Genomic DNA, 57,671 nt, shown 5'->3' with positions numbered 1-57,671 from the left:
CGGTGCAGTAGCTTTATCAGTGGTAATTGGAGATGTGTTTATGATTTTGCCTGTTGTTCCTGCATGGTGATAGGAAAAATGCTTAAATTAAATTAGAATATAAGGTGGTACAAATCTGGCAATAATACAGAATGTATCGCTTTATAATAAGAATTAAGAAAGAGGAAGAAAGATGCTTATAGTTAGAGGGATTATGTGGATTTCTGTATTGATTGTTATGTTAATATGCATGGTAAAGACTAAAAGAAATGGTATGAAGAAAAAGATACGGGCATTGATATTTGTCGTATTTTTGTTTATATTATTTGTTTTTATGCCATATTCAACGGAAGCTCCGATAGAGAATCTTTTTATCACGTTTAAAACGCCGGAGCAGGCAATACATTACATAAATGCACCTTTTTCAAATGACAAAATAGAGGATATCATAGTAGGACAAGATACTTGTATGGCTGTTTTTGAATCAGGGCAAGATGAGGAGCTTTATGCAGGAAGGGATATGTGGTTAAGAAAGGGTGAAAAAGGTTATAAGCTGATAAGTGCGGCTGGAGTGCAAAAAGCAATTTTGTCAAATGATATTCGAGATGAAGATTTAGATATTTTCTTTTATGTAGACTATATAAAAGGGACAAAAGATACCTATTTCACAGGAACATGCGAGACAATGGGGAAACTTACATTGGAAGACAATGCTGGAACACATTTTACAGTCAGATTAATGGATAGTTCTTTTTTAGGAACGGACCAAAAAAGATATTATTGTTATGGATGTGTAAAAGATATGCAGGATGATTATCAGATTACTGTAAATGGTAAGACTTATACAGCAGAGAATATAAAAAAATCGCCGGAATTTCCATAGAAATATTGCGAGATTGTCGAGAAAGTAGTAGGCTTCAATGCCTCGCATTTCTTCACCATGGGGAAATATATTTTGCAAATTCGGCAAAGAGGCAGCGGTTTGTTTAGACAAAACGATTATTTATACCAGAGATGCAGGCGGCAATGTGACCCAGAAGAAGGTCGAAAGCTGGCTGAGAGATTTTCTTGCCAATATGACATCAGAGCTGCCAGTTTCCTGACAGCTCTGTAATATTCAAAAAGAGAGGATTGGATGGGCCGCTTTGTTCAAAAGTCATTGCACGCGGCCGCATCCGGTTATGAAAAAGAAAAAATCTATATAATGTGTTATTAGCACTTGCTTTTGTTTTTTTATGGCTTTATTATAGAGAAGAAATGTGGCGAATGTGTGACCGCTTTCTGAAAAGAAAATGAAAATTCGTAACAGAAAACAGTATAAAAGGTAAATTGTTTATTTAGAAAGGTATTTTTGTATTTATGGAAAAGCTATCGAATCCACAGAGAACGATTGAGGTTATAAAGAAATATGAATTCTGTTTCCAGAAGAAGTTTGGACAGAATTTCCTGATTGACGGACATGTTCTGGACAAGATTATTGCCGGAGCCGGTGTGACAAAAGACGATATGGTGCTGGAAATCGGTCCGGGTATCGGAACCATGACACAGTATCTGGCAGAGGCAGCAGGCAAGGTAGTCGCAGTGGAAATCGACAGAAATCTTCTGCCTATTTTACAGGAAACACTGGCAGATTATGACAATGTAAAGGTGATTCACGCGGATGTGCTGTCTCTTGATCTGGAGAAGCTGGTGCAGGAGGAAAATGGCGGCAGACCGATTAAGGTTGTAGCCAATCTGCCGTACTATATTACAACACCGATTATTATGGCATTATTTGAGCAGCATGTGCCGCTGGCCAATGTGACGGTCATGGTGCAGAAGGAAGTGGCGGCCCGTATGAAATCCGGTCCGGGTTCCAAGGATTACGGTGCATTATCTCTGGCTGTGCAGTATTATGCAGAGCCGTATATCGTGGCCAATGTGCCTTGCAACTGTTTTATGCCGCGTCCAAATGTGGATTCTGCAGTGATTCGTCTGACACGTTACGAAGAACCGCCGGTTCAGGTGAAGGATGAGAAGATGCTGTTTAAGATTATCAGAGCGTCCTTTAATCAGCGCCGTAAGACACTTCAGAATGGGCTGAACAATTCTTCTGAGCTGAATTTTACAAAGGATCAGATTGCGGCAGCCATTGCAGAAGCGGGATTTTCACCGTCTGTGCGAGGTGAGGCACTGACACTGGAACAGTTTGCAAAGCTGACGGATATTTTGCTGAAGGCTTAGAAAAAGCTGCACTGCAAACTAGAAAATAAATAAAAAACTGCCTTGCAGCAGGTTTAAAGGTATCATTGATTTAAAAAGCACAAAACAGGGATTCGGATAGTAACTGTCTGAATCCTTTTTTGTGCTCTTTTAGGTTGTATATTAATATTGACATATCAGGTGTCTTGACACCTGATATGTCAAGCTGTATAATGACAAAAGCAATAAAAACCTGATCGGGAAAGAGGTATAAATAAAATGAATGAATATTATGACGTCATTATCGTGGGAACCGGAGCAGCCGGATTGTATTGCGCTTTGATGTTGCCGGAGCGGAAGAAAATATTGATGCTGACAAAGCAGGAAGCCGATCTGTCAGATTCTTTTCTGGCACAGGGTGGTATTTGTATGCTCCGTGGGGAAGATGATTATAAAGACTATTTTGAAGATACGATGCGTGCCGGACATTATGAGAATAATGAACGTGCCGTAGATTTGATGATCCGCAGTTCCAATGATATTATCAGGGATCTGGTTTTCAGAAAGGTGGATTTTGCCAGAACAGCGGATGGAGAACTTGATTTCACAAGAGAGGGTGCCCATTCAAGACCGAGAATTTTGTTCCATAAGGATATCACGGGCAAGGAGATTACAAGTACACTGCTGAAACAGGCCTTGACAAAAGAGAATATTGAAATCTGTGAGCATATGACTATGGTGGATCTGATTGAGAAGGATAATATCTGCGGCGGTGTAGTAGCCATGGATGAGGAGAATCATGTTTATCCGATCCGTTCACAGTATGTGGTACTGGCCTGCGGCGGTATCGGCGGTTTGTACCAGAATTCCACCAATTATCCGCATATTGCCGGGGATGGCCTTGGTATTGCCATGAAACATCAGGTTGAGGTGGAACATCTGGATTACATACAGATCCATCCGACGACACTATTTTCCAGAAGTAAGGGAAGAAGATTTCTGGTCTCTGAATCGGTGCGCGGGGAAGGCGCATTATTATACGACAAAAACGGACAGCGTTTTACCAATGAACTGCAGCCGAGAGATATTGTCAGCCAGGCGATTTTCGCACAGATGGAGAAAGATGGTACGGAATTTGTCCTAGAGGATATGCGTCCGTTGGGAGAAAAGACTATTAGAGAGCATTTCCCGAATATTTATCAGCATTGCATAGAGGAAGGATTTGACCCGATCAAAGAGCCGATTCCGGTTGTACCGGCCCAGCATTACTTTATGGGTGGCATTAAGGTCGATTTGTCCAGCCGCACGTCTATGAAAGGACTTTATGCCTGCGGTGAGACAAGCTGCAATGGTGTACACGGCAAGAATCGTCTGGCCAGCAATTCGCTGCTGGAGTCTCTTGTGTTTGCCAGAAGGGCGGCCTATGATATGCTGTTTGGTCAGGCCCCGGATCCGTGTCAGGCAGAACCGGATCTGAAGCGATATGAGGATAAAGAGGTATTGCTTGAAGATTACCATCAGGTTGTATTAGAAGGAATAGAAAGGATGCGTGGAAATGAATAGTATTACAATGCAGCTTCAGGCGGACAAGTTGATCCGCATGGCTTTGGAGGAAGATATTACAAGTGAAGATGTGTCAACCAATGCGGTGATGCCGACGAAGGTTCAGGGAACCGTAGATCTGATTGCCAAGGAAGACGGCGTGATCGCGGGTATGGATGTATATGCCAGAGTTTTTAAGCTTCTGGATGAAGATACAGAGATTGAGATGTTCTGTCATGATGGCGATGAGGTCAGAGAAGGCGATCTGATGGCAAAGGTGACAGGAGATATCCGGGTTCTTTTGTCGGGAGAAAGAGTTGCGCTGAATTATCTGCAGCGGATGAGCGGAATTGCCACCTATACAAGAAGTGTGGCAAAGCTTCTGGAAGGCAGTGGTGTGACACTGCTTGACACACGCAAAACGACACCGAATTGTCGTGTTTTTGAAAAATATGCGGTTCGTGTTGGCGGCGGATGCAATCACCGTTACAATCTGTCCGACGGCGTTCTTTTGAAGGATAATCACATTGGGGCAGCAGGCAGTATTACAAAGGCTATTCAGATGGCAAAGGCATATGCGCCGTTTGTCCGAAAGATTGAGATCGAGACAGAGACACTGGAACAGGTAGCGGAGGCTGTAGAGGCCGGTGCGGATATTATCATGTTGGACAATATGACACCGGAAGTGATGAAGCAGGCGGTCGCTTTGATTGGCGGAAGAGCCCAGACAGAGTGTTCAGGTAATATTACAAAGGAAAACATTGCCCGTATTTGTGAAATCGGCGTGGATTTTGTTTCCAGCGGTGCATTGACACATTCTGCGCCAATCCTGGATATTTCCATGAAGCATCTGCATGCAGTGTGAGAGGAGCTGAAAGAATGAAAACTGCAGAGAGAAGAAATGCGATTTTGAAGCTCCTTCAAAACGCAGAGGAGCCTGTTGCAGCGAGAAAACTGGCAGAAAGGTATGGTGTCAGTCGTCAGGTAATTGTTCAGGATATGGCGGTGATACGGGCTTACACACCGGGGATCATTTCAACGACCAAGGGTTATGTGATGGAGCAGGAACCGCGCTGTGTAAGAGAATTTAAGGTGCGGCATAAGCAGAGTGATGCGGCCAAAGAGCTGAATCTGATTGTGGACTGCGGCGGAAGAGTGTGCAATATCAGTATCAGCCATAGAGTTTATGGCCGTGTCAGTGCGGAGATGGATATTCGTTCAAGGCAGGATGTGGCAGAATTTATTGCTGCTTTAAATGACAGTCAGTCTACGGTTCTGAGTACAGCCACATCCGGTTATCATTATCATCTGGTGGAGGCGGCTAGCGAAGAACGTCTGGATCTGATCGGCGAACAGCTGAAAGCGGCCGGTTTTCTGGCACCGCTTCGACCATGGGAACAGAAGAAAGGGGAATAAAGAAGATGACAATTGCGGAAATTCAGCAGGAAATCATGCGCATGAAAAAGGAACAGGATATCTGTATTCTGGCGCATGCTTATCAGGGACAGGAGATACTGGAAGTGGCTGATTATATGGGAGATTCTTATGGTTTGAGCGTGCAGGCATCAAAGAGTGACTGCAAGGGTGTGATCATGTGCGGTGTGCGCTTTATGGCAGAGACCTGCAAGGTTCTCAGCCCGGACAAAAAGGTATGGCTGGCGAATCCTGCAGCCGGATGTCCGATGGCAGAACAGCTGGATCTGGAAGGCCTTCGTGAATTAAAAGCAAAGTATCCGGATTATGCGGTTGTGGCTTATATTAATACAACCTCTGAATTAAAGACAGAATGTGATGTCTGCGTCACATCTTCTTCCGCGGTTCAGATCTGCAGCCGTCTGGACAATGACAAGATTCTTTTTATCCCGGATCCGAATCTGGGCCGTTATGTGGCAGAGCAGATGCCGGAGAAAACATTTGCCTTTTATAAGGGCGGATGTCCGAGACATATCGTGGTCAGCGCCAAAGATGTGGAGAAAGCGCGCAAGGCCCATCCGAATGCACTGCTTCTGGTGCATCCGGAATGCCGTCAGGAAGTGGTTGAACAGGCCGATTATGTCGGATCCACAACAGGTATTATGAATTATGCCAAGAAATCTGACTGCAGAGAATTTATTATCGGAACGGAAAACAGTATTGTAGAACATCTGCAGTTTGACTGTCCGGACAAGTCCTTCTATCCGTTGGCTGTTCCACTGACATGTATGAATATGAAGATCACAACACTGATGGATATTTATAACTGTCTGAAAGGCCGCGGCGGAGAAGAAATCCAGCTGCCTGAGAATGTGATTGAAGGTGCCGGAAGATGCATCCGAAGAATGGTGGAATTGGGCGAATAGCAGACAGGCGGGAATACGGACAGATGGCTGTAAGGCCTGAATGCACATAAAAATGGGACGTGTGAAATATACATATTTATGTTTCACACGTCCTATTTATGTTTGGATTATTATGCAATTATGCATTGCGTGCAGATTTTCTGGCTTCGCGTTTTTTTTCAAGATTGGATACAACAATACAGCAGCTGGCATCGCCGGTGATATTGACAACTGTACGTCCCATATCAAAGATTCTGTCGACACCTGCAACCAGGGCAATACCGTCAACCGGCAGACCAACGGAAGTCAGGACCATGGCCAGCATGACCATACCTGCACCGGGAACACCGGCAGTACCGATGGAAGCCAGTGTAGCTGTCAGAACAACGGTGAGCATCTGGGTCGGCGTCAGTGTGATGCCATAACAGGAAGCGATGAAGATCGCACAGACACCCTGATAAATGGCTGTACCGTCCATGTTGATGGTCGCACCCAGCGGCAGAACGAAAGAAGAAATCTCTCTGGAAGCACCAAGTCCTTCCACACATTCCAGGTTGATCGGAAGTGTTCCCACGGAAGAAGAACTGGAGAAGGCAAACATCATTGCCGGAAGCATGCCTTTGAAGAACTTCAGTGGGCTTAATCCGCCGATGGCCTTGACTGCCAGGGAATATATAACGACCACATGGATCACATAGCAGAGATAAGCGGTCAGGAGTACCATCGCCAGAGAGGCGATAATGTTGGAACCGTTGGCAGCAATGACCGGGCAGAGCAGACAGAAGACACCGATTGGTGACAGCTTGAGAATCAGCTCCATACTCTTCATAAAGACTTCATTCAGGTCGTTGATGGCGGTTACCAGTCGGCTGTTTTTTTCTGAACCGATCAGAATGATCGAAAAACCAAAGATTAATGCCATAACAATGACCTGAAGCATGTTGGATTCAGACATTGGGGCAATAAAATTAGATGGAAAAATATTGACAATTGTATCCATCAGGGAAGGGGCCTCAGTGACCTCATAGGAAAGATCTGTTGTCGCTACGACAGGAAAGGCATTTTTGAAAAGGTTACCGAAAAGCAGTCCGAATGTGATGGCAAAAGCAGTTGTACAGAAGTAGTAAATAACTGTTTTTAATCCAATGGAACCGACCTTCTTGATATCACTCATGGAGATGATACCGCTCATAATAGAGAAAAGGACAATCGGTACAACAATAAACTTCAGCAAGTTCAGAAAGATCGTACCAAATGGTTTGATATAGTTTTCAGCAAACTCAGCATGGCTCTGCATCAGCAGACCGGCAATGATGGCCAGAATCAAAGCAATAAAAATCTGTCCGGCCAGAGAAAGTTTCTTCTTTTTTTTCATTTTAGTGTTCTCACTTTCAGGAAATCTAAATCTATATGTTTCACATTTATATTCAGGATAAACGTCTAAAAATAGCGCAACCTTACCAATCATAGCAGAATTTTCGGGGTGAATCAACAAAAAATGACTTTTTTTAATGATAAAATTTCATTTCCACCCAATTTTTTATTTAAAAATGGTATAATAGCGTTGAAATTTGCAGGAAAAAAGGATGAAATTCTTATGTTTTACAAAATATGGGAGTGAAAATCTAAGTCGTGATGCTATTTGAGATGAAAAGAATTCGTGACAGGAAGGATCATACGCGATTACGAACCTGAGGAGGCTATTCGGGGGCTGAAAAAACGATGTGCAATGGACAACAACGTGGTACAATAAAAAGGCAATCTATTCAAAATTTAAAGTTAAGGTAGGAATTAAGATGCAGACAATAACACTGGAGGAAGCGCAGGCACGATTACTGGAAGTCGTCCATTGTGTCATGTCGGAAAAGGTCGAATTATTAAGAAGTATCGACAGAATTCTGGCAGAAGATGTGTATGCACATGTCAGTCAGCCGCCTTTTGAACGGTCGGCTATGGATGGTTATGCTGTTAGAAGTGAAGATATATGGACAGCGAGCAGCAGCAATCCGGTCTGTCTGAAAGTCATTGACCGGGTTTGTGCCGGAGAAGTGACGGACAAAAGCGTACATGCCGGTGAGGCCATTCGGATTATGACCGGTGCCATGATACCGGAAGGTGCGGATTGTGTTGTCAAACAGGAGGACACGGATTATGGTCAGGAACAGGTCAAAATTTATGTGTCATTGGCTCAAAAAATGAATTGCTGCCCCGTAGGCGAGGACTTTCACCAGGGCGACTGCCTTGGCTGGGAAGGGGAAAAAGTCGATGCTTATATGATGGCTTCCATGGCATCCGGAGGAATAGACAGTGTTCCGGTGAGAAGGAAAGTCCGTGCGGCGGTGATTACAACCGGTGAGGAGTTGATGCCGCATGGGCAGCCGTTGCTTCCCGGAAAAATCTATAATGCCAATCTGGCTTATCTGACAGGCAGACTCCTGCAGCTTGACTGCAATCTGACGGAGGGGATCTTTGTCGGTGATGATGCGGATAAAATAACAGCGGCAGTAGAAAAATGCGCAGAAGAGGCAGATGTGATATTGACAACGGGCGGTGTATCTGTCGGGGTCAAAGACTTATTGCCGGAGATTATGAAGAAACTGGGTGCAGACATTTTGTTCCATGGTATTGATTTAAAACCGGGCATGCCCACAATGGCATCTTTATATGCCGGGAAACCAGTCATTTCCCTGTCAGGGAATCCCTTCTCTGCATCTGCTGTATTTGAGCTGTTGATGCAGCCGTTATTGCAGAAGATGACGGGAAGCCAACAAACCTCTTTGGTGAAAAAAGAAGCTGACATTGCTTATGATTACCCAGGCAATAAAGGCAGTCGTCGGGTATTAAAAGCCTATGACGATGGACATGCCGTTCACATCACAAAAGGGCAGCATAACGCTCAGATGCGTCAGGGGATCGGAACCAACTGCCTTGTCGATATGCCGGCGGGGACAGGGCCATTGAAAGCCGGGGATAAAGTCCATATCTGGAGATTATAAAAAAGATGGGGCTGTCGGAAAATAGACAGCCCCATCTTTTTAGGCGTTGAGAATATTCATGAACTCTTCGCCGGTAATGGTTTCTTTGTCATAGAGGAAGTGAGCCAATTCATCCAGTTTCGCACGATTTTCAATCAGAATCTGAAGGGCTTTCTGATGCTGCTGTTTCACCAGTTCAACGACCTTGTGGTCAATTTCAGCCTGAGTTTCAGCAGAACATGCCAGAGAGGCGTCACCGCCAAGATACTGGTTGGTGACTGTTTCAAGGGCAACCATGTCGAAGTCCTCATTCATACCGTAGCGGGTGATCATGGCACGGGCAAGGCGGGTTGCCTGTTCGATATCATTGGAAGCCCCTGTTGTGACGGAGCCGAAGATAACTTCTTCAGCGGCACGACCACCTGTAAATGTAGCGATCTTATTCTCAATTTCTTCTTTGCTCATCAGATAGTGATTGCCTTCATCCACCTGCATGGTGTAACCAAGGGCACCGGATGTTCTCGGAATAATCGTGATCTTCTGGACAGGCGCAGAATTGTTCTGTTTTGCAGCCACAAGCGCATGTCCGATTTCGTGGTAGGAAACAATAAGCTTCTCTTTGTTGGTGAGGATCGCATTCTTCTTCTGGTAACCGGCAATAACGGTTTCAATACTTTCTTCCAAATCGGCCTGCGTTGCAAAGCGTCGATTGTCACGGACTGCGCGAAGCGCTGCTTCGTTGACAATATTCGCCAGTTCGGCACCGGAAGCACCGGAAGCCATACGGGCAATCTTATTAAAATCGATATCGTCAGAAAGACGAATCTTCTTGGCATGGACTTTCAGAATTTCTTCACGGCCCTTCAAATCAGGCAGTTCAACAGGCACACGTCTGTCAAAACGTCCCGGACGGGTCAGGGCAGGATCCAGAGATTCGGGTCTGTTGGTAGCTGCAAGAATAATAACACCTGTGTTGCCTTCAAAACCATCCATCTCAGTCAGCAGCTGATTCAGTGTCTGTTCACGTTCATCATTGCCGCCGATCTGGCCGTCACGCTTCTTGCCGATGGCATCGATTTCATCAATAAAAACGATGCATGGAGCTTTCTCCTTCGCCTGTTTGAACAGGTCACGGACCTTGGAAGCACCCATACCTACGAACATTTCGACAAATTCTGAACCGGACATGGAGAAAAACGGCACATTGGATTCACCGGCAACAGCCTTGGCAAGCATTGTCTTACCTGTTCCGGGAGGGCCTACAAGGAGAATGCCCTTTGGCATGGATGCACCGATCTCCTTGTATTTATTCGGATTGTGAAGGTAATCCACAATTTCTGTCAGGTTCTCTTTGGCTTCATCTTCACCGGCAACATCGGAGAATTTGATGCCTTCGGTGGATTTCACATAAATCTTGGCGTTGCTCTTGCCCATACCAAACATCATGGAATCTTTGCCGCCGCCCATCCTGTTCATGAGCTTCTTGGACATATACTGGCCCAGGGCAAAGAAAATGACCAATGGGAGAATCCATGTGAGCAGGAAACTGACCAGTGGGGACATCTGTTCAATAATCTCGCTGGAGAATTCTGCACCGGATTCATAAAGTCGTTCTGTACGGTTCGGATCATCCATCAGACCGGTCTTGTAAATCTGGGATTCATCCTTATTCGTGAAAACAATCTGATTGCTTTCAATTTCAACTTTGCCAATCTCTTTCTTCTCAGTCATGCTGATGAAAGTGCCGTAATCGACCTCTTTCACGCTGTGCTGCTGAATCAGCGGCATAATGAATGTATTGAGAACAATGAGGATGAGCAGAACGATTGTATAGTAGTAAAACCAATTCTTTTTTGGAGTTTTGACTTCATTCATAATATTCGGCCTCCTTATAATGCATGTTTCTAATAATTCTACATTATATCATTATATCCAAAAATATACCATGCACAATCTCTTATAAATCTGTTTAATAATTGAAAATATTAAGAAATATAAATAATATTTTTATTAAATCTTTAGTTGACGGGAGAAATGATACCATGCATACTTATAGTAGAGGGGGTATGCCTGCACCGGCTATGATGGAGAGAAGCGGTGCAGACAGTGTACGGAGAATTGATGGGGGAGAAATATGCGATTAATGTTATCTTATCTCAAGCGCTATAAAGGGCTTGTTTTTTTAAACTTTATTTCTGTTTTTGGGTTTGCATTGACAGAACTGGGTATTCCGACGATTATCTCCAGAATGGTTGACGGCGGTGTAGCCAGTGGGGATCGGGAATATCTGCTGAAAATGGGTGGGCTGATCGCTCTGATTTCGGTTGTGGGCATTCTCGGAACGGTTGTCCTCGGCTATTGCGGTGCCAGGATTTCTACAGCGGTCACCTGCGATATCAGAAATGATCTTTTTGAAAAGGTTCAGAGTTTTTCTCATCGGGAAATGAATCAGCTGGGTGTTTCTTCACTGATCACAAGGACGAGTAATGATGCACTTCAGATTATGAATTTTATGAATATCATTCTGAGAACGGCAATGCTGACACCGGTCATGATCGCGGTCAGTTTTACACTGATCATCATGTCATCGGTGAAATTATCGCTGATCATTGCGGCGACAGTGCCTTTTATTATTCTGGGTGTCATACTTGTTGCTAAAATATCCGGTCCGGTCAGTGAACGTCAGCAGACGGCATTAGATGGCCTGAATCGTATTTTCAGAGAGAATCTGACAGGAATCCGGGTGATCCGTTCTTTTAATAATGATGTCCGTGAGACAGAACGTTTCGGGGAACAGAATCAGGCGTTTACAAATCAGTCCAAAAAGCTGTTCACATTGATGAGTTCTACGGAACCGCTGTTTTTTCTTCTGATGAATATTGCAGCATTGGCGATTTATTTTGTTGCCAGTCAGATGATCGATCAGAGTGCGCTGCAGGTGGGGCAGCTGATGGCGTTTATGGAATACCTGTTTCATGCCATGTTCTCAGTGATGCTGTTCTGCCTTGTGTTCATGATGTATCCCCGTGCGAATATTTCGGCCAAACGTATAGAGGCAGTGATGAATATGACGCCGGATATCACAGATGAGACTGTCAGCACGCAGCGTGTACATGACGATAGAGAACCTATAAAAGAAGTTATATTTGAACATGTTGATTTCTGTTATCCGGATGGGGAAGAAGCGGTTCTGAAAGATATTTCTTTTTCTGCCAGGGCCGGACAGACAACGGCTATTATCGGAAGTACCGGTTCCGGAAAGAGCACATTGATCCAGCTGATCCCGAGATTTTATGACGTGACCGGCGGACGTGTTCTGGTCAATGGCGTGGATGTCAGACAGATCAACAGTCATAAGCTGCGTGAACATATCGGATTTGTTGCACAGAAGGCGAATTTGTTCAGTGGCACCATTGAGGAAAATATTCGTTTCGGTTGCTCTGAAGCAACGGATGAGGAAATACGGCATGCTGCTGATATTGCGCAGGCAGCGGATTTTATTATGGATAAGCCAAAGGGTTTTAAAGAACGGATTGTAGAGGGAGCAGGCAATTTGTCCGGCGGACAGAAGCAGCGCCTGTCTATTGCAAGGGCGCTGGTCAGAAAACCGGATATTTATATTTACGACGATTCATTTTCAGCACTGGATATGAAAACAGATGCTGTACTGCGTCAGGCATTAAAACCGGAAGTGAAGAATGCGATTGTTATCATTGTTGCCCAACGTGTTTCGACAATTATGGATGCGGATCAGATCCTTGTTCTGGATGAGGGGCGTCTGGCAGCATCGGGCCGCCATGAGGAATTATTAAAAACATGCCCGCTTTACTATGAAATTGCAGCATCTCAGCTGAGTGAGGAGGAACTGCAGAATGTCTGTTGATCGAACTGAAAATAAAAACGACAGGAAGGGACTTGCCCAGGTGGGTTACTGCCTCAAATATCTGATGAATTTTTTGCGTCCGTATAAAGGCGGCCTGATCCTTGGTCTGCTGATGGTTGTCGTGGCCAATATAACATTTGCGGTGATGCCGGTGGTGGAGGGAGAGATGACAACACAGCTCTTTAGTGACGGGGAAGCGATACTGAAGGGCGTGGAAGGTGCACATGTCCATTTTGATGTGATTTTCGGAATCATGGGGACGCTGGTGATTATTTATATCATCAAAACAGTTTCTCAGCTGATTACGGCTGTTTTTCTGACGCGGGTGCTGCAGCAGGCCATGTGTGATATTCGCAATGCTTTGCAGAAAAAGATTCAGCGGCTGCCGGTGCGTTATTTTGATGATCATGCTTTTGGGGATGTACTCAGTTGCGTGACCAATGATGTGGATACGCTGAGCAATGCGCTGCAGGAAACCCTGCAGAGAGTTCTGGCAGCGATTCTGACCTTCATTTTTGTTATAGGGATGATGTTTTACATTCACACCATTTTGGCCTGTATAGCGATTTTGATCATTCCGCTGTCACTGATTGTGACCCGGTTTTTTGTAACGAGATCACAGAAATTGTTTGATACACAGCAGGAAACACTGGGGGAGCTGAATGGTACGATCACGGAGATGTACGGCGGTTTTAATGAAATCATTTTATATAACAGGCAGAAAATGGCTCTGGACAAATTTCACGATGTGAATGACAGGATGCGGAAGGCTTCTTTTAGGGCACAATTTGCATCCTCTCTGATCTCGCCGTGTATTTCTCTGATCACGTATCTGATTATCGGTTCTGTGGCTGTAATGGGCTGTTTGTTTGTCATGAATGGAACGCTTTTGCTTGGCAATCTTCAGGCCTTTGTCCGTTATATCTGGCAGATCAATGACCCGTTGTCACAGATTTCCCAATTGTCTTCACAGGTACAGTCTGCCTTTGCGGCCATGGGAAGAATTTTTAATCTGATGGATGAGGAAGAGGAAGTACAGAATGGCAAAGTCGAGATCCGACCGGACAAAGTCCGGGGTGAAGTCACTTTTGATCATGTTGTTTTTGGGTATGATGATGAAACATTAATGCGGGATGTGAATTTTCAGGCGAAGCCGGGAAAGATGGTAGCGATTGTAGGACCGACCGGGGCAGGCAAAACAACATTGATGAATTTGCTGCTGCGTTTTTATGATGTAAAGGGCGGAGCTATCAAAATTGACGGTATTGATATCCGGGATATGAACAGGGAAGAACTGAGACAGCTTTTTTCGTTGGTACTGCAGGATACATGGCTGTTTAAGGGCAGTATTTATGATAATATTCATTACGGAAGGCTGACAGCCAGAAAGGATGAAGTTATTTCCGCTGCCAAAATGGCCAATGTGCATCATTTTATCAAAACACTGACCGGCGGTTACAACTTTGAGATCAATGAGGAAAGCAGTAATATTTCACAGGGAGAGAAGCAGCTTTTGACGATTGCAAGGGCGATTCTGAAAGATCCACGGATCATCATTCTGGATGAAGCAACTTCGTCTGTGGATACCCGTCTGGAGAAAATGCTGCAGGATGCCATGCATAAAGTCATGGACGGCAGAACATCCTTTGTGATCGCCCATCGTCTGTCAACTGTCAGAAATGCGGATCTGATTCTTGTGGTTGACCATGGTGATATTGTGGAGCAGGGGACTCATGAGGAACTTCTGGCGAAAAAAGGTGTTTACGAAAATTTATATCACAGCGGCACATCACTTGCGAATCATCAGCCAGTGTGCTAAGATAGAGATTAATTGTAATTATCTAAACAATGAATTACAAAAGAAATTTGACAACATGAAGCTATTTATATGGAGGAAATGTTATGAGCAGCAAAAGGCGAAGAAAAAAAGCCCGAGTTCCGGGATTGATCATTACTATTATATTGCTGTTGCTTGTCGCTGAATTTGTAGGACTTTTGGCGATTACAAAACTTTTGCCGGTCTATCTGCTTTTTGCAGTAGGCATTGTATTTATGACCTGTGTATTGCTGGTGGCAATGCTGACAGGGAATTTCAGGAAGAAAGTCCGATTTATTATCGGTGCAATTCTGGGCGTTCTGCTTCTTGCAATTCTGCTTTTGGGCAATCTTTATGTGATGAGCACCTATAATACGTTGAATAAGATATCAGGTGTGAATACGCAGACTTCTCAGATCGGTGTTTATGTATTGAAGGATGATTCAGCCCAGTCTATTGAGGATGCAAAGAGTTATACTTTTGGTACTTTAAGCAATCTGGATACAGAGAACACACAGGCTGCTGTCAAGCAGATAGAAGAGCGTACCGGTCAGTCTGTAAAGACACAGGAAGAAAATGGTGTAACAAAGCTTGTGGACAGCCTGCTGGACGGCAGTTGTGATGCGATCATTCTGAATCATGCTTACCTGCCTGTACTTGAGGACATGGAAGGTTATGCAGATATCGAGGATAAGATCAGAGAACTGGATCTTCTGAGTGTTGATGTGGAGATCAAGACAGATGACACCGCTTCTTCAGATGATACAGCGAAACAGACAGATCCGGATAATATTATCCGTCTGTATATCAGCGGTATTGATACCAGAGGCAGTGAGATCATTAATACGCGAAGCGATGTCAATATCATTGCAACGATCAATACAGATACCAAGCAGATGCTGCTTGTGTCTACACCGCGTGATTATTTTGTACCCCTGTCTATTTCCAATGGTGTACCGGATAAGCTGACTCATGCCGGTATTTACGGTATTGATGTTTCTATGGATACACTGGGTATGCTCTATGATATTTCTCTGGACGATTATTTCCGTGTGAACTTTGCCGGATTTATCAAGATTATTGATGCACTTGGCGGTGTGGATGTTAATTCAGAGGAAGCGTTTACCGCATATACAGACAGCCGATACTCTTATACAAAGGGCATTAATCATCTGGGTGGTGAAGCAGCACTGGCATATGCACGTGAGAGATACGCTTTCTCAGATGGTGACCGTGCAAGAGGACGTCATCAGATGGAAGTTATCAGTGCGGTTATGCAGAAAGCATTATCGCCTGATATCCTGAGTCATTACACAGATGTACTGGCCGGTATCGATGGCTGCTTTGAGACAAACTTCTCCTATGACCGTCTGGCCGAACTGGTACGTCAGCAGCTGACAGACAGCGGAAGCTGGAATATTGTCAGTTACAGTGTAAACGGCAGCGGTGATACAAGACAGCCGTATTCCATGAGTGCTAATGCCTATGTTATGATACCGGATCAGACAACTGTTGACAAAGCGAAAGAGCTGATGCAGCAGGTTGTTGATGGAGAGGTTGTTAATCTGAACGAATAGTCTGGATGGAGTGGACGGCATGAATTATGTAGTTGTGGATTTTGAATGGAATCAGGCTTGTTATGGCAAGGGATCTGAGAATCGGAAGATACCCTTTGAGATCATTGAGATTGGTGCAGTGAAGTTGGATGAGAACTTGAAGGAGATCGACCGTTTCAGCCGGACCATTCGTCCGAAAGTATACAAGAAACTGCATTATATTACACGGGATCTGACAGGGATTACCCAGGAGGAGCTGTGTGCCAGCGATCCGTTTTCTTATGTACTGGTAGATTTTATGCTGTGGTGCGGCAAGGATTATATTTTCTGCACATGGGGCAATATGGACCTGGTGGAATTGCAGCGCAACATGAAATACTATGGCCTGTTGGATCTTTTGAAGGGGCCGGTCAAATATTACAACGTGCAGAAGTTTTTTCGATTACTTTGTGCGCATGATGCATCGGCAGTATCTCTTGAATCGGCAGTTGATTATTTTCAGCTGCCGAAAGAGGCCGGTTTTCATCGGGCGGTCAATGATGCGGCTTATACGGCAGATGTTTTCCGCAGGATTGATCAGGAAGAAGCGAAGAAGCTCTACTCGATTGATTATTATCAGAATCCGCAGAGTAAAGGGGATGAGATCCATCTTCGATATGATTCCTATTACAAGTATATTTCCAGAGTTTTTGATACGAGAGAAGAAGCATTGGCGGACAGGGAAGTGCGTTCAACAAAATGTTATAAGTGCGGACGTGCAGCAAGGAAGAAAATGCATTGGTTTTCGGCAAGAACGAAAGCGTACTATTGTCTGGCCGATTGCCCGGAACATGGTTATATACGCGGCAAACTGAGAATTAAGAAAGATGATGAGCAGCATATCTATATTGTCAAGACATTGCGGCTGATCGATGAAGAGGGTGCGCAGCAATTGCGCCAAATGAAAGCAGATGTTTTGAAAAAGCGTCGTGAGCGCAGGCAAAAAGGCTGTCAATGTCACTGAAGCAGCTTCAGTGGCATTGACAGCCTTTTGTACTAATGGGATTGATTGAAATCCCGCAGTGTATCGTGCATTTGTTCCAGCAAAGTATCTACACGGCCATAATAAGGCAGCGGCTGACGTTTGCCGGATAACTTGCGTCGGATCTGTTTAAGCTCAAGAATAATGGCATCAATATCCCGCACACCCTTCTTATCTTTCAGAAGGTATTCCATGGCTTTCTGATTCCCATCATCTGTAATCTTATCATAGATGACCTTAATGTTCGGTTTCTCACCGATATAACGGAAAGTGATATTCGGGGATGCGTGATTTAGCAAATTCTGGATATACTGAATATCACCGGTTTCCTTGTAATAACGCCACGCGAAAGTCTTTCGCATGGTCTGCGTACCAATGGACTTTAATCCAATCTTGTTTCCTGTTTGTTTAAAGATGCGGTAAGCCTGTTCGCGAGACAGAGGCCTGTTCGTGCTGGCATATCCGGTAATCAGATATTCATCATCATCTCTGCCGTCAATAAAGTCAGTAATTACAGCCTGAAGTTCCGGCTTTAATGGGAAAGCCTGTTCAATCTGCCGTGTTCCGATCACAGCAATCAACATATCCTTGCCGCGTACGTCTTTCACCTTAAATTGTAGAATGTCCTGCAGCTGTAATCCTGTTCCGATTCCGATCTCAAATAAAATATAATATTTGTCATCAACAGATCTTAATGTGTCTCTAAATTTTTGGAGTGTTTCGTCATCTTTAATCGGAGCGACCCAGTTCATATATTCACCTCGTATAAAACGTATCCTCGTAGTGAAGAGGTAGACTATTCACTACATTATATTAATCCCATTATAACACGGATGCATTTTAAATCAAGTGATTTATCAAACTTCAGTTATATTCGACAATGATATTATTTATTTTTAACATTTTTTTTGATGCGTTCATTGCGGAGACGCTTATATTTATGGCGGTGATAGCTGCGTTTTAAAACATGATACAGCCAGATCAGGATCAGGGTAAATAAAGCGAAAGCAACAAGCATGCATAATATAAACAGTATCATATGGTGCATGGCAAAAGTCATGAGTTTGCTCTTCAGATGGGAGGCAAGTACTTTAGGAGAAAGCGAGGTGCGTGCATCAGGAACCGCTGCTTTTGTCTCAGTTTCTGTCTCTGTCAGCGGAGCAAAGGCAGGGAGATCTTCTGTTTCACCGGAATGAGCAAAGGCCGAAGTTTCTGTTTCGGTATTTGCAGCAGTGTCTGCCATTTGGGCCATTAACTGATCATAATGATCGAAGCAGTAGTCCATGGCATTAATGGTATCCGGATAAATGTGACCGTCGGAATTCTCCATCACAACACAGGCAAGGGTGTGACCGTCCTTTTCAGCATAGGTAACAAGGGTGTTCTTAGCTTCGGATGTATAGCCTGTCTTCCCTCCGATGCAGGCATCATAATGATATTTGGTATACATCAGCATCTGATGTTTGTGACTGAGGGGGAATCCCTCAGGACGCAGGTTGGTGGAAGCTACCGTGTATTCTGTACAGCCGGTAATTTCACGAAATGTCGGATTCTGAATTGCTTCTCTGGAAATAAGTGCCATATCATGGGCACTTGTATAATGATCCGGGTCATGAAGACCGTTGGGATTGACAAAATGTGTATTCGTACAGCCAAGTGTTTTCGCACGCTCATTCATTAGGTCGCAGAAAGCACTGACGGAGCCGCTGACAAACTTGGCGGCACCATTGCAGACTTCATTGGCAGATGACATAAGAATAGCATGCAGGGCGTCATTGACTGTCAGCTGTTCACCATCCAATATGCCGATATTCATATCATTATAATAATTCAGACCATTCCAGCAATCCTGGGAGAAGGTGATCGTGTCATCAAGATTGGCATTCTCAATAAGCAGAAGCCCGGTCAGTACCTTGGTGATACTGGCCGGATAATGCCGGTCGTCCATATTTTTATAATAAAGAATTTCACCGGAATCAACATCTATGACGCAGGCGGCGCTGGAATAAAGGATAATGTCGTCGGTTGACACTTTATCTGTCGGCAGAATCACGGGGCTGGCCTGTGTTTCAGGAACAGTTTCTGATGCTGCTGTTTCTGAATCAGAGGATTTTGTTTCGTCTGCATAGGTGTCCGTGGAGAACCACAGACAGCCGGATAAAATAAAAAGAAGCACTGTAAAGAGGCTGATTAATTTTTTCATATTATAAATATCTCCTGGAAATAGTATTACCCGAAATAATAGTATAGGATTTCAGCTTAAAAGTCAAATTCTATCTTTTGCCATAAGGCGTCAGATCAAGAAAAAAAGGTGATTATTGAATATGCATTCGACATGTGTTAAACTTGATTGCATACGAGAAATTTGCGGACGAAATGATGAAAATTGTTTGGATAGGATAGACATCATTGGATATAAAACGGTACAGAAACAGCGATAAGGAAAGGATGATCAGAGAATGTTAAGTAAAGAGATGCAGGAAAAGTTGATAGGAGAAATTAAGCGAAGTGACAAATTTATTGAACTTATCGGTATTAAAATCATAGAAGCTGATGAGGGCTATTGCAAGGCAGAACTTGAAGTGGATGATCGTCATTTGAACCCGCTGGGAACGGTGCATGGCGGATGCCTGTACACACTGGCGGATACAGTTGCCGGTTTTGCTGCAGCCTCATGTGGTTTTGAGGGTCCGACACTTTCAGGCAATATGTATTTTCTCAGACCGACAATGGGTGTGAAGAAGCTGACATGTGAAAGCCGTGTTGTGAAAAACGGCAAGCGTATCCGCGTTGTTGAGGCAACAATCTACGGTGATAATGGACAGGAAATTTCAAGGAGCCTTCTGGAATATATGGATATGCAGAGAAAAATGGTTGTAAAATAGGTGCGAGATTCGAATAAAACGATAAAAAAATCTATGAATGAGATAAATATTTAACGGGGCTGCATTTATTTACACTCTTGCTGGAATGTGATAAAATGTATTACATTCAACATGAGACGTGTATCCCGGAGCGTACAGTGCAGAGGCCAACCTGCAGGCTGACAGATAAGGGATATAAAGAAAGCGAAGCTGTGAACATAAGCTTCAGCTGCTGAGAAAATAGAGTGTATGGAGGTAGTATTTATGTTAACTGGGGCACAGGTAATGGTTAAATGTCTGGAAGCCGAGGGCATCAAGGCTGTGTTCGGCTACCCGGGTGTTGCAATCTGTCCTTTTTATGACAGTTTATATGATTCAGGTATCAGGAATATTTTAGTTAGACAGGAACAGAATGGCGGTCATATGGCCAGCGGTTATGCCCGGGTGACGAGGAAGCCGGCGGTCTGTGTGGCAACTTCGGGACCGGGGGCAACGAATCTGATCACAGCACTGGCAACAGCTTATGCTGACAGTATTCCGCTGATCGCGATCACAGGACAGGTTTCAAGTGAACTGCTGGGCAAGGATGTATTTCAGGAAGCAGATATTACTGGTTCTGCAGAACCCTTTGTTAAATACAGTTATCTTGTCAGAGATGCCAGAGAGATTCCACGTATTTTCAAGGAAGCTTTCCACATTGCATCTACGGGACGCCGCGGTCCGGTGCTGATTGATGTGCCGCTGGATGTTCAGCAGAAACAGATTGATTATGTGCCGGTGAATGAAGTCAGCATTCGTGGCTATAAACCGACAGTGAAAGGCAATAATCTTCAGATTCGCAAGGTTGTGGACGTACTGGCACATGCACATAAACCGCTGATCTGCGTGGGCGGCGGTACGATTCTCGGCAATGGCGAACAGGTTGTCCGTGAATTCGCCAATAAATTCCATATTCCGGTCGTATCAACGATGATGGGTATCGGTGTTATGCCGAATGATGATGATTTATATATGGGTATGTTGGGTACAAACGGCAAGCCACATGCCAACTATGCTGTCCATGAGTGTGATGTGCTTGTGCTTGTCGGTGCAAGAGTGGCAGACCGTGCGGTTGTCAAACCTTACAAGCTTGAGAGAAGAAATACAACCATCGTTCATATTGACGTGGATCCGGCTGAGATCGGCAAGAATCTCGGTACGACAGTACCTCTGGTCGGAGATGTCCATGTAATTTTTGAGAATCTTCTGCAGTATGAGATTCCGGGAGATTACACAGCGTGGAATGAAGAGCTGGCAGAGAAGAAGGCAGCTTATGTGGATAGACGTCATTTCAATCCGGATTTTGTCAATCCATGTCGTTTTGTCCAGACATTGAGCAGCAAGATGAATGACGATGCCATTTATGTGGCTGATGTGGGACAGAATCAGCTCTGGTCAGCAGATAATTATGTCATGAAGCATGGACGTTTCCTGACAACAGGCGGTTTTGGCACAATGGGCTATTCCATCCCAGCAGCTATTGGTGTACGTGCCGCATTGCCGGATACACAGATCGTTGCTGTCTGCGGTGATGGTTCTTTCCAGATGTCTCTGATGGAACTGGCTACCATGCGTCAGTGGAACCTGCCGATCAAGTTTGTTATTATGAGAAACGGCTATCTTGGTCTGGTACGTGAATACCAGCATCATACGTATCATGATCGTTACAGCGGTGTTTCTCTTGACGGCAGTCCTGACTTTGAGAAGATCGCGGATGCTTATGGACTGGATTATTTCCACCTTGAGCATAACGATGAGATGGAGCAGAGAATAGATGAATTTCTTGCATGTGAGCATGCAGCCATGATGGTTTGCGAGGTTTACAGTTTTGATTTGGTAAAGGAGTAATAGGCGGATGAAAGGAATATTTTCGGTATTAGTAGAGAATAAAGCCGGTGTATTGAGCAAAACCGCCGGATTATTTGCCAGAAGAGGTTTTAACATCGACAGTCTTGCTGTAGGTGAGACTGATGATAGAGATATTTCCAGTATGACCATCATCTCAACCGGGGATGAGCGTATCATGGAACAGATCGAGAAACAGCTGAACAAGAAGATTGATGTTATTAAGGTTCGCCGTTTTGCAGAGAATAAATGTGTAACAAGAGAACTTCTGATGCTGAAGGTGACGTATACGAATGTGACAAGATCAGATATTATGGAGATCTGCAATATTACAGGTGCCCATATTGCTGATCTTTCTCCGAAGTCCATGGTCATCGAGCTGACAGCCAAGACATCGAAGATCGATCGATTTATCAAGCTGATGCAGCCATTTGGCATCATTGAGATGGCACGTACAGGTGCACTGGCCGTGCAGAGAGATTCCAACGAATAGGCAGGTTTTTTATGAGACTTAGAAATGTAAGAGGTTCCAGGGAGACAATTGCAGCAGATGAATGCGTTCTGCATGATCCTGAGGAGCAGCGGGCACAGAAGGGCCGCTGGCATGAACTTTTCGGCAATGACCATCCGATCCACATTGAAGTCGGCATGGGTAAAGGTCAGTTTATCATGACGCTGGCACAGCAGAACCCGGATATTAATTATATTGGTATTGAGAAGTATTCAAGCGTGCTTGTGCGTGCTTTGGAGAAATACCATACATATGAGGGCGACAATATTTTCTTCCTTCGCATGGATGCGGAAGAGATTGCGGATGTTTTTGATGAGAATGAAGTAGGCAGGATTTATTTGAATTTCTCAGATCCATGGCCGAAGGATCGCCATGCTAAACGTCGTTTGACTTCCAAGGAATACTGGGCACGATATGATCGGATTCTCTGTCCGGAGGGACGTGTGATCTTCAAGACAGACAATCGTCCGTTATTTGATTTTTCACTGGAGCAGGTGGAAGTGGCCGGCTGGCAGCTGGACAACTATACGTTTGACCTGCATCACAGTGAATATGCGGAAGGCAACGTTATGACTGAATATGAGGAGCGCTTTACAGCCAAGGGCAATCCAATTTGTCGTCTGGTGGCACACAGAGATCCGCAAAAAAAAGGATAGAGCGCAGAAAACAGACCTTAGACGGATTTGTGAAACATTCAGGATTTTTCGAAAACATATAAAATTCCCCTCTTCACAGCAGGCACGTTCGCACTGCCTAACACTGTCAGCGGTACATAAGATGCCAAAGGACGGCATCTAAGTACCGGACGTGTTAGGAGCACCTGCTGTGAAGAGGGGAATTTTTATATGTTTACCCGAGAATTGAGTGTTTCACAAATCCTGTTTCAAGAACAATATTTCAGCTTGCTGCATAAGATAGTAATAGGAAATTTGAATTCCGAAGGGGGATGCATGGCTTCTTTTAAGCAGAAAATGTCGAATAAGGCAGTGCTGTTTGCTTATGACCATAAACAAATTTCGGAGCGCGGGAAACGGTTGGGGGATTCTTATAAAGAAGTGAAAAAGACAATTGAAAATATTGGCAAGGATAAAACACGCTAAAAGTTGTTGTTTCATATAAGAGACATCTTTTGATATGACTTTGTATAAGATACAGAGAAAATATCAAAGGATGTCTCTTTTTTGATTTCTTGGATTTTGAGAAAATGCAGAGAATAAAAATCTGAAAAAATTAGAAAATATCTATTGACAATCTCTGAAAATGGGAATATAATAACCTCAACATCACGGAAACTAAGAAAATTAGATAAGATATTCTTCAAATGTAAGAATGCATGCAAGAAAGAATGTCTGAGAAAAGCAGAACTCAATGCGGAAAACCTGTTTCTGAAAATTCGAGAATACAGTTGGAATTCCGGGATGGGGCTGCCGTGATGATGACATGGCAAATATCCGGATTTTTGCACGAAACTTTATATATGACAGAACAAAAGAAAAAGGAGAAAGAACAATGAGTAAAGAATTAATGAATACCACAGAGATGAAAGAAGTTATTTCAAAGAGAACGGCCTGCATGAAGGTGTTTGAACATGCGGACCACCGTTTTACAGCGGCCATTTACGGCACACCGGTCCATTACATGAAGGACGGCCGCTGGGAAGAGATCGACAACCGCCTGGAAGCGGCAGCTGATGAAGTGCCGGCTGATGCGGATGATATGGAAAATATCTCAGGGGCCTTCAGAGTCCGTCTGTCCAACAAGGTGAAGAAAAAGCAGATGGTTTCACTGGGAGAGGGCAGCAGAAAGCTCACATGGGGTTTTGTGGATGCCAATTCCGTGAAACGCCAGATTTTAAAGGAAATGGAGGAGCAGCAGCCGGATAGTGCCGGTGCGTTAGAGCATACGGCAGACAGTGAAAAGGACCCCACAGCGGCCTATGCCGTCAGACATTTAAAGAGCCGCATCCTTTATCCGGAAGCCTTCCATGGTGTAGATATCCGTTACACCATCGGCCCGGAAAGCCTGAAAGAAGATCTGGTCTTAAAGCAGGCAGACGCAGTGCATGCTTTCACATGGCGCTATGCTCCGGGTGGGTTAAAGGCCAGACAGGAAGGTGCGGATATCGTTTTTGAGGATGCAGGGGACAGGGAAGTTTACAGACTGTCTGCACCGTATATGACGGATGCCGCAGGGGAAGTGAGCCACGGCCTGACACTGACCCTGACAGATGACGGCGGAGAAAAGAACAAGGAGGCGTATGTGAGACTGGAAGCGGATGCGGGATGGCTTGCGGCAGAAGAAAGAGCATATCCGGTGGTCATTGACCCGGTGGTGACCACCGATGTGGCCAGGGATAAGATCCAGGACTGCCATGTCTCTTCTTTCTACAATACAGACAATTTTTACAACAGCCATATCCTGAAAACAGGCAGGGTGGACGGTTCCGTCCTCAGAAGCTACCTGAAGTTCACCCTTCCGCAGCTCAACAAAGCTTCTGAGATGGTGACATCCGCCTGGTATGTGGCCATCAGACGCCCGGGCGGTTCAGACCAGCGCCGCATTGATATCCACCGTGTGACAAAGGACTGGAACAGTAAGACTGTCACATGGGACAACAAACCGTCTTACGACCCGAAAGTGGCCGATTATATCGCTTTTTCAGGTTCTGGACTGACAAGACTGGTCTTTGATATCACAGGTGTGGTAAAAGACTGGTATGCGGATGGGAAGAACTACGGCCTGATGATGAAAGAGCATGGGGAGGAAGAAGGTACGTATAACGAATACATTTCATCTGATGACAATCTGGATGATAATGCGGCCACACGTCCCCAGATCATGATCCAGTACGTAAGCTGCGAGGGCCTGGAGGATTTCTGGACCTATCACCAGCATGATATCGGCAGGGCCGGTACAGGCTATGTGAATGATTATAACGGCAGCCAGATACTGGTGCATCCGACTTATGCCCTTTCCGGCAGCCGCGCACCCATCGGCCTGAGCCATGTGTTCAACAGCAGTGGACAGGGAGCGGATATCGGTTACGGCAAAGGCTTCCGTCTGAACTACCACCAGACCATGACGGCAAAGAAGATCGGAAGTACAGACTATTACTGCCAGACTGACGGTGACGGTACGAGAAGATATTTTGTCAAGGATACAACAGACAGCAAGTGGAAGGATGAGCTGGATGCGACCCGTATCCTGACCCTGGATTCATCCAACAGATATACGGTGACGGATAAGGACGGCGGTAAACAGCACTTTTTAAACGGGCTGCTTGTAAAGGAAGAAGATGCTTCCGGCAACACGCTGTCGATCTTACACAACGCATCGAAGATCGTGAAGCTGACAGACGGCTCCGGCCGTGCGGTCGATCTGGCCTATGGCAGTGACGGCCATCTGTCTAAACTGACGGATGCGGCAGGCAGGGTGACAGCATTTGGTTATACCAACGGTTTCCTGACATCCATCACAGACCCGGACGGTGCCGTGAGCCGGTTTACGTACGATACGGCAGCGGGCAAGGGCATGATGCTGACAGCGGCGGACCCTTACGGCTATAAAGTACAGTACAGCTATGGCAGCCGGGCCCCTTACAGGGTCAGCAAAGTCACGGAATATGCCGGCAGCACAGAGGGACAGAGCCTGGCACTGGCTTACGGCCATAACCGGACAAGCTTTACAGACAGCAAAGGAAGAAAAGAAGTCTATCTCTTTGACAATGCGGGACGTACTGTCAGTGTGCGCAATGATGCCGGTTACGGTGCGGCATGGCAGTATCTGGACACAGCAAAGAATAAGAACAAACTGTCCGCAGCCACAGACCTGCGCTATGTATCCCCGCAGTATCTGAGGGGCGTCACAGGCGGTGTGGCAGGCTGGACACGTTACAGCAATGCGGATCACGTTGTGGTGGAGGACAGCACAGCAGGGGAAGGCTATATCGGCACAAAGTGTATCCGTATCCGCAGCACAGCGGCCTCCGGTGACGGTGCAGCGTTCCAGAACCTGACGGTAAAGGCAGGAAAGCGATATGTCTTTTCCGCTTATGTCAAAGCCAGCGTCAGTGAACTGGCGGCAAAAGGGCGTATCTGGCTGCAGATAGAGGATACAGCGAAGAACCTGGCGGTCGTGGCGGATTCAGCCGGCATCACGGCGGGTACGGATGGCTTTAAGCGCCTGTCAGTGGCCTTTACGGCACCGGATAACGGGACAGGCAATGGCACATCCTCTTTAAGGATCCTTGCCAGGACCCGAAACTTCAAGGGTACAGCGTGGTTTGATGGCCTCCAGATGGAAGAAGGGGAGGCTGCGGGACGCCTGAACCTGGTCTCCAACAACTGCTTCCAGAATGGCATGACGGACCATACGGCCTTACAGTTCGCTGGCGGTGACGGCGTGTTAAAGACCGGTGCGGCGGCACAGGTGCCGACCGTCTTAAAAGGCACCGTCAATGAGGATAAAGTCAATATCCGTGCTGCGGCGGGTACGGCTTACCCGGCACTTGTCATGGCACCGAAGGGCACCAGTGCCACGATCCACGGGGCGGATTATGACAGTGACGGCGCCATCTGGTATGCCATCCGTGCAAAGATCGGCAATAAGACCTATGACGGCTATATGAAAGGCACCTATCTGAACCTGTCCATTTCAGGGGCGGTTGTGACAGTCAGGGGTGTGGCTGCGGCAGACAACCTGAACCTGCGTGCAGGTGCAGGCACCGGCTACAGCGCAAAGACCATGATGGCGGCAGGCACAGCCGTGGGCATTAAAGGTGCGGCCAAAGACAGCAGCGGCACGAAGTGGTACCGTCTGGCCTTTACTAAAAATGGCACACAGTATGATGGCTATGCATCTGCAGATTATGTGGCGGTCATGCGTCCATCCACTTCCCATGCGGCACCGTCTGGTACGCTGAATGTCCGAACAGAACCGAATACCTCCTGTTCTGTGGCTGTCCAGATCGGCAGCAGTGACAAGGTAAATATCGTCAGTCATGCCGGTTTAAAGAACGGAGACCTGTGGTACGGTGTGAAACTGACCAAAGGAGGCAAAGCCTACACCGGTTATGTGCTGTCTGATCTTGTGACGGTTTCATCTACAGATGTTCCTGCAGAGATCCGGATGGGACAGCAGGAAAAAGTACCGGGCGGCAACGGCCCGACAGGGGACAGCGTTTTAAAGATCACAGGGGATGAGAAGAACAACAAGCGCTGCTATCAGCCGCTGGCCATCTCCGGCAAAAAGGGCGATTGCTTCATGGCCTGCGGCTGGGGCTATGCCGACAGCGTGAGCCTGAAAGAGAAGTTCTTTGAAAGCGATCCCCATGCGGGCAACAGCTTAAACAGCAGGAAGAACCGCCATTTCGGCCTCCATATCAACTTCATATCCAGTGATACCAATGACAGGAATGACATCCACTATGCGGAATTCGGGGCAGACTGCAGTGAATGGCAGTTCATGAACACCGCCTTTGTAGCCAGACATGACTATGTGCGTGTGGATATCGGCTTCTGTTATGGCAGCAACAGCAACAATGCCTACTTTACGGGCCTTGGCCTTTATAAAGAAGAATACGGTACAAGTTTTGCCTATGATGACAAAGGCAACGTGGTGAAGGTGACAGACCAGGCGAAGAAAAACAGCAGTTTTGAATATGACACAGCGGATAACTTAAAGAAGCTCATGGATTCGAAGGGCAATGCTTTTAAGTATGACTATGATAAAAAACACCGTGTGACAGGGGCGGCATCTGCGGCAGGCATGAAATATACCTTTGCCTATGATAACTATGGCAACCCGGTGACGGCAAGGACCGTGGATTCATCAGCAGAAACAGATGCGAAGAAAGCCATGACATCAAAGGCGGTCTATACAACCGGCACGGCGGAAGGGCAGTACATGGCCTCCCAGACTTCACCGGAAGGGGTGACAACGGCATATGCCTGGGATGTGACAAAAGGCCTTTTAAAAAATGTCAGTGTGTCCGGCCATCAGGCGGATTACAGCTATGACACCATGGACCGTCTGACAAAAGTCGCAGGAAAAGCAGCGGTAAACGGAACAGAAACAGATGTCCAGGTCCAGTATACCTATGACAGGGACCGTCTGACCAAGATCACCCATAACGGTTTTGACTATACCTTTGCCTATGACGGATTTGGCAACAGAAAGAGCGTGTCCATTGCCGGAAAGGCGGCAGTCAGCCATGATTATGAGGCAAAGAACGGCAATCTCTTAAAGAGCACCTATGCCAACGGCTGGGAAGTTGCTTACACTTATGATAATCTTGACCGTGTGACAGAAGTGAAAGCATCAAAAGACGGCACAAGTTATACCATTGGCCGGTATATCTATGACAAACTGGGAAGGGTGGTCCGTTTTGTGGACGGACAGGTATCCGGAAAATCCTGCACTTACGGCTATGACCTGACAGACAGGCTGTGTGAAGCGGTCTTTGATGACGGTACAGCCTACCGATACACTTATGATGCCAATGACTGCCTGATTAAGGAAGTCCAGACCACACCGGATGGCGTAAGGACTGTCACAAGGGGCTATGATGCAGACAGCCGTGAAACATCCGTGGCCTGCGGCAGTGCTAAGATTGAAAAAACCTTTGACAAGCTGGGCAGACTTTCATCCATCAGGAGAAACGGCGGGAAACATACGACAGCTTATACCTATGAAACAGCAGCGGACGGCGGACAGACAGGACGGATAAAGACTGTGAAAAACGGCAGCGGCACATGGGAGTATGCTTATGATGCCTGGGGCAATGTGTCGAAAGCCACAGAAAACGGCAGTGCAGACAGCCATACTTATACCTATGATGCCCAGGGACAGCTGACCCGTGAATATGACCCAGGCAAAAAGCAGTTTATCCGTTATCAGTATGATATCGGAGGTAACTTGACAGAAGTACGCAGCTATCCGGTTTCAGAGAGCGGTGCGCCAGAAGGCGACGGAACCGTAGAAAAGCAATTTGCTTACAGCAATGCATGGAAAGACCAGCTGACAGCAGTGACCATGGATGGCAGGACAAGAAACTTCACTTATGATGCCAACGGTAACCTGCTTAGTGATGGTAATTATACTTACAGCTGGACAAAAGGCAGCCAGCTGCAGAAAGTGACAGGCAGTGGACTGGAAGCAATATATACGTATGATGCATCGGGCATCCGGACATCCAAGACAGTGAACGGAGTGACAACAGAATATCTGACAGCAGGCGGCAGTGTCCTGTCAGAAAAGAAGAACGGCATATGGCAGCATTACCTGTATGATGGCAGCGGTCAGTTGATGGCCATCCGTTATAAAGGGGCAGATTACTATTATATTCGTGACGGCCTGATGACGATCACAGGACTTGTTGACGCCAATGGCGCAGTTGTAGTAAACTACAGATATGATAGCTGGGGAAGGCAGCTTGGTATCACAGGCAGCATGGCAGAGACACTTGGCAAGGATAATCCGTACAGATTTAAGGGGTACTATTATGATGATGAGACAGGCATGTATTATTTGAAGAGTCGTTATTATCAGCCGGAGATCTGCAGGTTTATCAGTGCGGATGTGTATATCACGACAGAACTGAATACGAATGGCAGCAATATGTACAGTTACTGTAAGAATAATCCTGTTATGTTGATGGATTCAGATGGCAGCTTTGCCATTCTGGCAATAGCCGGTGCTTTTTTTGCAAAAAAAGGAACAGAAATGCTGGTTGGTGCAGTGGTTAATGTTGTAACGACAGGTTTAGCAGCAAGCATTGTAGGCGAAAAATATACATTAAAAGATGCAGCAATGGCTGCATTAACAGGAGCTGCGGGGGCTTTAGGAGCTGCTGGATCTTTGGCAGCAGGATTAATAAGCGGTTTTGTTGCATATGGGAGTTCTAGAGAGCAAGGAGAAGATAAAACTGTATCCTTTACAAATGCGGTAATGGCAGGCGCTTTTACAGTAGGAAGTACAGGAAGTTTATCAACATTTTTGACAGGTAGTTCTTTAATAAAAACAGCCACAGAGGTAGAAATTAAACTAGGGGCTTCTGCAGCAATCGGTGCAACCTGTGATTTTGGGTATAATCTTATGTCAGCAGCGGCAAGTAAAGCCTATAATGGTTCGGTCCATGCTTCGAAAAAAAATAAGGTTAATATTCAAGCTTGTGCGATAGCTTCTGTAATACAGATTGCAATATGTAAGGCAAAATCTATGAAAAAGAAGCAGAACAACAGGAGGAAAAAAGGATGGATAGATCTGGAGGGTATTCGGAAGAGGAGAACGTACAATTAAAAATTTACAGTGACCAGGATACACATGGAATGGCTGCATGGGTTATAATCTTTGCTTTGGTTTTTTGCGGATTGATGTATTATGATAGCGGCGAAACAAGATGGGAATTGATTGAGCGTGTTGTGCTAGGGGGAGTACCTATTATATCTTTGACGATAACACTAGCTATGTATGTTGCGTTTTGTAGAGAACTGGTGATGAGCAAAGAAGGATGCAGGGTGAGTTTTTGGAAAATACATCAATTCTATAAATGGAATGAATTGAGTGTGAAAAGGTATGAAAACTACAAAGATATGATGTATAGTACGCCAAGAGGCATGAAGCGGGGATATGAGGAAGGGATTTTCTTTTCATTGAAAAAGGTAAAAAAGCCAAAATGGATGCAGCCTAAGACGTACTGTTGCTGGAGAAGACCTTGGAGTGCATTTTATGTTAACTTTTATCCAGGTGGAATTGATGCGGATTTAGAAGAACTACAGCCTGAGAAAGGAATTATTGACTGGACAATGTATTTGGAGAAAACAAAAAAGAAACCAACTATGAAGCAGATATGGTTTGAATCACAGAGAGAACCGGAGAATTACCCAGTCGATAAAGAGCTTTTCCTTCACTACATGGATTTATGGGGAGTAGAAATAGAAGGTTATCATAAAGAAGAGGGCTAATTTCAAAAGCATCCTGTATTATAATAGTTTTTTATGAATTATTTGGTTTCCAATGCCCCGCATTCTTGCGGGGCATCCCCTTACCACAAGAAAAATAAACTGAAAATATACAAATGAAAAATTAAGAGGAAAGGAGATTAACGAAAGATGAGAGATTTAATGTTACAGTTTTCAAATAACATTTTTATAGAAATCCTGATGCTGGCTATCTGCGCGGATACACTGCTGGGGGTTCTTCGGGCCATCAAGTTTCGACAGTTCAACAGTTCTGTGGGTATCGACGGAGCTATCAGAAAGGTGGCCATGGTTGTCAGTGTAGGGATTTTGATGCTGGCGGATTTACTGATTCATGTGAATCTTCTGGCTTTTATACCTGAGGAATATGTGCATGATCTGGGTGTTCAGAAACTGGGGATGTGCGAATTCTTCTGTCTGCTGTTTACAGCCTGTGAATGTTTATCCGTATTGAAAAACATGGTTCTGTGCGGCCTGCCGGTGCCGAAGAAGGTCGAAAGCTGGCTGAGAGATTTTCTTGCCAATATGACATCAGAGCTGCCAATGGATAATGGTATAAGTGATAAGATATATGAAGCAGGCGAGGCGAACACCAATGAAGCGAATACTAATAATAGTGTGCTGAATAAAATGAAGGCAGGAGGTGGAGAGAATGTCAGACAATAAAAAGCTGTTAGTCGTTATTGACCCGGGACATACGGGGAATACCTATAATGCCGGAGCAGTGAAAGGTTATTATGAAAGCAAGGCTGTTTATGATTTGAGCCTTTATGAAAAGGCAGCCCTGGAAAAGAGAGGGATTGATGCTATCCTGACAAGAGAACGGAATCAGGACCCGGGGCTTTATGAACGCGGACAGATGGCAGTGAAAAAGGGGAACGGATATGCCAATGTTTTGTTTGAGAGCAACCATACGGATGCATTCAATGGAAAAGCCTGCGGTGTGACGGTGGTTCGCTCGGCACATCTTCCGGGATCAGAAAAACTGGCAGAGAAAATGATCGATGCCATTGTCAAAGTCATGAAGCCATCCACAGGCATTACTTATAACAGGGGAGTCGTGACAAAGACCCAGAGCAACGGCGCAGACTGGTATGGGGTTATCCGCGGGGCAGTATCTGGAGCAGCTTCACAGGGACAGGCGAAAAATGGCCCGGTTCGTTATGATTATATAGTTGAGCATGGTTTTCATGATAATCCCAAGGAATGTCTTTTCCTGTCGAAACAGGAGAATTTAAAGGCTATAGCGGAGGCCAAGGCAGCTGCAATAGCAGAGTATTTTGGTATTGGGAATAAAAGCCAGCCAGCAAATCAAAGCGGGCAGAGCAGTCAGAATAACCGAAATAATAACAGTCATCAGACAAATCAAAATACTTCGACAGATAGTATGACATTAAATAAAAAGACAGCATATCTGGTCAGAGTTTCTGTTGACGATCTGAACATCCGGCAGGCACCCACGATTCATTCAAAGGCTGTGGGATTTACAGGCAAGGGGGTATTTACCATTACAGAAGAAGCAACGGGAATTGTCAATGCAGCCGGAGAGAAAAGCCGATGGGGAAAGCTGAAATCAGGGCAGGGATGGATATGCCTTGATTATGCAGAGAAAGTGACTTGAAAAGTTTGAAAAGAGTTTTAACTGGTTCAAGATCAGGGAATGAGATGCTATAATGAAAGAGACTGGGAGGTATATTTGACAAATGGAGATGAAAAAAATAAGAATTTGAAATATTTTCAAGGTGCAATAGAAAAAGATATACTTATGGAAAAATTAAAGGAATGGCATGTAGAATTATCAGAGGACGAACTGTGAAAGGATACATAAATGCTTGCAATTAGAATCATTGTTGAGGTTATAATTTTTATCTATATGATGAGCCTGAGTATTAGAATAAGAAAACAGAAGATAAAAAAGACTCAACGAATTAAGATGATAAGAGTTTTTTTGACGATTATGTTTGTGATAGTTGTTCCCTATTTATCATATGTTCCCATAGAGAATTATTTTATTACGTTTAAATCGCCAGAAAAAGCAATGGCATATGAAGAATGGTTGATGCCCAAAAGAGAGATAGACGATATTATAGATGGTAAGGATTCATGTATGGTAATAGAAAAAAGAAAGAAGAATGGGATGATAAGCTATGAAACGGAATATTTGAGGAAAGTACAAGGTGGGTATAAGTTTTTGGGCACATTGGATGTGGAGACAGAAAATATAACAGGCACAGCGATTATAGTATGGCATATTAAAGGAACAGAAGATTATTATTTGTCAGGAGTGAAAATGTCGGAAAATGCAGCGGACCGTGTGAATATCAGAGATAGTCTGGGAACGAAATTTGTTCAAAAAGTTTCAGATGGAGGACATTATAAGGAGATAGTGATATATGATTATGAATATTATGGGTATGTGTATGACATTACGGAAGATTATGAAATATATCTTGATGGGCAGACATATATATTCCCATTTGACAGTAAAGATTCTGTTCGGTGATTTGAATATTGTCTATGAAAGCTGTTAATAATTCAGTGCGTGTATTGGAAGGTAGGACAAGATTTTAATTTAAGTATACGCAGTTCAGTTATTTTTTTAAAGACAATTTTGAGGGTAATAAATGCACAAATTTGAACAAAAGGGGCGTCCGCTTTACGATTTTTTAATCGTTAAAGCGACGCCTTATTTACGCGAGCAACGAGCCAGGGTTCGTGCTTGCACGAGACTTTGGCGTTGCTAAGCGCCAGTGGCGCTTGTTTAGCAACGACCGAAACGGAGTGTAGATGCCGCGATAACTTGAGAAACTCGCGGAGCGTGTTTCTCATAGTTTGATATACATGGGCCGCACGCTTTGGGGTTATTGGTGCAGCCCTTTTTTTAGTTTAGCGGGCTGCAAAAGATTCGCAGTCGGTGCCCTCTTTTGTCTTAGGGGAACATTCGCAGGCGCCGATGCTGACACAGTTTAAGGTACAGTATTCCACATTACCTGCATGATGTTTACAATCATGAACGCCACATTTAATTGAATTGTTTACTTCCATTTTGATAATCTCCTTTCAATTGCGAAAAAACTGAGTCCGTTCAACATGTAATCGTGAGAAATATTTTTCACTTGATACTGTGAACGGAAAAGCTAACATATTGACGGGTGACAGCATTAGTTTGCACCGAAATTTATGAAATATGTATAAAAGACTATTTTTTTTCAAAAAATTTGTTATACTGATAATATACGTTCAAAATAAGAGAAGACAGGAGGGATCTTTATGCAGTATGAGGTAACGGATGTTCAGAAGTTGTTGGATAAGCAAGGATACGTTGTAACGCCTGGATGGGCGAGACGACCGGTCTGGCAGTATAATCGCGAGAATATTGCAGCCCCTTCTTTTCGCATTAAGGAATGGGATTATTATCTTGCGGGCAATGAACATTATGCCGTTGCATTTACCCTGTCGGATCTGGGATATGCGGGATTAATTAGTGTTTCTTTGATTGATCTTGTGGAACGAAAGGAACATACTGAGACCATATTGACGGCAATGCCTATGGGACGATTGGGACTGGGGAGGACATCGGACGATGGCAATGCGGATTTCAGAAATGGTCGGATTCATCTTCGTTATACGGTGAAGCCGCATAGAAGAAGAATTCAGTGTGTTTTCCGTGATTTTCAGGATGGTAAGACATTGACGGCGGATCTTCTGATGAAGCAGCCGGAGATGGACAGCATCTGTATTGCAACACCGTGGAAGGAGAATCAGAAGGCTTTTTATTACAATCAGAAGGTGAATTGTATGCCGGTCAAGGGCAAAGTGAACTTTGACGGGCGCGATTATATTTTTGATGGGAGAAAAGATATGGCTGTCCTTGACTGGGGACGCGGTGTGTGGACTTATGACAATATCTGGCGTTGGGGAACCTGCAGTACAAGGCTGAACGGTGTACCTTTCGGTTTCAATCTCGGCTATGGGTTCAGTGATCGGAGCAGTGCCACTGAGAATGTGATTTTCTATGATGGCCGTGCCCATAAGCTTCAGGAAGTTGTTTTTATGATCGGACAGGATGATAAGGGCAATTTTAATTACATGGATCCGTGGACGATTTCATCCAGTGATGGTCGGTTTGAGGGGATTTTTGAGCCGATCCTGGACAGAAAAGCAAAGATTGATATGAAAGTAATTGCCAGCGATCAGCATCAGGTGTTTGGGCATCTGACGGGGACGGCAGTTCTGGATGACGGAACCGAACTCAAGATGCGGGATGTCATTGCAGCCATAGAAGTTGTTCATAATCGCTATTAAGACTTGTGGGAGAAGTGTTGGCTGATGGAAGAGAGGAACATTAGTCATGTGACAGAAGCAGCTGTTGGCGGAGCTGCAGTAATTAGGAGGGGTTTACATGAGAGGAGCAGTTGAACTTAGGACAGACGGATGTACAGATTTACAGATGGACAGCAATAAGCAATATATTGTGACCAAGTGGTATGGCAGCAGTCTGGCTATTTTTGAAGAAGCCGCTTTTCAGAAATATCTCAGGAGACTGGATACGGATTTCAAGGATAATGGTCATGGACAGAGTGTGATCCGCTATTTTCTGTCAGCGGCCGTTACCATGATGACAGAAGAATCAGATGGATGGCGTATTCCGCCGGAGCTTCTGACGTGTATTGAGAAAGACGGGGAAAGGCTGGAATACTGGGAATGTGAGATCAACAGCAGTTATCAGGACAGTTTGCCTGTTTTTGTAGTGGCAGCATCCGGGAATATGGACAGTGCCATTGAGATGACGAAGGAGCGGCATGCCGCATAAACGGCTTATCCGGTGAATATTATTATGTAACTGTTCAGAGCCAAGTAAAATTTCAAAAAACTTCATAAATAAGCACGAATACATAATGAATATACAGGCAGGGCTGACAGGCAATAGAAGGAGGTGCGGTGCATGGGTGGTTATCTGAATCCTGGGAATGAGAAGTTTGGAGAAGCTTTGAATTCTCAGATTTATGTGGATAAAACGGGGTTAATTGAATATACCAATAGGGTCATGTACAGCAATCAGAAATATGTGTGTGTCAGCCGGCCTCGACGCTTTGGCAAGTCGATGGCGGCCAATATGTTGGCGGCCTATTACAGCCGGGGGTGTGATTCGCGGGAATTATTTCAGGGATTGAAGATTTCCAAAGCGGATGCCTGCGAGAAGAAATTAAATCAATATAATACAATATTTCTGAATATGCAGGAATTTCTCAGTCAGACATCAAGCATGGATGAGATGCTGCGTTTAGTAAAAAAATCAGTTTTATGGGATTTGTTTTTTGAATATCCGGATATTAATTATTTTGATAAAGAAAATTTTAGCAGGGCAATGCAGGATGTTTACCAGCAGACGAAATGTCCGTTTGTGATTATTATTGATGAATGGGACTGCATTTTCAGGGAATATCGCGAGAACCATGAAGCGCAGGAACAGTATCTGGATTTCCTGAGGGATTTCCTGAAGGACAAGGCGTATATTCATCTTGCCTACATGACCGGAATCTTGCCGATTAAGAAATATGGCACACATTCAGCACTTAATATGTTTGATGAGTTTTCTATGACGAATCCGGGACCCTTGGCAGAATTTGTCGGTTTTACGGAAGAGGAAGTTGCCGCTTTATGTAAGCAATATGGAAGAAATTTGTCTGAACTAAAAGAATGGTATGACGGTTATCATTTTGAGAAGGCCAGATCCATCTACAGTCCGCGCTCCGTGGTGACGGCTATTTTAACCGGTATTTGCGATTCTTACTGGAATCGGACGGAGACATTTGAAGCTCTTCGGTTCTATATTGATATGAACTTTGAAGGACTGAAGGATGATGTTTTGAGTATGTTGGCGGGAGAGAGAATTCCGGTTAATACAGGAACATTTTCCAATGATATGACGACATTCTACAGTGAGGATGATGTTTTGACGTTGTTGATCCATCTTGGCTATTTGGGATATGATTTTTCATACAAGGAAGTTTTCATTCCAAACAGTGAAGTGCGGGGCGAATACATCAATGCCGTTGCTGCATCCCAGTGGGGTGAGGTTTCCAAGGCATTAAAGAATTCTTCAGATACGCTTCAGGCTATCTGGCAGAAATATCCTGAGAAAGTCGCTGAAGGGATTGAACAGGCGCACTTTGAAACGGCACATATTCAGTACAACGATGAAAATGCATTGAGTTATACCATTTCACTTGCTTTATATGCAGCAAGAAATTTTTACACTGTATATCGTGAACTGCCCACAGGAAAAGGGTTGGCTGACATGGTTTTCCTGCCTCGCAGACAGTTCCCGGATAAACCGGCATTGGTGGTTGAACTGAAATGGAATCACAGTGCCGAGGGTGCCCTTGCTCAGATTAAAGAAAAACAATACTGTAAGAGCCTCGAAGATTATAGGGGAAATATTCTGCTGGTGGGTGTCAACTATGATAAAGTGACGCGAGAACATACCTGTGTGATAGAGGAAGCGGAGAAATAAATAATAAATTCTATGTAAGAGGATGTCTTAGGGCATCCTTTTTTGTCTATAGTTATACTAAATTTTCTTTCAGAATTCTTTCACTCCATATAACTTTCTTACAATACCCCGACTTTTCCTGTTTTCGGATTTTTTTGTGCTATGATAGGGGCACCAAAGAGAACAGGGGGCGATAGCTTGAAAAATATATTGGAATATCTTGAACATTCAGTCGGTCGGCGGCCTGAGAAAACAGCCTGTGCCGATACAGATACATCGATGACCTGGCGTCAGCTTCGAGAGGCATCAGCGCGGATCGGCAGTTTACTGCTGAAGCACCGGTTGACACACCGTCCGGTGGCTGTTTATATGGAAAAAACACCGGCCTGTCTGGCGGCAATGCTGGGAACGGTTTACGGCGGTGATTTCTATACAGTGATTGACACCAAAATGCCCTGGGACAGAATCCGCAAGATTTTCAGTGTGCTGAAACCGGCGGCGATTATTACCGACAGGGACCATGAAGAGACAGTCAGGGAAGCCCTTGCCTCCGAAAGAAAAGACAGTCCGAAGATCCTTCTTTATGAGAAGGCCATGTATGTGCCTGAGGATCGGGAAGGGCTGGCAAAGATTCGGAGAAAAGCAGTGGATACGGATCTGGTGTATACCCTTTTTACATCCGGTTCCACAGGCATGCCGAAGGGTGTTGCCGTTTCCCATCGAAATGTGATGGCTTATGCGGAATGGGTGAAAACGACATTTGATATCAATGAAGCGACGGTTTTCGGCAGCCAGACACCTTTTTATTTCAGTATGTCGGTGCTGGATATTTATACAACTCTGGCAGCAGGCGCAGAACTTCAGATTCTGCCGAAGCAATTATTTGCTTTTCCGGTGCGTCTGTTGGAGTATATGAACAGTCGAAAAGTGAATACCATTTACTGGGTGCCGACGGCTTTGTCCATAGTGGCTAATTGGAAAGTGCTGGATTATGTGTCCCTTCCGTATATGGAGAAGGTTCTTTTCGCCGGTGAGGTGATGCCGGTGAAACAGCTGAATTACTGGCGGAGAAAAATGCCGGAGCTGCTGTATGCCAATCTGTATGGGCCGACAGAAGTAACGGATATCTGTGCCTATTACATTGTGGACCGGGATTTTGCGGATAGTGAAACACTGCCTATTGGACGTGCCTGCGACAACTGTGACCTGATCATCCTTCGTGAGGATGGTACGGAAGCGGCACCGGGAGAAATCGGCGAACTGTGTGTCAGAGGCTCTTTTGTAGCCGGCGGATATTATGGAGATCCGGACAAAACGGATGCTGCTTTTATCCAGAACCCGCTGAACCCATGGTATCCGGAGAAGATATATAAAACCGGTGACTTGGTCCACTATAATGACCGCGGCGAGCTGCTGTATCTGGGACGCAGGGATTTTCAGATTAAGCATATGGGATACCGTATTGAGCTAGGTGAAGTTGAAGCCGCCGCCGGTGCGGCCTCCGATGTCAAGAGCTGTGTCAGTATTTACGATGAAGTGCATGACAGAATCGTCCTGTTCTATGAGGGTGGTCCCAAAAATGAAAATCAGATGCGGGTTCTTCTGGAAGGGAAATTGCCGCCGTATATGCGGCCGGGAGAATGCATCAGAGTGAAGAGGATGCCGGAAAATGCCAACGGCAAAATCGACAGGAAATACTTGAAGAGCTACTATACAGATTTAATGGATGGGCAGGCCATCGGAGGTTGAGGGGATAAGAAGTAGTGTTATCAAGTATTAGTTGTGGTAGATAATAGAGTGAAAATGGAAGGAGATGCTATTGACATGAAAGAACTGTTAGATATTTTAAATAAAGTGAAACCGGGTATTGATTATGTGAATGAGAAGCATCTGGTGTCGGATGAACTGATTGATTCTCTGGATGTGATGACGATTGTGACGGAGATCTGTGACGAGTTTGATGTGGAGATTCTGCCGACGGATGTGGTGCCGGAGAATTTTGAGTCTGTGGAGGCGATGTGGCAGCTGATCATGCGGCTTCAGGAGGATTAGTCCGGGATGAGTTATACCTCTTATTTTTATCTGCTGTTTTTTCTGGGGGTGCTGGTGGCTTTATATTACCTGATGCCCTTGAAAAAACGGTGGTTGGTGCTGCTGGGCGGCAGTTATTTCTTCTACTGGCTGGCCTCCGGAAAACTGATCGTTTTTCTGCTGATCACAACTGTTTCGGTTTATCTGGGAGCTCTGGCTATGGAGCGGGAGCAGCAGGCCTTTGACAGTGTGCGCAAAAGTCTGGAAAAAGAAGAAAGAAAAGCCAGAAAGGCAGTTATGATGCGCCGAAAGCGCCATATTGTGTTTGCCATGGTGCTGATCAATGTGGGGCTTCTGGCCTTTTTGAAATATTATCACTTTTTCAGTGCCAATATCAATGCGCTGGGAAGCCATCTGGAGCCTGGTTTTCAGCTGCCGGCGCTGAAACTGTTGATGCCTCTGGGCATTTCTTTTTATACGCTGTCAGCGGTGGGCTATGTGATCGATGTTTACCGGGGGCAGACAGCGGCGGATCATCACTTCGGCAGACTGGCACTTTTCCTCAGCCTTTTCACCAATATTACGGAAGGCCCTATCAGCCGTTACGACCAGCTTGCAGGGCAGGCCTTTGAAGGACACAGGGCTGATTACCGGCAGTTTACCTTTGGTGCGCAGCTGATCCTCTGGGGACTTTTCCAGAAAATGGTGCTGGCTGACCGGGCGGCGCTGCTTGTCAGTACCGTTTTCGGCAGTCCGTCGGATTACAGCGGCGGCATTGTGATCCTGGCGATGTTCGTCTATACATTGCAGATTTATGCGGATTTTGCCGGATGCATGGACATCGTGCGGGGCAGCGGGGCACTGTTTGGCATTGAGATTGCCCGGAACTTCAATCAGCCTTTTTTCTCGAAGTCCATCGGTGAATTCTGGCGAAGATGGCATATGACGCTGGGGGCCTGGTTCAAAGATTATATTTTCTATCCGGTGACATTGTCGAAAACAAATATGAAGCTGGGAAGATGGGCCAAGAAACATCTGAGTGTCCATCTGGGGCAGGCAATGCCAACGGCGTTTGCGCTGTTTTTCGTCTGGCTGGCCAATGGACTCTGGCATGGAGCTGCATGGAAATATGTGGCTTACGGCATGTACTACTATGTATTGACATTATTCGGCCTTTTTGGCAAACCGGTGATACATTGTTTTTATGAAAAAACCGGGATTCGGAAGGAGAGCCGGCCATGGCAGCTGCTGCTGATCATCAGAACTTTTATACTGGTGAATATCGGTATGCTGTTGTTTCGGGCAAACAGTCTGCGTATTTTTGCGGAGATGTTTGAATCCATGTTCAGAAAAACAACAGGAAACTGGCTTGAGCTGGGGTTAGACAGACATGATTTGGCTGTGCTGGCGCTGGGCGCTTTACTGATGCTGATGGTGGGTATTGTCAGAGAAAGAGGCATTTGTATACGTGAGCGAATTGCATCATGGCCGATGGTGCTCAGGTGGACCGTTTATGCAGGGGTATTTTGTGCCATTGTACTGCTTGGAGCCTATGGCAGCGGATATGGCGTGGTGGATCCATTGTATGCTAACTTCTAAATCCAAATGCATAATGGGCAGGAGTTTCAGACAGCGACGGAAGCAGAAGTGGGCAATATGTCTAATACGCAGAAATAACTTCGTGAATGAGGAGTCAGTGAAATGCATATATCTAATAGAAAACAGTTTGCCGGACGGGCATTGAAAATGATTGCTTTTGTGCTGTTGACGGTTTTGCTGTTGGTGGGAATGTCGAAGACGTTGGTGCCAAGGTCGAATTCCGCCAGCGGCGGCATGCACAATTACAGAGCCAGAGGGTTTTATGGGGAAGAAAAGGATTCTCTGGATGTGGCGGCCATCGGCAACAGTGATCTGGCCAGTGGATTTTCACCTATGGAATTGTGGAAAACGCATGGCATTTCAGGCTTTGCCTGTGGAGAACCCAATCAGACCATCGATCAGTCCGTGAGATTGCTTCAGGAAGTGCTGACATGCCAGAGGCCAAAAGTTGTTATTCTGGAGACGGACGCCCTTTTCCAGGAAAACATGGACGGTCATCTGACCTCATTGGTCAAGACCGCAGCCAATTATCTTTTTCCGGTATTGGAATATCATGATCGCTGGAAAAGTGTGACGATCTCAGAGCTGATGGGCAAACCGCAGAAACCATGGCATGATGCGGCAAAAGGGTACCGCTATTCGGATGACCGGGTGGCTTACAAAGGGGTCGATTATATGGCGAAGACGGATAACCGGGAAGAAATAGATGCCATAGCGCTGCAGAGCCTCAATCAGTTTGTTGAAATCTGCCGGAATGCGGACATTCAGGTGCTATTTGTGGAGATGCCGTCAGCCAACTCATGGAATATGGCCAGACATCAGGCAGTGGCGGACTACGCATCTGATCGAAATATTCCTTTTATTGATTTTAATATGAAGGATATGATGACAAAGACGGGCTTTGACTGGCTGACGGACAGTCGTGACGGCGGCAATCATCTGAATTACAGCGGTGCAAAGAAGATCAGTACATGGCTGGGAAATTATCTGGGATCGCAGTATCAGCTGGAAGACCATAGAAAAGACAGCCGTTATCAGCGATGGCAGCAGGACAGTGCTGATTATAACCGCATTGTCTCCGGTGCGGACAAGCAGCCTGCCGATGAAAATTGATCATAAAAATTAAATGGATATACAGAAGAAAATGACCGTTTGTGACCGTTCACAGAATGGTCATTTTTTCGTCACAAAATCCCCACCAAAGCATCACAAATATTGGTTATGCTATACCTTGAGAGAAAATAGCATGCTATAAAGCATGAAACAGACAATTACGAAACCCATTAGATATGGAAAATGCTAAAATTCTTGGGTTTCGTAATTGTCTGTTCAAATAGTGAGAAGGAGGAGAGAGGCTTTGATAGAAGTCAAAAATCTTGTGAAGAAATACGGCGATCATATTGCCGTAGATCATCTGAGTTTTACAGTGGAAGAAGGCCATATTTACGGTTTTCTGGGACCGAACGGTGCCGGCAAATCCACAACGATGAATATGATTACCGGTTATATCGGACCGACAGAAGGCAGCATTATGATCAACGGGCATGATATGCTGGAGAATCCGGAGGAGGCCAAGAAATGTATTGGTTATCTGCCGGAGATCCCGCCTTTGTATACAGATATGACACCCCTTGAATATCTGCGTTTTGCGGCCGAATTAAAAGGAATTGCCAGGAATAAAAAGGAAGAAGAGGTTCAGAAAGTGATCGCAGATGCCAAATTGGAGGCGGTGTCAGACCGTCTGATCCGGAATCTGTCCAAAGGTTACAAACAGCGTGTAGGTCTGGCCCAGGCACTGCTTGGATATCCGGAGGTGATTATTCTGGATGAGCCGACAGTCGGCCTGGATCCGGCGCAGATCATTGAGATGCGCGGATTGATCCGAAGCCTTGGCAAGAAACATACCGTCATTCTGAGTTCCCATATTTTGTCTGAAATCAGTGCAGTCTGTGATGATGTGCTGATTTTGTCCCACGGCAAACTGGTGGCCAGTGACACAACGGATAATCTTGGCAAGCTCATGGAAGATAAGGTAACACTGCATCTGACAGTCAAAGGGGATGAGGCGTCTATCAAAGGCGTACTGGATGCTGTTGATGGTGTTGAAAATATTGAATATACGGATTCTGAGGAAAAAGGTTGTGTCGATGTGATGATCCAGAGCGATCCGAAGACAGAAGTCCGTGAGATGATCTTCTACAGACTGGCAGCTGTCCAGTGCCCGATTTATGCCATGAATCAGATGAAGAAGTCATTGGAGGATGTCTTTATTGAATTGACAGCCGATGGTACTGAAACATCTGCAAAGGCACAAAACAATGAAGATCCTCATGAAGAAGATTCTCATGAAGATGAGTTACATGAGGAAGATCATGAAGAACATGAAGAGCACCCGGGAGAAACTGACGAGACAGATGAAGAAGACGGAAAGGAGGCAGCAGAACATGACAGCGATTTATAAAAAGGAATTACGTTCGTATTTTACATCCATGACGGGCTATATCTGCATGGCCTTTATGCTGGTTGTGATTGGTATCTATTTTGCGGTGATCAATCTGTCTTCAGGCTATCCGTATTTCGGCTACACATTGTCCTGCGTCATTGTCTTATTCCTTTTGATGACACCGGTACTGACAATGCGTATCCTTGCGGAGGAGAAAAACCGGAAGACGGATCAGCTGCTTTTGACGGCACCTGTTTCACTCTGGAAAATTGTCATTGGTAAATATCTGGCGATGGTGACAGTATTCGGCCTGGCCCTGCTGATCACCTGCTTTTATCCGTTGATTCTCAGCCGGTTCGGTACCGTTTCCCTGCCGATGGCTTATACAGCCATTTTGGGTTATTTCCTGTATGGTGCAGCCTGCATTGCCATTGGCCTGTTTATCTCATCAGTAACGGAGAGTCAGGTTATTGCAGCACTGCTGACATTCTTTGTGCTGCTTGTATTTTATATTACAGGTGTGATCACCAACGCATTGCCGTCAACGGCGGTGGCATCTTTTGTTATTTGGATTTTCGTTATTCTTTTTGCAGCATGGCTGGTGTATAACCTGACATCCAATATAAAGATCGCAGTTGCGGCGGCTATCATTGCGGAAGCTGTCAATGTTATCATTTTCTTTGCAAAATCAGAATGGATGGCCGGTTCTGTGGCAAAAGTGCTGGGTGCCTTTAATATGACATCCTTCTTTTCTAACTTCGGTTCCGGTGTCTTTGATATAACGGGTATTGTCTATTACCTGTCTATTATCGGATTCTGCATCTTTTTGACGATACAGTCCATTCAGCGCAAACGCTGGGGCGGCGATGCCTTGATGACAGCCGTTGTGCTGGCCATCGTTGTGGTGATCAATCTGGTAGTGGGTCAGATTCCGGTGAAATATACACAGTTTGACCTGACGGATAATCAGCTTTATACGATTACTGATCAGACGAAGACGTTTGTCAAGGGATTGGATTCGGATGTGGATGTTTATCTGGTTGCCCAGAGCGGACAGGAGGATGAACAGATCCAGAAAGTGCTGGAACGTTATGAGTCTCTGTCCAGTCATATCAAAGTGCATACAAAGGATCCGGTGGTCAATCCGTCCTTTACAAAGCAGTATACAGACAGTTCCCTGTCAGACAACAGTCTGATCGTTGTGTGTGGAGACAAATATAAAGTCATCAACTACAGTGATATTTATCAGTCGGAGTTTAATTATTCCACATACAGCAGTCAGACAACCGGATTCGATGCAGAAGGTCAGCTGACCAGTGCCATTGATTATGTGACATCAGATACTCTGCCGAAACTGTATACACTGACAGGTCATGATGAAGCATCCCTTTCTGATACACTGACCAGCCAGATTGAAAAGGAAAATATTGATATAGAAGAGCTGAACCTTGTAACAAGTGAATCTGTACCGGATGATGCAGACTGTCTGATGATCAACGGACCGCAGAAGGATATTACAGCGGACGAAAAGGATCGAATCCTGTCTTATATGGAAAATGGCGGCCATGTGCTGATATTCACGGATTATACAGAAACGGATATGCCGAATCTGGCAGAACTTTTGAATAATTATGGTCTCTCCACAAGTGCGGGATTGATTTTTGAAGGCAACAGCCAGTATTATTATCCGGGGTATCCATCCTATCTGATTCCGAGAATCCAGAGTGCCGATGCAGTGGGCAGCATGACATCCAAGGATCTGGTGCTGATGCCGTATGCACAGAATATCAATATTTCTGATGATGTGCGAAGCACTGTGACAACAGAAGCTCTTTTGCAGACAAGCAGCAAGTCGTATATTAAAACGGATCTGAAGAATCTGACAACAACGGAAAAAGCTTCAGGTGATGAAGAGGGAACGTTTACAGTGGGTGCTGCAGTCACTGAAAATTATAATGATGTGGAGACAAAACTGGTTTATTTCTCATCCTCAGCAATCCTGGATGAAAATATGAATCAGGCTGTGTCCGGCGGTAATTATGAACTCATCAGCAACGTGATGAGCTGGATGATCGATAAAGAAGAAAGTATTTCCATACCGACCAAGAGCCTTTCCACAACCTATCTGACAGTGACAGCTGCAGATGCGGGATTCTGGGGTGCCGTTGTCATCCTGATTCCGGCGGCCCTTGTGATTGGCGGCGGTGTCGTATGGTTTAGAAGGAGGCGTAAATAGCATATGAAGAACAGGAAAAAAGCGCTTATAATTGCTATCATCTGCCTGGCGGCGGCAGCTGTTCTTTATTTACTCGTTGTGAAGCTGAGTCAGAGGTCGGAGGATGCGGACAGCTCTGATGACTCTCTGGTGATCAGCAGTGTGGACAGTGGTCAGATTACAGCCATTTCTTATGAAAAAGACGGCAAAAGTCTCTCCTTTAGGAAGGAGGACGGCACCTGGTATAATGCGGAGGACAAGAGTTTTCCGGTTGACCAGGACAGCCTGACGACCATGACCAATGCCCTGGGTGCGGTTTCAGCTACCCGAAAACTGGATTCACCGGAAGATTTGTCGGAATATGGTCTGGATTCGCCGGTATTGACTGTGCGATATACGGCCAGTGACGACAAAGAGGCAGAATTTACCGTGGGTGATACCAATGATGCGGCCGGTGGGTCCTATCTGAAAATCAGCGGAGATGATGCGGTTTATCTGGTGGCGTCCGATTTTGCCGATACGTTCAATTCGGATATCTATCAACTGGCGGATATGGAGAGCTTCCCAACCATCACATCGGACAGCATTACGGATATCAATGTCAAATCCGGCAGCCATACACTGGAAATTAAGAATGACAGCGATGGCGGCAGGATAGTTCTTGAAAACGGTGAGGAAAAAGAGAATTGTGCATCATCATCTGTAACACAGTTTATCAACACTGTGACAGGCATCACATTTAAGAGCCATGTAGAGTATAATTGCAAAGATTTGTCGAAATATGGCCTGGACAAACCGACAGCGGACATTTCTGTGGATTATACCACAGCAGAGACAGTGACAGAAACATCAGCAGAAAGTGTACAGGAAACTGCAGATACAGAAGAAACAGAGTCTGAAACGGAAACTGTTGAGGTGGCCAAACAGCTGATACTGCATATCGGCAGTCAGAATGAAGACGGCGATTACTATGCAGCCTTAGATGGTTCAAAAGAAGTCCATGTTGTCAGCGGTGATACGATCAAAGAACTGATTGAAAAGAAAGCAGCGGATTTTACGGATAATACGATTTTGTCCGGTTCTCTGAATAATGCAAAGGGTATCGATGTTGCCATCGGCAGTGACAGCTGGCATCTGGTAAAGGAAGAAGTTGCCAAAGCGGATGATCTGGCGGACAGTGCAGAAACTGAGGGTACAGATTCGGAAAAGGCAACAGAAACTACAGATGCGACAGCCGATGAAACGACTGCAGATGCAGAGAAAGTGGATGAATCTGAGACAGAGACAGAAGAAAAATGGTATGCCGGAGATACAGAAATTGCTTTGACAGATTTATCTTCTGCCTACAGTGATCTTTCAGGCATGTCGGCGGAGAAGATTCTGGATACAGCGGCAAAATCAACCGGTGATGCGGCCATCAGTGTTACTGTCAAGTGGGAAGATGATACCGAGACAACCGTATCATTTACAGTCTATGACAGCAGCTTCCATCTGGCAGAAATCAACGGTGAGGCCAGAAAACTGGTGAATAAGCGGGATGTCGAAAAACTTGTTGAAGATATGACGGCGCTTCTCAAAAAATAAAAAAGTGTGCAGCTTCAAGCAACAGCAAAGGGCTTTCAATGGAACAAAATCGTTTTCGTTGAAAGTCCCTTTTTTTACTTCAGGATTGATTGCGACCGGGGAGAGAAAATGGTATGATTAAGGTAATGTTTGGGTGAAGAGATATAGGGTCAGGAAAAAATAAATTTATGATACAGGGAGAATAACAATGATTGTGAATTTCAGCTGTCCGAACTGTGGGGCAGATATGTCATATGATATCAAGCTTGGAAAGCTTCACTGTGCGCATTGTGATCACAGTGAGGATATCCGACCGGATGAGGAGAATTATAAGAATGCGGCCGAAGAACCGGCAGATAAACCGCGTTATTGTGTGAATTGCGGCGGTCTTTTGTCAGCGGGAGCCAAAACCTGTGCCACGCACTGTGAATACTGTGGGGCACCGTTGGTGATGGCGGACCGCCTAAGCGGAGACTGGCGGCCGGCCTATGTGCTGCCTTTTGAACTGGACAGGGAGAAAGCGGAGGCAGCCTTCAGAAAATGGTGTCATAACGGTCGATTTTCGCCGAAGGGCTTTATGGCGGCAAAGAATATCCAGCGTCTGCAGCCTTTGTACATTCCATATTGGCTGTATGATATGAATGCCAGTGTGGATGTCCGGGGAACGGCAACCCGGGTGAATATTTATGTGCGTGGCGAAACAGAATACACGGAGACGGATTTCTTTGATGTGCGAAGGAAAATGCGTCTGGAATATACAAAAGTACCCCATGACGCATCAGAGAAAATGGACGATACCCTGATGGCAAAGCTGGAGCCCTATCGTTTTGACACATTGAAAACTTTCCAGATTCCGTATCTGGCAGGATTTGAGGCGGATCAGGGAGATTATCGTTCAGAGGATTTACTGCCCCAGGTGAAGCAGCAGGTGGCCGGATATGCTGCAGAATACGCCCGTTCAACGATTTCCGGTTACACAAGTGTACATATTGACCATCAACAGATGGACTATGACCATATCAGCAGCAATTATGTGTATCTGCCAATCTGGTTTATTTCCTATCGCTACAGGGACAAAGATTATATATTTGCCATGAATGGTCAGACAGGTAAGGTCATTGGTGAACCGCCTGTGAGCAGAGGAAAAGTGGCAGGCTGGTTTGCAGGCATTTCGGCAGCGGCCTTTGCGATTCTGATGGTGATTGGAGGGCTGTTGTAATGAAAAAAATATTGAATTTTCTGATGGTGATGCTGTTGGTCATGGGCCTTGGAATGGCGTCAGTGATGACAGCCTTTCAGGCAGAAGCCGCGGAGACTGCAGAAACGGCCGGTGAAACAGTATCAGCCGCAGAGACTGTATTGACAGCGAATCAGGATGGGGAGGCAGCGGCTGATTCGAGTATGTCAGCCAGCGGTATTTATGATGCGGCGGATCTTTTGTCGGCGGATGAGGAAGCGTCATTTTTGACTAAACTGGAAAAATATTCTGAGAGATACAGTGCAGATATCGCTATTGTGACAACGGATGATGCAGGAGGATTGAGTGCTCAGGCTTATGCAGATGCCTATGCGGAAAAAATCGGTCAATCCATGTCGAGAGATGAATATCCGGGTATTTTGTTTCTGATTGATATGGATAATCGGCAGATTTATATGGCGACCCAGGGGCAGGCCATGAATTATTATGATGATTATAGAATCAATAAAGTGCTGGACAATTGCTATAATCACATCACAGATGGCGATTATAAGGGCACCTGCGATGCTTTCCTGAAAGGTGTCCGTGATTATATGGGGCGCTCCACAGATAGAAGTGCCCGCATGGATGCCTTTGGTGTGCTGCTTCGACTGATTATCGCTATTGTCATCGGCGCAGTTGTGACTTTTGCCATGGTATTCAGACGCGGCGGCCGTGTGACAACCAACAGCCGGACGTACTTTGACGCATCCGGTTCACATCTGGATGCCAAAGAGGATCGCTTTATGAACCGGACGGTAACAAGACGTCATATTGAGAAACCGAAGGGCGGAGGCGGTTCCGGCGGCTCAGGCGGAGGCGGCGTGCATATGAGCAGCGGCGGAGGTACCCACGGGGGCGGCGGCCGGAGCTTTTAAATGGCTAATCGTCCACCACGTTTTTCTTAAATCCTACGGTATAATTTCGAGGAAAACCAATACGATAATAAAATTCATGTGCGTCGGTGCGATGGATGGAAGATGTCAGATTGACATAGCGTCCGTTGTGTCGGCGCACATAGTCTTCTACATACTGCATCAGGGTCTGACCATAGCCCTGCTGGCGGTAATTTTCATCAATCACCAGATTCTCAAGGGAATAATAAAAGCGGGCTTTGGCCGTCAGATCAAGACATTTGCTGAGGGTAATGGTTCCCACCAGCTTGTCTGCATCGTCAAAAATACCCACCAGATGATAATGCGGGTCATCTTTCACTTCTTCCAGAACGCGAATCATGTCTTGGATGTCTGAGGTCCAGTCATCCTCCAGCTGGCAGTAGAGACGGTGCAGGTCTGTGTAATCTTTGGGGGTAATCTCATGTATCTTCATAATTATATTGTCTTTCCACATCAAAATAGGGCAAAAATTTTGGATTTTTGCATTGTTAGGTACCTTACTATCGTATTTTTCTAAAACCGTCTCGCAACAGCTATATTGGGAATAAAGTAAATCGCATAGTTATCAACAACGGTATAAACGCCGTATTTGCTTCGGTAACAGGCCAGGGCTTCTTCGAGATAATCTTCCGTAACATCCAGATATTCTGCCATCTCATAGCGGTTCTGGCAGTGATGTTCAAAAGCACGGATAATACCGCGCAGTCCGATCAGACGGTTATATCCCCACAGGCGGGCATCCAATTCCTGCTGTCGGCTGTTCACATTCTTCAAATCGGTAATATCACCGACGCTTGTAAAGTGATGGCCCATTTCTTCGGCAAGAATAGAGGTCTTCTCTGCGGTGGTCTTCAGCTGTGAATCCAGCGCAATATGGCCATCTACATAGAGACCGTTCAGACGTTTCTCTCCGGTGCTGTCTCCGTTCAGGTCAACAGATTCATGAACGTGTACCTGTTCATCATCGGCATCCTGCAATAATTCTTCATAAGTATTCAGGTGAATCACTTCCTTTGATCATCGAACTTGATAAAGGCGGCAAAAGCCTTAATCTTTTCAATCTGTTCAGGTGTAAATTCATTACCGTCAAAATGAGCGGCAATGGTGGTTGGTTTCTCAGGTGCGTAGCCAAATGTGCCGAGGACATCTTCGACACCGTAGGCACGGCACATGACTAAAAGGGCGTCAGGGGTGGGCTGGCTGTTGCCGTTCTCCCAGCTGTAAATTGTCTTCTCGGATGCTTTAAAACCATTGGCAGTCAGTAATTCAGACATTTCCCGCACGGACTTCCCCGCTGCAATTCTACATTTTCTTAAGGTTTCACCTACAGTGCTCTTCATTGAAAAAATCTCCTTCTATCATCATCAGTTGTCTTGTGAAATATCAGTATCCTTATAAAGAACAGTCATAACAGAAACATAGATACTGTTTCGGCTGATCGAAATGAAGCATCTGGGATACTGAGAGTTTCATGCCTTTTCGTTTTCTGAGATTATTATACCATTATCCCAGAAACTCGTCAATAATTTCTGAAAATATAAGAAATAACTATTGACATTCTTAGAAAAGGAATATAATGGCTTCAATATCACGAAAACTAAGAAAATTAGACAAGATATTCTTCAAATGTAAGAATACATGTAAGAAAGAATGTCTGAGAAAAGCAGAACTCAATGCGGAAAACCTGTTTCTGAAAATTCGAGAATGCAGTTGGAATTCCGGGCTGGGGCTGTCGTGATGATGGCATGGCAACATTATCTGTATGACGGCAGCGGCCAGCTGATGGCTATCCGTTATAAGGGTGCGGATTACTATTATATCCGTAACGGCCTGATGACGATCACAGGACTGATTGACGCCAATGGTATAGCTGTAGTAAACTACAGATATGACAGCTGGGGTATACTGACCGGCATCACAGGCAGCATGGCAGGGGCACTTGGAAAGGACAACCCGTATAGATTTAAGGGGTACTACTATGATGAAGAGACGGGGATGTACTATCTGAAGAGCCGTTATTATCAGCCGGAGATCTGCAGGTTTATTAGTGCGGATACCATAGAGGTACTGGATTGTCAGGGAGATTTAAATGATAAAAATCTTTATGCTTATTGTGATAACAATCCGGTTATGCGAGTGGATACAGGCGGACAAATCTGGATTGCTCTAGGAATAATGGCAGCAGGCGGCGGAATAGGCATGGTAATTGGTGCGGCCAGCTCTGCGATAACACAGTATATGTTCAATGGAGAAATCAATTGAAAATCTGTGGGGGTTGCAGCAGTAGGCGGTTTCGTCAGTGGCGCAGTGGCAGCAAGCCCGTTAGGTTTGACGGGGCAGATTGGAGTTGGAGCAGTATCGTATGTTGCAGATTGTAAGGTGAATGGCAGTGCTTTAAAAGTGGACGAACTGGCAGTTTCAGCGGCGGCTGGTGCAGTTTCAGGAGGGATTGGCGGATCAGGAGCAAATCAGTACAAAGCATTGTCTAACACGATAAAGACTGCTTCAAAGACGACAGCGCGATTTACAAGACTGATAAGCACGAAAGGAAGTGCTAGTCTTGCAGCTAAAAGAATTGCGGAAGCAAAAATGTGGAGAGATACCGTGTTGAAAGGAACAACCTGGATTAGCAGTATAAAATTTGCTGCTGGAACGGGAACTTCCAATGTGATTGCTCAGCTATGGACAAAAGCAAAGAATAAAGTAAGAAGCTGGTTCAAATAAGGTATGTTTTTTGGACATATGAAAAAGTAGAAAATGTCACCTATGTTGAAATGAAATAAAAGAGACATAGGTGACGTAGAGTAGATGTATTGGGTAGATAAAGTAGAGACAATAAGGAGTAGAAATGATAAAAGCAATGGCACGAGTTATTCTTTGGTTTGCAATATTATCTTTTATGGGATGGTATGCAAATTCATTATCCATTAGGCGGATAATAAAAAAAGTAGGCATTCGGATAAAATTTTATCCGGCTCATTATATCATGCCAAGCAGAAAGATGAGGAAGATATTTAAGCTGGATAAAAAAGAAATACCGAAGTGGACATATCTATCACTGTATTTATCATTTGTTTATATTATATTGTTTCTTGTTTTTTTGATTTTATTTTTACTTTTAGATGCTAAAGTGATGGTTATGGATGTGTTTCACACGGTATATATTATATTCATGTGGATGGATGTGATATATTCTACGATTTTCATCTTTTTGTATAAGGTTTGATTGAAGTTGATGTGTTACAAAAGCAAGGGATTTAATTTTAAACGCTGCTTAATAAGGAGGAAAAATGGAACGATACAAAATAATTCTTTTCTTTGCAATCTTGTCTTTTGCTGGTTGGGATTTGAATTCATTATCCATTAGGCGGATAATAAAAAGAGTAGGTATTCGGATAAAATTTTATCCGGCTCATTATATCATGCCAAGCAGAAAGATGAGGAAGATATTTAAGCTGGATAAAAAAGAAATACCGAAGTGGATGTATTTTTTACTTTATCTATCATTTGTTTATATTATATTGTTTCTCATTTTTGTGTTATATGTTCTGATAGATGATGAATTAACAATATTACAAGTATTTCTGTATGGATATGGAATCTTAATAGTTGCAAATATCATATATTTGACGATTTTTGCTTTCATGTATAAAATCTGATTCTTGTAATTATATTTATAGATGGACCGTAGGGGCTGTTAGAGGTTGGATAATGTTAGAATAGCATGGCAGGGACAACCTGTACAGATTTAAGGGAGTAAGAAGTTGGGAGAGATATTTGACATTGAGTGAGGAAGATTTATTGGTAATTCAGGCAGCGGATGATGGGGCTTCTGTACTATTTGGAGTGATTCTAACAAATTTACTTGTGATAATTTTAAAATGGGAGAATGATATATGGTGGTGGACGATTCTATTAATTATCATTTCATTATTATCGTTAAGACCAGTGTTTGTTGGAAATGAAACCCTTATTTTAAGTGAAGCAGGTATAGTAATAAAAGATGGTAAATATAAGAGACAGTATTTATGGGATGAGCTGCCTGTGAAACGAATAAATGCTAATTGTGTTAATTTAGGCAGAGGAATAAATAAGTATCATGAATGTATTGTTTTTTCCAAGAGTCGATTTTTAAGACCTCGATTTTTAAATCCAGTATATATCAAAATGTTGTTTAATCGGTCTGTTTTTTGTATATATCTGAAAAATGGAGACGAAAAAAGCAAGAATATAGAGTGTTTTCAAGGTGCTATAGAAAAAGACATTATTGTGGAAAAATTAAAGGAATGGCATATAGAATTGGAGGATAATAAACCTGAGGAAAGACCTCCTTGGAAAGAACAAATTTAGTGTGTAGACATGGATGGTTGACTTTGGGGCAGCGACAGTTGTAGGAGGAATTGCTGGAAAAATAGGTGGTTCAGGTGTAAATGGGAGAAAATTACGAGGTATATATAGACGAGCTAATGATGTTATAAAAACGGTAAAGTCTGCCAGAAGGATTGCAAAATATGTAGCTAAAAAGACTGCTATTAAGGTAACGGTAAAAAGTGGAGTAAAGCAAACTGTTAAAGCGGGATTTTTTTCAAATATTACGAATTTTGTTAGAAAATTGTTTACAAAGAGCAGAGTATAGGAGGAGAGTGTGAAGAAATATTACGATTATTATGTGAATAGGAGAAATACGCCTCATCTGGATTTGTATACGAAGTTAATTGGCATGTTTTATTTCTGGAATGGCATGAACTTTATATTGGGCAGTGCATATGCGTTGTCCATAGGACAAAAAAAATTAGCTGTTAGTGGATTGTTTCTTGGTATATTGATGTGTAGTTTGATTAAGGACAAGACTACAGATAAGAGAAAAAATCAAAGAGACTTGAAAGCTGTTATTGGGGATGGAATAATATATGCTATATGTGCTTTGGGAATCTCCTATGTGTTGTCATTTTGGTTATTGCTTCTTGTGTATATTCTAGAAATGATTTATGTAGCTTGGGTTATCTTCAAATATTTCAAACAGCAAAATGGACAAAGATCCAGAAAGCAGAGAAGAAAAGATTATCCGGTTGATTAAGGTGTACTTTTAAGGGTGTGAAAAGGTATAAAACGTCACCTATGTTGACACAAAAGCAACATAGGTGACGGCAATTAATTATGTTTAGCGAATACAGAAATATATCGGATAATTAAGGTGGAAAATGGAATGATACAAGATTATTCTTTCTTTTGCAATATTGTCTTTTGCTGGTTGGGATTCGAATTCATTAACGATTAGACGGATAATAAAAGAAGGCGGAATTTACATAAAATTTTATTCAGCTCATTATATCATGCAAAGCAGAAAGATGCGGAAAATATTTAAGCTTGACAAAAAAGAAATATCGAAGTGGATGCATTTCTATATGGATATGGAATCTTAATGGTTGCAAATATCATATATTTGGCAATTTTTGCTTTCATGTATAAAATCTGATTCTTGTAATTACGTTTATAGATGAACGGTAGCGGGCTGTTGGAGATTGGATAATGTCGGATAAATAGCTGGATACAGACGGATGGCAGGCAGTATGGCAGCAAGTCTTGGTAAGGACAACCCGTACAGATTTAAGGGGTATTACTATGATGAAGAGACGGGGATGTACTATCTGAAGAGCCGTTATTATCAGCCGGAGATTTGCAGGTTTATTAGTGCGGATACAACTGATGTTTTAGAAATTCAAGAGGATTTTGATGACTTAAATTTATATACGTATTGTAACAATAACCCTATAAATTGGGAGGACCCAGATGTAACAATTGCACTTGAATTAGGTTATGTTGCATTAACTGTGTTGGTGTTTACATATGTATATATTGCAGGTGTTAGAAGAAAGAAAAAACAACAAGGACATACACGGTTACAAAATCTTATTGGAACAGTCATAGCCATAGTAATTATTTAGGAAATAAAATTATATCTTTTTCAGCTTATACAGTTACAAAATGGGTTTCTGGCAAAACTAAAAATTCAAAGGGTGGAAAGCAAAATATAAAAGATTCTGGGTTGGCAGGATTGTCAGATGCGGAAGTATCAAGGCGAGCGAAAGATAAGTCATTGTCTAAGAAAGAAAGGGACCGATATAAAAAGGAAGAAAAAGCCAGAGCATTGCGAAATAAACAAAAAAGGAAAAGTCATTATTAAAAGGGGAAGTTTGAAAATGAAATTTAAAAATGTTAATGAAAAAAGAAGGTTCATTGATAGTCTTGAAAAAATGGATAATCAATCAATCAGAGAAATTATTGACATTATAGATTTACTTGCCAGTGACAAAAACATAGATGTCCGAAGGATATTAGCAAAACAGATGGTGATTTTTGATTGTGATGAAGTTGAAGATATTTTATATGGCATGTTGGACGATAAAAATAGAATGGTACGCCTGGAAGCTGTGGATTCTCTGTCGGTTGGTAGGCATGAGGAAAGCATCAAAAAAGTAGCCGCTATGTTAGTAAAAGAGGGCTGTATGATTCGAATGTATGCAGTAACAACGTTGTTTAATTTAATTACAAATGCCTATGGAATGAATGAAAGAGCTTTTGAAAAATATAATCTGATTGTAAAATCAAGTTTTCAGGCTGAAAAAAATCAGAGGGTTCTGTTGGCCTATTATCAAAATGAGTATTATATGCAGCCGAAAAAGGGAATACTTTTATTAAAAAAAATTTATACCGATATATTAGATAATGAAAAATATGATTTGGTATGGACGATATTGCATATTTTAAGTGAAATAAGGAGTCGAAACAACAACAGCGAGATACAGCAAATATTGGAATATAAGGCTGAAAAGCTGCTACCGGTTCAGAAAGAATTTGCAGATGTGATGCGAGTAGAAAATGTGCCGTATAAAATATTGATATTGGATGAAGACAATACTTTTCTTTCACATGTAGTAGCTTTGAAGATACGTTCTATGTGCAGCAAAATGGATATAACGCTTTCTACAGCGGGCATAGATACTGGAATTTTGCGTTTTAATGAGATAAAAGCATTTTGTAAGAAAAACGGTATTTTTTGTCCAGAAAAGCTATATGCTAAAAGGGTCACAGAAGTCTATGCATATGATTACATTGTTTGCCTAAATATAATGCAAAATCAGGATATGTATTCAAAAATAAGAACGGTTCATTATAAAGATATAGATATTCAAAGTGATGAACAAGTGCAGTTGATTTGTAAAGATATTCAAAAGCAATTGATATCCTTAAAAATTTGAAGAAAGTATTAAGGAATTAATGAAATGAAGGTGCCGAGAGCATTAGACAAAGGATGTTCTTGGCACTGTAAAGAAAGAGAAGATGTGAAGGGTAAGCGAAAGGATGGGAGAATTGCGGGATAACATAATAATAAAACCGGATAAGGAATATGCGGGATGTATGAAATTTTTTCTATGGTAGAATGGGGGATACGGTTAGATACAGAAATATAAAATATTGATTTTCCAATGCTCCGCATTCTTGCGGGGCATTCCCTTACCACAAGGAAAATAAACTGAAAATATATAAATGAAAAATTAAAAGGAAAGACTAACTATTAAAAGTCAAGTCTAAAATGAAAATTTTTTGAATGAATTGCAGAAATGCATTTCAGATATATTTGAACCTTGAAAACTGTATGACGAAAAGAGCATCATTATTGGT

Annotated in this window: 49 protein-coding genes; 41 read left to right on the top strand and 8 right to left on the bottom strand. The window is 44.1% G+C overall.

Annotation, left to right across the window (positions count from 1 at the left end):
• Positions 1-172: 172 nt before the first annotated feature.
• The 7 genes from NBH03_RS12170 (at position 173) to nadA (ending at position 6,041) form a co-directional block, all read left to right on the top strand.
• On the top strand, positions 173-862 hold the full coding sequence (locus NBH03_RS12170) for a hypothetical protein (RefSeq protein ID WP_117539747.1): 690 nt from the start codon (positions 173-175) through the stop codon (positions 860-862).
• A gap of 37 nt (positions 863-899) precedes the next feature.
• On the top strand, positions 900-1,082 hold the full coding sequence (locus tag NBH03_RS12165; RefSeq protein WP_250799747.1) for a hypothetical protein: 183 nt from the start codon (positions 900-902) through the stop codon (positions 1,080-1,082).
• Positions 1,083-1,338: 256 nt separating this feature from the next.
• A complete protein-coding gene (gene rsmA / locus NBH03_RS12160; RefSeq protein ID WP_117528771.1) occupies positions 1,339-2,202 on the top strand; it encodes a 16S rRNA (adenine(1518)-N(6)/adenine(1519)-N(6))-dimethyltransferase RsmA in 864 nt (287 codons plus the stop codon).
• A 237-nt stretch (positions 2,203-2,439) separates the two neighbouring features.
• Positions 2,440-3,723, top strand: a complete 1,284-nt coding sequence (locus NBH03_RS12155) for an L-aspartate oxidase (RefSeq protein ID WP_227082421.1) — start codon at positions 2,440-2,442, stop codon at positions 3,721-3,723.
• Complete coding sequence (gene nadC / locus NBH03_RS12150; RefSeq protein WP_227082420.1) at positions 3,716-4,567, top strand: carboxylating nicotinate-nucleotide diphosphorylase; 852 nt, start codon at positions 3,716-3,718, stop codon at positions 4,565-4,567. The genes NBH03_RS12155 and nadC overlap by 8 nt, the downstream gene beginning before the upstream one ends.
• 14 nt (positions 4,568-4,581) lie before the next feature.
• Complete coding sequence (locus NBH03_RS12145) at positions 4,582-5,118, top strand: transcription repressor NadR (protein ID WP_227082419.1); 537 nt, start codon at positions 4,582-4,584, stop codon at positions 5,116-5,118.
• 5 nt (positions 5,119-5,123) lie between these two features.
• Positions 5,124-6,041 (top strand): quinolinate synthase NadA, encoded by a 918-nt coding sequence (nadA, locus tag NBH03_RS12140; protein WP_117528774.1) that lies wholly within the window; start codon positions 5,124-5,126, stop codon positions 6,039-6,041.
• 118 nt (positions 6,042-6,159) lie between these two features.
• On the opposite strand, the gene NBH03_RS12135 is transcribed toward nadA, so the two are convergent.
• A complete protein-coding gene (locus tag NBH03_RS12135) occupies positions 6,160-7,395 on the bottom strand; it encodes a dicarboxylate/amino acid:cation symporter (RefSeq protein WP_250799746.1) in 1,236 nt (411 codons plus the stop codon).
• A gap of 421 nt (positions 7,396-7,816) precedes the next feature.
• On the opposite strand from NBH03_RS12135, the gene NBH03_RS12130 reads away from it, so the two are divergent.
• Positions 7,817-9,016 carry a molybdopterin molybdotransferase MoeA gene (locus NBH03_RS12130; RefSeq protein ID WP_250799745.1) on the top strand — a complete coding sequence of 400 codons (1,200 nt, stop codon included), beginning with the start codon at positions 7,817-7,819 and terminating at the stop codon, positions 9,014-9,016.
• Positions 9,017-9,055: 39 nt separating this feature from the next.
• On the opposite strand, the gene ftsH is transcribed toward NBH03_RS12130, so the two are convergent.
• Positions 9,056-10,870: an ATP-dependent zinc metalloprotease FtsH gene (ftsH, locus tag NBH03_RS12125; protein WP_250799744.1), complete on the bottom strand. Its 1,815-nt coding sequence runs from the start codon at positions 10,868-10,870 to the stop codon at positions 9,056-9,058.
• Positions 10,871-11,129: 259 nt separating this feature from the next.
• On the opposite strand from ftsH, the gene NBH03_RS12120 reads away from it, so the two are divergent.
• The 4 genes from NBH03_RS12120 (at position 11,130) to NBH03_RS12105 (ending at position 17,253) form a co-directional block, all read left to right on the top strand.
• On the top strand, positions 11,130-12,878 hold the full coding sequence (locus NBH03_RS12120; RefSeq protein ID WP_250799743.1) for an ABC transporter ATP-binding protein: 1,749 nt from the start codon (positions 11,130-11,132) through the stop codon (positions 12,876-12,878).
• Positions 12,868-14,697: an ABC transporter ATP-binding protein gene (locus tag NBH03_RS12115; RefSeq protein ID WP_250799742.1), complete on the top strand. Its 1,830-nt coding sequence runs from the start codon at positions 12,868-12,870 to the stop codon at positions 14,695-14,697. Before NBH03_RS12120 ends, NBH03_RS12115 begins: the two co-directional genes overlap by 11 nt.
• A gap of 83 nt (positions 14,698-14,780) precedes the next feature.
• Positions 14,781-16,271, top strand: a complete 1,491-nt coding sequence (locus tag NBH03_RS12110; RefSeq protein WP_250799741.1) for an LCP family protein — start codon at positions 14,781-14,783, stop codon at positions 16,269-16,271.
• Between the two features lie 19 nt (positions 16,272-16,290).
• Positions 16,291-17,253, top strand: a complete 963-nt coding sequence (locus NBH03_RS12105) for a 3'-5' exonuclease (protein ID WP_015513042.1) — start codon at positions 16,291-16,293, stop codon at positions 17,251-17,253.
• 32 nt (positions 17,254-17,285) lie between these two features.
• Here NBH03_RS12105 and NBH03_RS12100 read toward each other — a convergent pair whose 3' ends face one another.
• Entirely contained in the window at positions 17,286-18,023 is a 738-nt protein-coding gene (locus tag NBH03_RS12100) for a tyrosine-type recombinase/integrase (RefSeq protein WP_215691225.1), read from the bottom strand.
• A 134-nt stretch (positions 18,024-18,157) separates the two neighbouring features.
• Positions 18,158-19,474, bottom strand: a complete 1,317-nt coding sequence (locus NBH03_RS12095) for a D-alanyl-D-alanine carboxypeptidase family protein (protein WP_250799740.1) — start codon at positions 19,472-19,474, stop codon at positions 18,158-18,160.
• A gap of 256 nt (positions 19,475-19,730) precedes the next feature.
• Between NBH03_RS12095 and NBH03_RS12090 the strand changes: the two genes are divergently transcribed.
• The 10 genes from NBH03_RS12090 (at position 19,731) to NBH03_RS12045 (ending at position 34,011) form a co-directional block, all read left to right on the top strand.
• Positions 19,731-20,156, top strand: coding sequence for a PaaI family thioesterase (locus NBH03_RS12090; protein WP_250799739.1), 426 nt, complete (start codon positions 19,731-19,733; stop codon positions 20,154-20,156).
• 243 nt (positions 20,157-20,399) lie between these two features.
• Complete coding sequence (ilvB, locus tag NBH03_RS12085; RefSeq protein WP_117528780.1) at positions 20,400-22,022, top strand: biosynthetic-type acetolactate synthase large subunit; 1,623 nt, start codon at positions 20,400-20,402, stop codon at positions 22,020-22,022.
• Positions 22,023-22,029: 7 nt separating this feature from the next.
• The gene (ilvN, locus tag NBH03_RS12080; RefSeq protein WP_117528781.1) at positions 22,030-22,512 is read left to right on the top strand and encodes an acetolactate synthase small subunit; all 483 of its coding nucleotides are present in this window, start codon (positions 22,030-22,032) and stop codon (positions 22,510-22,512) included.
• 11 nt (positions 22,513-22,523) lie between these two features.
• Positions 22,524-23,186 (top strand): tRNA (guanosine(46)-N7)-methyltransferase TrmB, encoded by a 663-nt coding sequence (gene trmB, locus NBH03_RS12075; RefSeq protein WP_215691249.1) that lies wholly within the window; start codon positions 22,524-22,526, stop codon positions 23,184-23,186.
• 189 nt (positions 23,187-23,375) lie between these two features.
• A complete protein-coding gene (locus NBH03_RS12070; RefSeq protein ID WP_227082408.1) occupies positions 23,376-23,630 on the top strand; it encodes a hypothetical protein in 255 nt (84 codons plus the stop codon).
• A gap of 409 nt (positions 23,631-24,039) precedes the next feature.
• Positions 24,040-30,828 carry a DNRLRE domain-containing protein gene (locus NBH03_RS12065; RefSeq protein WP_250799738.1) on the top strand — a complete coding sequence of 2,263 codons (6,789 nt, stop codon included), beginning with the start codon at positions 24,040-24,042 and terminating at the stop codon, positions 30,826-30,828.
• On the top strand, positions 30,783-31,493 hold the full coding sequence (locus NBH03_RS12060) for a hypothetical protein (protein WP_250799737.1): 711 nt from the start codon (positions 30,783-30,785) through the stop codon (positions 31,491-31,493). The genes NBH03_RS12065 and NBH03_RS12060 overlap by 46 nt, the downstream gene beginning before the upstream one ends.
• Before the next feature lie 147 nt (positions 31,494-31,640).
• The gene (locus NBH03_RS12055; RefSeq protein WP_250799736.1) at positions 31,641-32,174 is read left to right on the top strand and encodes a phage holin family protein; all 534 of its coding nucleotides are present in this window, start codon (positions 31,641-31,643) and stop codon (positions 32,172-32,174) included.
• Positions 32,161-33,129, top strand: coding sequence for an N-acetylmuramoyl-L-alanine amidase family protein (locus NBH03_RS12050; protein ID WP_250799735.1), 969 nt, complete (start codon positions 32,161-32,163; stop codon positions 33,127-33,129). Before NBH03_RS12055 ends, NBH03_RS12050 begins: the two co-directional genes overlap by 14 nt.
• Before the next feature lie 207 nt (positions 33,130-33,336).
• A complete protein-coding gene (locus tag NBH03_RS12045) occupies positions 33,337-34,011 on the top strand; it encodes a hypothetical protein (protein ID WP_250799734.1) in 675 nt (224 codons plus the stop codon).
• Between the two features lie 383 nt (positions 34,012-34,394).
• On the opposite strand, the gene NBH03_RS12040 is transcribed toward NBH03_RS12045, so the two are convergent.
• Positions 34,395-34,553, bottom strand: coding sequence for a DUF1540 domain-containing protein (locus NBH03_RS12040; RefSeq protein WP_015513053.1), 159 nt, complete (start codon positions 34,551-34,553; stop codon positions 34,395-34,397).
• 225 nt (positions 34,554-34,778) lie between these two features.
• Here NBH03_RS12040 and NBH03_RS12035 point away from each other — a divergent pair, with 225 nt between their 5' ends.
• The 12 genes from NBH03_RS12035 (at position 34,779) to NBH03_RS11980 (ending at position 49,970) form a co-directional block, all read left to right on the top strand.
• Positions 34,779-35,813, top strand: coding sequence for a DUF2804 domain-containing protein (locus NBH03_RS12035; RefSeq protein ID WP_250799733.1), 1,035 nt, complete (start codon positions 34,779-34,781; stop codon positions 35,811-35,813).
• Positions 35,814-35,910: 97 nt separating this feature from the next.
• Complete coding sequence (locus tag NBH03_RS12030; protein ID WP_015513055.1) at positions 35,911-36,321, top strand: hypothetical protein; 411 nt, start codon at positions 35,911-35,913, stop codon at positions 36,319-36,321.
• A gap of 132 nt (positions 36,322-36,453) precedes the next feature.
• Positions 36,454-38,025: an AAA family ATPase gene (locus NBH03_RS12025; protein ID WP_015513056.1), complete on the top strand. Its 1,572-nt coding sequence runs from the start codon at positions 36,454-36,456 to the stop codon at positions 38,023-38,025.
• A gap of 177 nt (positions 38,026-38,202) precedes the next feature.
• Positions 38,203-39,753: an amino acid adenylation domain-containing protein gene (locus NBH03_RS12020; RefSeq protein WP_250799732.1), complete on the top strand. Its 1,551-nt coding sequence runs from the start codon at positions 38,203-38,205 to the stop codon at positions 39,751-39,753.
• Between the two features lie 75 nt (positions 39,754-39,828).
• Complete coding sequence (locus NBH03_RS12015) at positions 39,829-40,056, top strand: phosphopantetheine-binding protein (protein ID WP_015513057.1); 228 nt, start codon at positions 39,829-39,831, stop codon at positions 40,054-40,056.
• A gap of 6 nt (positions 40,057-40,062) precedes the next feature.
• Complete coding sequence (locus NBH03_RS12010) at positions 40,063-41,634, top strand: MBOAT family O-acyltransferase (RefSeq protein ID WP_117528976.1); 1,572 nt, start codon at positions 40,063-40,065, stop codon at positions 41,632-41,634.
• A gap of 102 nt (positions 41,635-41,736) precedes the next feature.
• Complete coding sequence (locus NBH03_RS12005; RefSeq protein WP_250799731.1) at positions 41,737-42,747, top strand: SGNH/GDSL hydrolase family protein; 1,011 nt, start codon at positions 41,737-41,739, stop codon at positions 42,745-42,747.
• A 244-nt stretch (positions 42,748-42,991) separates the two neighbouring features.
• Complete coding sequence (locus tag NBH03_RS12000) at positions 42,992-44,095, top strand: ABC transporter ATP-binding protein (protein ID WP_250799730.1); 1,104 nt, start codon at positions 42,992-42,994, stop codon at positions 44,093-44,095.
• Entirely contained in the window at positions 44,007-46,313 is a 2,307-nt protein-coding gene (locus NBH03_RS11995; protein ID WP_250799729.1) for an ABC transporter permease subunit, read from the top strand. The genes NBH03_RS12000 and NBH03_RS11995 overlap by 89 nt, the downstream gene beginning before the upstream one ends.
• A 3-nt stretch (positions 46,314-46,316) precedes the next feature.
• On the top strand, positions 46,317-47,876 hold the full coding sequence (locus tag NBH03_RS11990) for a DUF4340 domain-containing protein (RefSeq protein WP_250799728.1): 1,560 nt from the start codon (positions 46,317-46,319) through the stop codon (positions 47,874-47,876).
• Between the two features lie 187 nt (positions 47,877-48,063).
• Positions 48,064-49,074 (top strand): TFIIB-type zinc ribbon-containing protein, encoded by a 1,011-nt coding sequence (locus NBH03_RS11985; RefSeq protein ID WP_250799727.1) that lies wholly within the window; start codon positions 48,064-48,066, stop codon positions 49,072-49,074.
• The gene (locus NBH03_RS11980; RefSeq protein WP_250799726.1) at positions 49,074-49,970 is read left to right on the top strand and encodes a TPM domain-containing protein; all 897 of its coding nucleotides are present in this window, start codon (positions 49,074-49,076) and stop codon (positions 49,968-49,970) included. The genes NBH03_RS11985 and NBH03_RS11980 overlap by 1 nt, the downstream gene beginning before the upstream one ends.
• Before the next feature lie 4 nt (positions 49,971-49,974).
• Here the strand turns inward: NBH03_RS11980 and NBH03_RS11975 are convergent, their stop codons facing one another.
• The 3 genes from NBH03_RS11975 to NBH03_RS11965 form a co-directional block, all read right to left on the bottom strand.
• Positions 49,975-50,421: a GNAT family N-acetyltransferase gene (locus NBH03_RS11975; protein ID WP_215690628.1), complete on the bottom strand. Its 447-nt coding sequence runs from the start codon at positions 50,419-50,421 to the stop codon at positions 49,975-49,977.
• An 80-nt stretch (positions 50,422-50,501) separates the two neighbouring features.
• Positions 50,502-50,996 (bottom strand): hypothetical protein, encoded by a 495-nt coding sequence (locus NBH03_RS11970; RefSeq protein WP_331476130.1) that lies wholly within the window; start codon positions 50,994-50,996, stop codon positions 50,502-50,504.
• Positions 50,993-51,328, bottom strand: coding sequence for a helix-turn-helix transcriptional regulator (locus tag NBH03_RS11965; RefSeq protein ID WP_117539710.1), 336 nt, complete (start codon positions 51,326-51,328; stop codon positions 50,993-50,995). Before NBH03_RS11965 ends, NBH03_RS11970 begins: the two co-directional genes overlap by 4 nt.
• A 397-nt stretch (positions 51,329-51,725) precedes the next feature.
• Here NBH03_RS11965 and NBH03_RS11960 point away from each other — a divergent pair, with 397 nt between their 5' ends.
• The 7 genes from NBH03_RS11960 to NBH03_RS11930 all read left to right on the top strand — a co-directional run bounded on the left by NBH03_RS11960 (position 51,726) and on the right by NBH03_RS11930 (position 57,247).
• A complete protein-coding gene (locus NBH03_RS11960; protein WP_250799725.1) occupies positions 51,726-52,250 on the top strand; it encodes an RHS repeat-associated core domain-containing protein in 525 nt (174 codons plus the stop codon).
• Between the two features lie 117 nt (positions 52,251-52,367).
• Positions 52,368-52,712 carry a hypothetical protein gene (locus NBH03_RS11955; protein ID WP_250799724.1) on the top strand — a complete coding sequence of 115 codons (345 nt, stop codon included), beginning with the start codon at positions 52,368-52,370 and terminating at the stop codon, positions 52,710-52,712.
• 1,059 nt (positions 52,713-53,771) lie between these two features.
• Complete coding sequence (locus tag NBH03_RS11950; RefSeq protein ID WP_250799723.1) at positions 53,772-54,338, top strand: hypothetical protein; 567 nt, start codon at positions 53,772-53,774, stop codon at positions 54,336-54,338.
• A gap of 13 nt (positions 54,339-54,351) precedes the next feature.
• Positions 54,352-54,624: a hypothetical protein gene (locus NBH03_RS11945; RefSeq protein ID WP_015513067.1), complete on the top strand. Its 273-nt coding sequence runs from the start codon at positions 54,352-54,354 to the stop codon at positions 54,622-54,624.
• 9 nt (positions 54,625-54,633) lie between these two features.
• On the top strand, positions 54,634-55,065 hold the full coding sequence (locus NBH03_RS11940; RefSeq protein WP_250799722.1) for a hypothetical protein: 432 nt from the start codon (positions 54,634-54,636) through the stop codon (positions 55,063-55,065).
• Between the two features lie 481 nt (positions 55,066-55,546).
• Entirely contained in the window at positions 55,547-55,933 is a 387-nt protein-coding gene (locus NBH03_RS11935; protein WP_250799721.1) for an RHS repeat-associated core domain-containing protein, read from the top strand.
• Positions 55,934-56,050: 117 nt separating this feature from the next.
• Entirely contained in the window at positions 56,051-57,247 is a 1,197-nt protein-coding gene (locus NBH03_RS11930) for a HEAT repeat domain-containing protein (RefSeq protein ID WP_250799720.1), read from the top strand.
• Positions 57,248-57,671 lie beyond the last annotated feature (424 nt).

Origin of the sequence: Coprococcus intestinalis, from assembly GCF_023656595.1 — a bacterium.
In the GTDB taxonomy this organism is placed as follows: domain Bacteria; phylum Bacillota; class Clostridia; order Lachnospirales; family Lachnospiraceae; genus Coprococcus_A; species Coprococcus_A intestinihominis.
The sequence above is the reverse complement of the archived record's forward strand: the minus strand, read 5'-3'. Positions and strand labels throughout refer to the sequence as shown.

Coding starts and splice junctions, on each gene's coding strand:
- NBH03_RS12035 (WP_250799733.1), top strand. CDS start 34,779: ATGCAGTATGAGGTAACGGATGTTCAGAAGTTGTTGGATAAGCAAGGA.
- ftsH (WP_250799744.1), bottom strand. CDS start 10,870: ATGAATGAAGTCAAAACTCCAAAAAAGAATTGGTTTTACTACTATACA.
- NBH03_RS11975 (WP_215690628.1), bottom strand. CDS start 50,421: ATGAAGATACATGAGATTACCCCCAAAGATTACACAGACCTGCACCGT.
- NBH03_RS12050 (WP_250799735.1), top strand. CDS start 32,161: ATGTCAGACAATAAAAAGCTGTTAGTCGTTATTGACCCGGGACATACG.
- NBH03_RS11960 (WP_250799725.1), top strand. CDS start 51,726: ATGATGGCATGGCAACATTATCTGTATGACGGCAGCGGCCAGCTGATG.
- NBH03_RS12095 (WP_250799740.1), bottom strand. CDS start 19,474: ATGAAAAAATTAATCAGCCTCTTTACAGTGCTTCTTTTTATTTTATCC.
- ilvB (WP_117528780.1), top strand. CDS start 20,400: ATGTTAACTGGGGCACAGGTAATGGTTAAATGTCTGGAAGCCGAGGGC.
- NBH03_RS11985 (WP_250799727.1), top strand. CDS start 48,064: ATGATTGTGAATTTCAGCTGTCCGAACTGTGGGGCAGATATGTCATAT.
- NBH03_RS12065 (WP_250799738.1), top strand. CDS start 24,040: ATGAGTAAAGAATTAATGAATACCACAGAGATGAAAGAAGTTATTTCA.
- NBH03_RS12155 (WP_227082421.1), top strand. CDS start 2,440: ATGAATGAATATTATGACGTCATTATCGTGGGAACCGGAGCAGCCGGA.
- trmB (WP_215691249.1), top strand. CDS start 22,524: ATGAGACTTAGAAATGTAAGAGGTTCCAGGGAGACAATTGCAGCAGAT.
- NBH03_RS11935 (WP_250799721.1), top strand. CDS start 55,547: ATGGCAGGCAGTATGGCAGCAAGTCTTGGTAAGGACAACCCGTACAGA.
- NBH03_RS12110 (WP_250799741.1), top strand. CDS start 14,781: ATGAGCAGCAAAAGGCGAAGAAAAAAAGCCCGAGTTCCGGGATTGATC.
- nadA (WP_117528774.1), top strand. CDS start 5,124: ATGACAATTGCGGAAATTCAGCAGGAAATCATGCGCATGAAAAAGGAA.
- NBH03_RS12145 (WP_227082419.1), top strand. CDS start 4,582: ATGAAAACTGCAGAGAGAAGAAATGCGATTTTGAAGCTCCTTCAAAAC.
- NBH03_RS12025 (WP_015513056.1), top strand. CDS start 36,454: ATGGGTGGTTATCTGAATCCTGGGAATGAGAAGTTTGGAGAAGCTTTG.
- NBH03_RS12055 (WP_250799736.1), top strand. CDS start 31,641: ATGAGAGATTTAATGTTACAGTTTTCAAATAACATTTTTATAGAAATC.
- NBH03_RS12120 (WP_250799743.1), top strand. CDS start 11,130: ATGCGATTAATGTTATCTTATCTCAAGCGCTATAAAGGGCTTGTTTTT.
- NBH03_RS11990 (WP_250799728.1), top strand. CDS start 46,317: ATGAAGAACAGGAAAAAAGCGCTTATAATTGCTATCATCTGCCTGGCG.
- NBH03_RS11945 (WP_015513067.1), top strand. CDS start 54,352: ATGGTTGACTTTGGGGCAGCGACAGTTGTAGGAGGAATTGCTGGAAAA.
- NBH03_RS12060 (WP_250799737.1), top strand. CDS start 30,783: ATGGATAGATCTGGAGGGTATTCGGAAGAGGAGAACGTACAATTAAAA.
- NBH03_RS12130 (WP_250799745.1), top strand. CDS start 7,817: ATGCAGACAATAACACTGGAGGAAGCGCAGGCACGATTACTGGAAGTC.
- NBH03_RS12165 (WP_250799747.1), top strand. CDS start 900: ATGCCTCGCATTTCTTCACCATGGGGAAATATATTTTGCAAATTCGGC.
- NBH03_RS12045 (WP_250799734.1), top strand. CDS start 33,337: ATGCTTGCAATTAGAATCATTGTTGAGGTTATAATTTTTATCTATATG.
- NBH03_RS11965 (WP_117539710.1), bottom strand. CDS start 51,328: ATGAAGAGCACTGTAGGTGAAACCTTAAGAAAATGTAGAATTGCAGCG.
- NBH03_RS12105 (WP_015513042.1), top strand. CDS start 16,291: ATGAATTATGTAGTTGTGGATTTTGAATGGAATCAGGCTTGTTATGGC.
- NBH03_RS12115 (WP_250799742.1), top strand. CDS start 12,868: ATGTCTGTTGATCGAACTGAAAATAAAAACGACAGGAAGGGACTTGCC.
- NBH03_RS12100 (WP_215691225.1), bottom strand. CDS start 18,023: ATGAACTGGGTCGCTCCGATTAAAGATGACGAAACACTCCAAAAATTT.
- NBH03_RS11995 (WP_250799729.1), top strand. CDS start 44,007: ATGAAGAACATGAAGAGCACCCGGGAGAAACTGACGAGACAGATGAAG.
- rsmA (WP_117528771.1), top strand. CDS start 1,339: ATGGAAAAGCTATCGAATCCACAGAGAACGATTGAGGTTATAAAGAAA.
- NBH03_RS12135 (WP_250799746.1), bottom strand. CDS start 7,395: ATGAAAAAAAAGAAGAAACTTTCTCTGGCCGGACAGATTTTTATTGCT.
- NBH03_RS12030 (WP_015513055.1), top strand. CDS start 35,911: ATGAGAGGAGCAGTTGAACTTAGGACAGACGGATGTACAGATTTACAG.
- NBH03_RS12090 (WP_250799739.1), top strand. CDS start 19,731: ATGTTAAGTAAAGAGATGCAGGAAAAGTTGATAGGAGAAATTAAGCGA.
- NBH03_RS12170 (WP_117539747.1), top strand. CDS start 173: ATGCTTATAGTTAGAGGGATTATGTGGATTTCTGTATTGATTGTTATG.
- NBH03_RS12070 (WP_227082408.1), top strand. CDS start 23,376: ATGTTTACCCGAGAATTGAGTGTTTCACAAATCCTGTTTCAAGAACAA.
- NBH03_RS12040 (WP_015513053.1), bottom strand. CDS start 34,553: ATGGAAGTAAACAATTCAATTAAATGTGGCGTTCATGATTGTAAACAT.
- nadC (WP_227082420.1), top strand. CDS start 3,716: ATGAATAGTATTACAATGCAGCTTCAGGCGGACAAGTTGATCCGCATG.
- NBH03_RS11980 (WP_250799726.1), top strand. CDS start 49,074: ATGAAAAAAATATTGAATTTTCTGATGGTGATGCTGTTGGTCATGGGC.
- NBH03_RS12005 (WP_250799731.1), top strand. CDS start 41,737: ATGCATATATCTAATAGAAAACAGTTTGCCGGACGGGCATTGAAAATG.
- NBH03_RS12015 (WP_015513057.1), top strand. CDS start 39,829: ATGAAAGAACTGTTAGATATTTTAAATAAAGTGAAACCGGGTATTGAT.
- NBH03_RS12010 (WP_117528976.1), top strand. CDS start 40,063: ATGAGTTATACCTCTTATTTTTATCTGCTGTTTTTTCTGGGGGTGCTG.
- ilvN (WP_117528781.1), top strand. CDS start 22,030: ATGAAAGGAATATTTTCGGTATTAGTAGAGAATAAAGCCGGTGTATTG.
- NBH03_RS11930 (WP_250799720.1), top strand. CDS start 56,051: ATGCGGAAGTATCAAGGCGAGCGAAAGATAAGTCATTGTCTAAGAAAG.